We start from the raw sequence: 57,671 nt of genomic DNA, 5'->3' as shown, positions 1-57,671 counted from the left end.
TATATGGTGCAGTTAAAAGTGATCCAGCACTGTTTTTAAACTCCTCATTAAGTTCATTTCAATACCTATATGGTGCAGTTAAAAGTATTTCTTTACCAATAACAAAATCAATCTTACCCCAATTTCAATACCTATATGGTGCAGTTAAAAGATCAGGAAGAACTATAAAACTTAAAGTAGATTATAGATTTCAATACCTATATGGTGCAGTTAAAAGTGGACAGATATATATATAGACAAAGTAAGGATAGCATTTCAATACCTATATGGTGCAGTTAAAAGTCGATAGAATAAACAAGACAGCAACAAGCTATGTTATATTTCAATACCTATATGGTGCAGTTAAAAGGAGCAGAAAATATAACACATTCAGGCGTTATTATCACATTTCAATACCTATATGGTGCAGTTAAAAGTTTACTTTCTTTGGATCTGGAGTGTTAGTTTACAAATTTCAATACCTATATGGTGCAGTTAAAAGGAGATGTTGCAATTGAGTTTAGCACTCTGGGAAATGAATTTCAATACCTATATGGTGCAGTTAAAAGAGAACAAGCCAATTTAATAGAGAACTGGCAAGGAAATTTCAATACCTATATGGTGCAGTTAAAAGCTTATATCTACAACTGTGCCTGTCATCCCACCCATATTTCAATACCTATATGGTGCAGTTAAAAGGAAAAAGATTTACCAGCGCATAATGGTATATATATATTTCAATACCTATATGGTGCAGTTAAAAGATGAAGAAGGTGGTTTAGTAACTACTGATAATATATTTCAATACCTATATGGTGCAGTTAAAAGGGTAATGCTTACAATAATATAATTAAAGTAAACTTATTTCAATACCTATATGGTGCAGTTAAAAGACACTATTATTAATACCCCCTATTTGAACAATCAATATTTCAATACCTATATGGTGCAGTTAAAAGTCCAGTGCTTCCAATTATTAACAACCCTTTATCCAGATTTCAATACCTATATGGTGCAGTTAAAAGTATTATTTACTGCTGAAATTTCGCAATCATGTTTGCATTTCAATACCTATATGGTGCAGTTAAAAGGGGCATAGAACTGAAGTACTCTTTTATTTTCTTCATATATTTCAATACCTATATGGTGCAGTTAAAAGTTAAAGTAACAACTGTACTTACTAATCCTTCATCTGATTTCAATACCTATATGGTGCAGTTAAAAGTGAGTTTATAGGCAAAGTAGTTGATTCGTCAAGCACATTTCAATACCTATATGGTGCAGTTAAAAGATTTTTAGTATGCTTTAACCATCCTTTCAAATAGAATTTCAATACCTATATGGTGCAGTTAAAAGAAGACCCTATAAATACTCAAGCTGTATTTAGAGACATATTTCAATACCTATATGGTGCAGTTAAAAGGCTCTGGTTCAATATTAAAATTGTAAAGAACTGTTTTATTTCAATACCTATATGGTGCAGTTAAAAGTACGAATAGAGATACAAAGAGAGAAGGATCTTAATGTATTTCAATACCTATATGGTGCAGTTAAAAGTTTTTAGGGGGATTCTTTTATGACACAGAATTTTAAATTTCAATACCTATATGGTGCAGTTAAAAGAAGAGCTTCTTTTAAAAACGGATCTGAATTATTAGATTTCAATACCTATATGGTGCAGTTAAAAGAAATTACAGAGGTTACAGGTGGACAATGGGGGAGTATATTTCAATACCTATATGGTGCAGTTAAAAGTAAAATCTCTCTTCGAGAAACCTGTTCTTATAACTGCATTTCAATACCTATATGGTGCAGTTAAAAGAGGCCTTGACTATTACGCATAACAATAGTTACCTCTATTTCAATACCTATATGGTGCAGTTAAAAGATTTGCGACTCGTAAATACACCGAAATTGAATTACTATTTCAATACCTATATGGTGCAGTTAAAAGTCGGATTAAAGTATAATCTAAACGATTATTAAGCTAATTTCAATACCTATATGGTGCAGTTAAAAGGTTTTGACGATACTGAAGAATGCGAAAAGGAATTGAATTTCAATACCTATATGGTGCAGTTAAAAGATCAGAGTAGTTAAACTCGAAGTGAAAATAATCTTATTTCAATACCTATATGGTGCAGTTAAAAGACTTAGTTTTATTAATATCTACGATCTGAAAAGTAAATTTCAATACCTATATGGTGCAGTTAAAAGATTATACACAAACTTCAATGCTTGCAGAAATATATAATTTCAATACCTATATGGTGCAGTTAAAAGTTATACTGGAGGAACTGGATGAGCAAGAGCATCCAGATTTCAATACCTATATGGTGCAGTTAAAAGGAAAATTCCGAGTCATCTCCATTCCATCCAGCCGTATTTCAATACCTATATGGTGCAGTTAAAAGTGGGATCAATATGAATGATTCTGCAATGATTAACATATTTCAATACCTATATGGTGCAGTTAAAAGCGTTACAGAAATAAAGCAGTAACGCACTTTACAAATTTCAATACCTATATGGTGCAGTTAAAAGCCATTGTGCAACTGTATAACTGCATCAAACTTTTTATATTTCAATACCTATATGGTGCAGTTAAAAGAACAGAGAAGATTTGCAAGGTTGTTATTACTTCGCTATTTCAATACCTATATGGTGCAGTTAAAAGTGGATCTGGTGCAAAAAAATGAGTTACCATCATTATTTCAATACCTATATGGTGCAGTTAAAAGTGAATTTCCTCCAGACTAAAAAACAAACAGCCTTATTTCAATACCTATATGGTGCAGTTAAAAGTTCTCTAACTGTCTGTTTTGCTCTTTTTGCTTTTCTATTTCAATACCTATATGGTGCAGTTAAAAGTGTTGCTCCGGCTACAACTCCATACGCGCTATTTAGATTTCAATACCTATATGGTGCAGTTAAAAGTGGAACATTAAAAACTAATCAAACACCGAGTCTAACATTTCAATACCTATATGGTGCAGTTAAAAGTGTTGCTCCGGCTACAACTCCATACGCGCTATTTAGATTTCAATACCTATATGGTGCAGTTAAAAGTGGAACATTAAAAACTAATCAAACACCGAGTCTAACATTTCAATACCTATATGGTGCAGTTAAAAGTGTTGCTCCGGCTACAACTCCATACGCGCTATTTAGATTTCAATACCTATATGGTGCAGTTAAAAGTGGAACATTAAAAACTAATCAAACACCGAGTCTAACATTTCAATACCTATATGGTGCAGTTAAAAGTGTTGCTCCGGCTACAACTCCATACGCGCTATTTAGATTTCAATACCTATATGGTGCAGTTAAAAGTGGAACATTAAAAACTAATCAAACACCGAGTCTAACATTTCAATACCTATATGGTGCAGTTAAAAGTTATACTGGAGGAACTGGATGAGCAAGGTCATCCAGATTTCAATACCTATATGGTGCAGTTAAAAGTTTAACGGGTCTTTTTTATCTGTTTTGATATCTATATTTCAATACCTATATGGTGCAGTTAAAAGGAAAAGAAGTTATCAAAAAACAAATCCTTAAAGTGGAATTTCAATACCTATATGGTGCAGTTAAAAGAAGCTAAACTCGATGAAACACAAGCTTTCATGCTCATATTTCAATACCTATATGGTGCAGTTAAAAGAAAGAAGCCACTGTGGATAGAGAAGCCGACTAACAGATTTCAATACCTATATGGTGCAGTTAAAAGATAGTTCCCCTTTCTATCTAAAAAAGGGACACATTAATTTCAATACCTATATGGTGCAGTTAAAAGTCATTCCTAAAGAAGAACCTGTTGATGTGTTTTATGTATTTCAATACCTATATGGTGCAGTTAAAAGAGTTAGTGCGGGTAAAACACATATAGGAACCTATACATTTCAATACCTATATGGTGCAGTTAAAAGTAAGAATAGTCGCTTTAAGGCGAGTGAAATTAAAATATTTCAATACCTATATGGTGCAGTTAAAAGAATAATAATCTCGCCATTATCAGGGTTGTGATCAAATTTCAATACCTATATGGTGCAGTTAAAAGTTATTGAAACTGGTGTCGGGTCTTCTGCTATACTAGCATTTCAATACCTATATGGTGCAGTTAAAAGAAGAGTACATTAAGGATAATGACATAGTATTAAATGTATTTCAATACCTATATGGTGCAGTTAAAAGTAATAGAAATATTCACAGATGAAGGAGATGTAATTATATTTCAATACCTATATGGTGCAGTTAAAAGAAATGTAAGTCTAAAAAATAACCTAAACACAGATATATTTCAATACCTATATGGTGCAGTTAAAAGTTGTTTATCTGTAATAACCTCCGCACCTCTTTCTATTTCAATACCTATATGGTGCAGTTAAAAGTAACATTACCTGTTCTTTTTAACTGTATTCTATCTAAATTTCAATACCTATATGGTGCAGTTAAAAGTTGTGCTAAAGAAGTAAAGAAAGAAAATAATAACATATTTCAATACCTATATGGTGCAGTTAAAAGATGGAATAGTTAAGATAGATAGAACTAGTAAGAGTATATTTCAATACCTATATGGTGCAGTTAAAAGATTTACAGGGTTAAAAAACTGTGATTATTCTGGAAATTTCAATACCTATATGGTGCAGTTAAAAGTCTCCTGCTAGTGAGCTTGTAAAAGGAGGGTTTATATTTCAATACCTATATGGTGCAGTTAAAAGTGGATTAGGTTTTGCATTTAACGAGGCAGTGAAGTTATTTCAATACCTATATGGTGCAGTTAAAAGAGAAAATTTAAGTGCATTAGGGGCTGTAGTTTCTGCATTTCAATACCTATATGGTGCAGTTAAAAGAAAAAACCTCCCAATAATTTTCAACCCCACTTCTTCATTTCAATACCTATATGGTGCAGTTAAAAGTGCTATTTTGGTTTGACGATGTAAAGGAGCAAAACGAATTTCAATACCTATATGGTGCAGTTAAAAGAATAATTTTATTTGATTCTAAGAAGATTACTTCTCTATTTCAATACCTATATGGTGCAGTTAAAAGCTGCTAATTTCGATTCAAATACAGGTGTTCAGACGTATTTCAATACCTATATGGTGCAGTTAAAAGCCCATTCTAATTGTCTTTTGATATGATCTACTTCAATTTCAATACCTATATGGTGCAGTTAAAAGGATTATTACAAAAGTATTTTTTAAGTTTGTATTCAATATTTCAATACCTATATGGTGCAGTTAAAAGAAAATTATCTGATATGATACACGATTTTTCTACTAAATTTCAATACCTATATGGTGCAGTTAAAAGCCGTGAAATACACGACATAAAAAAGCCTATTTACAAGGCTTCACAAATATATTTATTTCTTTTTTAAACACAAAAATTAGTCGCTCTATAATAACCGATTTTATCCCTTAGAGCGACTAACATATAAATAACTAATTATCAACACCTAATCATTAATTACGATATTTCAAAGAACAAATTTTCAAGAGAGCTGAATCATCGACGACTACAAGAAGTTATCCAATTCATTCTTCTCTTTACCTACTACTTGTTTTTCAAGCCATCTTTCTTCTCTACTTTTAAAAATAATTACACTGTCCTCCTCTTTGTTCATAATTTCTTTCGCTTCAGCTAATAGTGCCTTTAATTTCACTTCACTAATCTCTCCTTCAAAGACAGAGTTCTGTATCCAATTCAAATAACGCCTACATAGTTTGAGCATCTTTCCTACTCTCCTCTCCCCTATATCATATACTAAAATCACATACATTACCAACGAGCTTTAAATGGTTTATACTCTTCTATGCCTAAAATGTGTTTGCTCAGTTTATAACATTCTAACTTAATTAAATGCTTATAACTAACATTTCGCTTAAGTACAGGATGTTTAAATGTTTCACTTATTTTTTCTTCCCAAGCTCTTACAAATATCTTTCGCCCTGATTCTTTTAAGGTACAACTATTCAATTTATGATCAAAATCATTCGCTTGTATCTCTTTCTTATTCAACAGCCTAAAAATTAAACGATCTACTAATAAAGGTTTAAATATCTCTGCTAAATCTAATGCTAAAGAATAACGTCTATAACCTGGTTCATGAAGAAAACTTATTGTGGGATTAAGCTGTGTGTGGTAAATCTGACTTAAACAGAGACTATAACACATCATATTACCAAACGAAATCAATGCGTTTATCTCATTTTGAGGAGGGCGTTTACTACGAGTATCCATTGTAAAATCAGAAGTAATAATATCATTAAAAGCAGAATAATACATTTGTCTAATATTCCCCTCTACTCCCATTAACTCATCTACCTCATTACTACCTTCTATAAGCGAACTATACCTCTCTATTGCATCTTGAATATCTTGCAGGTCTCTATCTCTGTTAATATAATAACGAAGATTTTTAACCATATTAAATGAAGCTCCTGATACAAACTTTCTGGCCAAAACCAACCTTTTCTTTTTATCTATATAATTCTTAGTCTGTTCTATTTGCATCTTACCTGCTAAAAGGTATTCTTTTGGCATAAAAGATCCTGAATAATGCTCATAGTAATCAAAAAAATGAACGGCAATACCTTGCTTGCCAAGAAAAGTATATAAAGCACTATTAGCATCTAAACTCCCAAAACAAAATAAATCTGCCACTCCCTCAATTGGAATATATTTAGGAGTACCTTCACTACCATTAGCGTCAGTAGGTACAAATTTTAGCGTATTATCTTTACGACTTAACCGCCCTGGATTGAATAAATAATAAGTCTTTTTCATTATTAGTAAGTTTTAATCCTCTTCCTCTATATAACAAAAATCACAATAACTACATGATCTACAAATTTTGGCATGAATCGTTTTTGGACATTTATCACCTTCACATATTTCTTGTATTTCTTGTTCCCACTTCTTTATTATGTCAATATCTCCTAAATCTAAAGTCACATATTCCCTCTGTCTCAACGAAGGATACTCTATGATACCAGTAGCACCTTCTACTCCTGCTTGTAACAATCTATATAGATAATACTTTACTTGTGCCTTATGAGCCTGTTCTACTTTATCTGACTTTTTTACTTCATGTACTACTTTATTACGGGCGTCGTAATAATCAATCTTTACATTTCCTAATTGTAGTTCAGTATATTTTTCAGAACGTTCAGGATAAGATAATTCACCAAGTAACTTTCCCTCTGCTACTAAATCAGAATTATATTCCATACGTATACCATGATAATGTAGCCATAACTCACGTTTACAAACATGATAAAGATTAATATGTGTCGCATTAATTAACATAAACTCCTTTTATAAAAACTGTGATTCTTCTATTCCATTTAAACTCATGGTATCCATTCCACCTGCTTCTGTATAAAAAACATTCCAACGTTCTATATACTCATATCCAAACTTTGACTTGTCAGGATTGTTATAATGAGCTAATTGATTTTCAATATTTTTAGTTGCAAAAACAGAAAACACATATTTAGACATAATACTTTGAAGTTGTTTCTCTCTAATCTTCTGTGATATAAAATCTACTCTATTGCAGATAATATCAGTGTATAAGTCAAACACCTTTACCCCACAAATCTTATTTTCTTTTGTAGGCTTTATATTATACAACACTAAAAAATCTAATTCCTTTTGTGTAAAAAATGAAGTATCTCCAATATTAATAGGTATCTCTAATGGAATAAAACATGAAATATTATTGCTATCAATAAGTTTAAAATCATTTGCCACAGATTCAAAGCGCAATTCTTTTAAATGAGTTATATAATCTTTAACATTCTCAACCATTGGTTTAGCACTCCACTGATTACGATTATTTATAACTAAATCATATAGTTGATCAAAATCTTTCTTTTCTAATATCTCTTTATATAATTTAGGTGTTATTTTTTCTTTAGTCAATTTATAACGCAAATCACTTCCATATACGGCTGATTCTTTATTGTAATCAAACAAGAACAACTTACAATTCTTTTTATTGACATTTCTATTAATCCTTCCTGCCAATTGTTCGTCAGAATCAATTAGTGAACGATCTTTAAATCCTAAGTCCATATCAATATCTACACCAGCTTCCACAACCTGAGTAGTAATCAATAAAATCTTCTTATGTCGATTGTCATTATCTTTTAAAAAATTAATGATGTATTGCCTTCTGTGCTCTAATATTGTACCTGACAAAACAAATACCTCATCAAAAAAATCACACTCTTTCAATAAATCGTAAAAATCGGTTGCAGACTGTTTATAAATAAACTCAATAATAGTATAAACGGAATCTTTAGGTTTAGCTTTACCATAGTCAAACGTAGCATATTGTTTTGATTCTTCTACCAATCTATCTGCTAATTCACTTAGACTAACTCTTTTTTCAAAATATTCGAAATTAAATGCTATTCGCTCACAAAAGTTTGGATTTCTGAAGTACTTTTCTTTTGCATCTGGTACTAAATAAACAAAGTCATTCACTTTCTCTTTTAAAAAGTCTAACTTATCTAGCTTCGGTAAAGTTGCTGACATTAGAATAAACTTAATATTAAAAGCTTTGGCAAAGTGATTAATAAAATAAATAACTTTATCCCATTGGCTTGGATTATAGCTCTGCAGTTCATCTATTACTACAACAGAATTTGCTAAACGATGAAATAAATAGTTATTTTCTTTTCTATTTGATTTAATAATATCAAAGAAACCGATATGAGATAATAAACACATTGGATAATGCACAAATAGATTGGTAATATAATTAAGCTTATCCTTACCATACGTATCATCATGCTCACTTTTTTCTGTAAATGAGGCCTTACTATGTAACTCTATTATCTCATCTTCTGTAAGTCCCAAAGTTTCTTTTAGACTTGCCTTAGTCTGTGTAATTAGGGTTGTGAAAGGAAATACGTAGAATACCTTGTTTATCTTTCCTTTATGTGCTTTTAATAACTCTATGGCCGCCAAAGCAGATAGGTTTGTTTTTCCACCACCTGTCGGAGCTTCTATATAGAATAGATTCTTATCAATATTTTTTCTAATATTGTTAATCACCTCTATACCCATTTCTTTTCTCAACACATTGAGATTATCCCCTGACAATGTTCTAGGATTAGACAAGATATAACCTTCTAAATCACTATATGTTTTAGAATTAAAATTCACCTTTTCTTTATTATTTACAAGCTTTTCCTTTGTTGTTACGTTTTGATAAATCTCATTAATTCTGTCAAAACTAAATACACCATTATCAAGAATACTTTTAACAGGAACGTTTTTGTATGAATTACAATACTCATTCGTAGCCAAATAATCTGATGCTGTCAACAGAGAAAAATTCAGTTTCAACAAGGAATACATCGCATCTGACTTATTAAAGTCTTTAAAGATATTTCTAAGTAAATTCTTATTTCCTACATAAGCAATTAATTCTTTTCTTATCTTATAACCAAAAAGCGGTAGGTATTTTGACATAAACTCTAATACCTTTTCTCTTTCATTATTAAATAAAGTATCCATATTTAAAGTATCCTCAACATTATCATTAATACTTGAACTATGATGTTTGAAAATACTATACGAAAAAACATAAGCTGTAAAAACCAAGCAATAAATCTCTTTTGGTTTTACCATTTTGAGAATTGATTCAAATTGGTCTACTAAGAATATAAAAGCTCCTAAAGATGAATGAGTAGTAGATAGAACACTATCTTTAATCTCCATTCCATAAAAGTTTGCATTATTCATTTTAGTGCTATCAGCCTGAAAATTTTCGTTTACTTTTCCATGATCATGAAAGCGAATAACACAAACAAATTGCCTCTTGATTTCTTCTCCTACCGAATTATTATCTACTCCAACCACTTTCAAATAATCTGAGATCAAAGTATCTATCACCTCATCCAAATGATGATCTCGTATTAATTGTAAAAAGTACTTCTCAACTAATTCAATATGTTCTACAAGAGTCTCTGGTGCCTTTAAACCATTTCTATCTCTATGAGCATAATAAGTATCCTCATCACGCAGATAACTACGTAACGAGGGTACTTCCATTAATATTTGCTGTATTGTTTTATATGAATTGTACATAAGCGTCTAACTCTTTTAGACAATATAGATTGTCTAATACCTTCGAATTTTTGATCAAAAAATTAGTATAAGCAAAGTCTTCTAAATTATACTGCATCAGTTCCTCATTAAAACCATCTGGTAATCGCTCAAAATACACAAATGTATTCTCAACCATCTCCATAGATCCAAATACAGGATAAGGCGTTTCTTTGTTATCCTTTACATTCATTGATTTTAAGAACAAGCTCTTAATTGCAACCTCATGTTCTAAATCTTCTATAGGTATTTCAAAAGAATACTCTTTAAAACTCTCTTTAGTCCACCAGGCTGTAAACTCATTTTTCCCAAAATAAGGGACAAACTCAGCATTAGCATTCTTCAAATACTCCAGTAATTTACTCTCTAATTCATTCGACTCATCTAACAATAAGTAAATTCTATAAGCAGGTTTTACTAACGTTAACTCCTCTGTTAGAAAATTATTACCTTTATTTGCATATCCTACCGTATTGGTATATTTAATAGCTGTTTTAGCAAAATTACCTTTATCATGCATTAAAGGTTCTATTGCTATTTTCAAATCCTTTAACTTCAAATAGTAATCAGGTAAAACATCTTTTTTCTTATAACCTCCTAATCCCAAAATAGCACCTAACAATCCTAAAACCGCAGGTTTGTGAATCATATTATAGGAAAGGTTTATCGTATTGTTCGTATCTGGTTTTCTAAAAAAACCAAAATCAGAACATAAATCTATTGATACTATTTTCATAAAATCTTATTTAAGTTAAATCAGAATATACTTCTGACAACTAAACTAAATAGCTAATACAGTAGCTCCTATAGGTTCATTAATAACTTTAGTCAATGTCTTATTATAGAACAATTCTATTTTCAATACGTCTTTAGCAATGTGTTCTTCTTTTAATAAAGCCTGTACCTTTTGTAAATCTATCTCTCTACTATCATTAATATCAATTAGATTAACAAATGATGGCAGTACTACTTTTGATCCTTCTTTCAATTCTACCCATAACAATAATTCATTCTCTGTACCAGATTTAGCAGCCGAATCATAATACGAAGCCCCTTTACACATTCCCTCTTTTAACTTAGCGATATCCTCAACTAACACGCCTGCAGATTTAACTCTCTCTGCATCCTCTTCTATATTCTTTGGGTTAACAGAGAAATGATGAACATAATGCCCTTCTTCTAAACGAGATTGAGATCCTAATGTACTATTATCCGCATCTTCTTTATTTGAATTACGGAATGGAGATAATATTTGTTCTGTGTAAATTACATTCTCCGAAAACTTATTTACTCCATGTGTAATCTGACAAGTTCCATGTAAAGAAAGATTGACACTCTTTACTGCAAATGTTCCTCCAAATAAACGAACATCAATACTTTGTAGAAGATTAGCTAATACATCTACTTTATCATTTTTTATATCCTTATATTTTACTTCATAAGTCTCTTTTAAATCTCTTGGTGCAAGATTTTCATTTAATGATTTAAAATAGAATACACTCTCTCCTAAGGCATTCTTCCAATAATTGCGAATAGAGTATTTCAAAGCTTTATCTGTAGCATATACTACTCCATTCGGTAGCTTACGTGGTTGCCCAGAAAAGTCTGCATTGTAATTTGAGTTAATTGACTTAATAACTACTGCGCCATATACGCGATTTTTAAATGATGTACTCATAACTATATTTTTTTATTTAGAACTGTATAATTGATTTTTTGCAAAAACACCTGATAAGATCTCAGGCATTAACTTCTTTAAATTAACCTCTGTTTCATAACTTAATACAAATGCAGCTGCTCTCTCAAAACTTCTTGAGAAATTCTCATGTTTATAACGAGCAAAATCATTAGCAATCGCTTTTTTAAACTCACTACACTTTGCTTGTTGCAAATAAGGTTCTAACAATAAATAGCTATTGTCTGCTGATTTACTTTTATTCAAAATATAACTAATTACCATACCTGCTGTAAAAGCAAAATGCTCATCATTTGCTTTCATTTGTAATCCTTCTTCCGAAATGAGTTCATTTACAAAACTCTGATATTCTTTTAATTTACTTCCCATATATTCTTTATTTTGTTGATTAAAATGATGTTGTACACTATACCAAATATTTAGTTTTTCCTTGACTGAATTTATATAACCGTTCTTTATACTATCTTTTATAGAATTAAAAACCATTTCATAAAACACATTATAATCTATAACTTGTCTTTGTGATTTATATACATAGTCATAAACTACTTTTCTATACTTAGAATATGAAACAAAAGTGTTTGGTAATATTTCATAACCATCTGTATTCAAATCTGAGAAACAATCTACCTTATGATATTTATTTCCTATTAAAGGTTTAAACACAACATTTTCCAAATGAAACACATCAGTGATTACCACGTTACCCTTTAATTTTTTATCATCATAAGCTTCAAACAAGTTTTCAACACATAACTTATTACTATCAATTGTACCAAATTTATATTCAAAATTAGATATGAAATCATAATCCTTAAATACAAGACCATCTTTTGTATTTTGCCAATACAACAAATAATAATTACTAAGATCACTATTCTTCTCATTCACCATTTTTTGTATGATCTCCTGATAGCCTAATTTGAATCCATTCTCACGCAAAATCCTTACCATATCACCATTCAATTCATCTTTGTACACAAACAAAGGCAATGGATTAGGCAATACTTTATTTGGCAATACCCCTTTAAATTCATGAAGTAATTTAGCTTCTTCATTAGTAATACGTCCTGTTATGTCAAAACTTGCAGACTGATGCATTAGAAAGGGCATATTACTATTAAAGCCATTCATAAAATTACTTGTTCCATAAATAATTCCACTTTCATCAGGTGGAGTATTATACTTATCTGTATTAAACAATTTATCATCTAAATACTTTTTATGTACAGATTTGTATTGATCTACTGGTAAATCTAAATAGAATATTAAATATTCTCCATCCGATAAGTCGCGTAATTTCAATAACGATTGATCTAATTTCTTTAGTTCTAATTTAATATTCTCCTTTTCAACCTTATCTATAGTTTTTTTTAAAAGTTCATTTATTTCTTCTTTCTTAGTCAATAGATTACTTCGCTCTATATCAAAGTTTCTCTCTATTCTCTCAATAATAGTAACAAATTGTTCTTGTGTAAAAAAGTTTCGATAAACTTCATACTTATGCTTTTCATTATCATTATCAAACAATGCAAAAGCCTTCTCAAAGTAATCAACAAATCTTTCATATATCTGTTTCTTTTTTCCCCCAGCATTCGCTAAATACTTAGTCCCCCCTTTTAAATGTTCTCTTTTAAATGCTACCATAAAAGGAGAACAACTATGAATTGCTTTAATTGGTAAATCAAAACATTTGTTGGTATCTATACACCAAGCATTCTGATGACGTATTTTACACTCCTCTAAAAAAGGACTTACTTCTTCATCTTTCTTAGAGTACATCTCATACTCAAAATTCACCAAATCAATACTACATATTTGATCACGATCAACCTTCTGATGTAATAAAATATGTAATCCTTCTTTTGGTTGCGATCCCATTGTTTTAAAGTCATCGGGCAATAATCGCATAAAGTTTACTATCTCCTTTATCATAATTATATTTTTTTCTCTTCAACAATCTCTAAAAAACCTAATCCTTGTGCATTATATACACCTCCTCCAGCATTGAGTAATAAGTCTATAAATCTTCTCTCTCCCTTTACTTCTATTTTAAAATTGACATATCCTTTTATTTTTGTTTGTTGAGGAGTACCTTGTTTGATCGTTACTAAACGACTTCGATAAGGTTTATCATAAAACTTCACTTCCATCGCCAAGAAAGCATTATCAGCCTCTTCCTCACCATAAGCTGCTTTAATCTTTTCTCTCCAGCTATACACAAACATCTCTTGGTATCTTGAATGCTCAGGATTTAGATATTCATAAGACCAATCTTCTCTTTTTAATCCAATTACTAAAGGAGATATAGGTCTTACACATATACTTACTATCTCATTCTCTTTATAAACACTAAGTTTATTATTAATGCGTTCTATTGTTTTTACTCTAAAATCTTGTCTTGATTTTTTATCTGATATATTAATCTTTTCAGAAGCAAATAATCCCTGTACAAAGTGTTGCATAGCTTCAGGCAAATGAAAAGCCACTTGTACTTCTAATTCGTTTTGTTGTAATAATAAACGATCTCCTTCTATAACAAATGGACACTTAATATCACTAAAACAAAAAAGCTTCAATCCTTTACCATACCCTTCTTGATGTAGAAAGGTGGCGTAGTCATTATCTCCTTTACTTATAATCTTATATATAGCAGCAGATAATGGATATTGATAATTCGCAGGTATTATCCTTTCCTTATCTATTGCTTCTAACTTAATTCTAAATCTCATATCCTATTCTTAACTTCTTGTCTATAAATATAACTTTAATATTTTGTGGTGTTTTACGGAAAACCTCCTCATACTAAAATCACCCCTCATAAAGTTACCGAACTCCCTATTTCTATCCTAGACAAAGAATGACACATTGAAAACATTAACAATTTAGTCTCTACCCCCTCCTAGAATAAATGAAGAAGTCGACAAGGAATGAGTATGTAGCTAGTATAATGATGACTTAAGAAGTATTGGTTATATCTTGTTGACACGTTTATAAAATAAAAAAAGCCTAACTACTCTCGTAATTAGGCTTGTATATTAAATTTTATGTCTTTAAAAAGAACTATGATTTACTAGGTGTCGGATGTATGTAATACATCCCTACGATTGTGTGCCGATAGAGTGCCAAAATTGCATAATATATACCAAATGCCGTAGGCAATACACTCCTAATTTCTAATTCTAAATTCTTAATTAATTACTGCATGCTCTCGACACACATGATCGCACATTTCTCACCATCGATGGCAGCAGATACAATACCCCCTGCATACCCTGCTCCTTCTCCACATGGATAAAGTCCTTTGATCTGAGGATGCTCTAAGGTATAATCCTCACGAGGGATACGCACTGGAGAGGATGTTCTACTCTCTGGAGCGTGTAAGATAGCCTCATTTGTGAAGTACCCTTTCATCGACTTGCCGAACTCTTGGAATCCCTGTCTCATTATTTGCGTCAAGAAGCCTGGGAATACCTGTCCTAACTCTATAGAAGTCGTACCAGGTAGATAAGACGTCTTAGGGATAGACTCCGATACTTTAGACTGAGAGAAGTCTACCATACGCTGTGCAGGTACACGCTGTGTCTCTCCAGCTACCCTATAAGCCTGTTGTTCTATCGATTTTTGAAACTCCATACCTGCTAAAGCTCCGAACTTTTCAAAAGGTTTAAAGTCTTCTAAACGCAATTCTACTACGATACCCGAATTGGCTGTTGCTTGATCCCGTTTAGACGGTGACCATCCATTGGTTACGACTTCTCCTGGTGCTGTAGCACAGGGTGCGATAACCCCTCCTGGACACATACAGAATGAATACATTCCACGACCATTGACCTGCTTCACGATAGAATAAGGTGCTGGAGGAAGAAACTCTCCTCTGTAATCACATGAGTACTGTATCTTGTCTATCAGCGTCTGTGGGTGCTCTGCACGTACTCCTAGGGCAAAAGGCTTTGCTTCTATCAAGACTTTCTTACGGTTTAGTAATTCATAGATATCACGAGCAGAGTGTCCTGTAGCTAAGATTATTTTCTTTGCTTCGATTAGGTCTCCATTGTGTAGTTTAACTCCTTCTATTTCATTTCCTTTGATCACAAAGTCTACTACTCTTTTCTCAAATAACACTTCACCACCAAACTCCTCAATCTTAGCACGCATATCCTGCATAATCTTCGGAAGTTTATTCGTTCCGATATGTGGATGTGCTTCTACTAATATATCTTGTGATGCTCCGAAGGCTACTAATAGCTCTAGTATACGATTGACATCACCACGCTTTTTAGAACGTGTATACAACTTACCATCTGAGTAAGTTCCCGCTCCTCCTTCTCCGAAACAGTAGTTCGAATCCGGATCAACGATATGATCGATATTTATTGCTTTCAAATCACGACGACGACCTCGCACATCTTTTCCTCTTTCGACTACAATAGGTTTTACCCCTAACTCGATTAGTTGTAATGCTGCAAAATAACCCGCAGGTCCTGCTCCTACCACGATAACACGTGGAGCATCCTTTACATTTTTATACTCTGGAAAATCAATATGTCTGTGCACGACATCCTCATCGGCAAAAAAAACAGCAACCTTTAAATTAATCTTTACGGTGCGTTGTCTCGCATCGATAGATCTCTTTAAGATCGTGATATGCTTAATGTCCTTTGGAGAACACTTCACATGGTTTGCAACGTACTGCGTCAATAAATCAGCTGTACCTGCAACTTCAGGAAGAACTTGTAACTGTAATTCTTGTGGCATTTTTTTATAAAGCAAATAAAAATTAAAGGCGCAAAAATAAACTAAAATCACTTAGCTTTTTTTACTATTTTATAGTCATTCAGTATTTTTTTGACATCCCGTACACAAAATACAGAAAACCATACTAAAAAACTAATTATTAGTTATTTACTATATTAAGCCCATACTATTTATTCTGATTATAAAGTAATTCCTTCTTATCTCAACCTACTTAAAACAAAAAAGCCTGTGATATAATATCACAGGCTTTTACATAAAAGGAACTAAGGAAAAGCGAACTTGGGGTAAGCTTATCAAATGAGTCTACTATCTGTCCTTAGTCCTTCTAATCTATATAATACAATTGCTATTTCTTCTTAAAACAAAGCCTCTATTTGCTTCTCAGCTTCCCATAGGTCACAGTATTTACCTTGTTTTATCATTAAGGCTTCATGTGTCCCCTCCTCTACTATCTGACCTTTTTCTAACACACATATCTTATCCGCGCCTCTGACTGTAGATAACCTATGTGCAATGATAATCACAATCTTCTCTTTCACTAGCTCATCGATAGCACGCTGTACGGCTAGTTCGCTTAAAGAGTCTAGAGAAGACGTTGGTTCATCTAGAATGACTATCGGGCTGTTCTTCAGCAGTGCTCTCGCAATAGAGATACGTTGGCGTTCTCCACCTGATAAGGTATTTCCCATATCTCCTATAGGTGTGTCATACCCTTTAGGCAATTGACTGATAAAGTCATGACATTGAGCACGCTTAGCAGCATCTATTATTTCTTCTTGAGTAGCAGTAGGTTTCGCCATACGGATATTGTTACCTATGGTATCATCAAATAAATAAACCTCTTGGAATACCACAGAGATCATACTCAACAAATCGTTTTGACTCAAATTAGCAATATCAACTCCTCCTATACTAATGCTCCCCTTCTGACAATCTGCATAGCGCATAATCATTCTTGCCAGCGTAGTCTTACCCGAACCTGAAGGTCCTACTAAAGCTACAATAGACTTCGGTGCAATAGATAAGTTGATATTAGACAAAGTCTTTTCTTGAGCATCTTCATAATAGAAGTCTACTTCTTTAAACTCTATACCATAAGAAGTTGGTTTCGTTTGAGGTGTCTTTACTTCTAAGACAGGAGCAGTTAACATCGCTGTGATTTGCTTATATCCTGCTTCCATCAGGCTAAATATCATAGTCATTGGTACAAAGCTAGAGATCAACTCTGAAAAACGAATCACAATAATCATTAAGGCTGTCATGACCATCATATTGCTATCTGCTTTTAGCACAAACAATATTCCCAATCCCAATGATACTAACATCCCTACTTCTAAAGCAGAAGTAATAATCAGGTTAGGAGTACTCCCTTTGCCATGTCCGAAGATTTGCACTTCTCTTACTTTATCAATGCTTTTGTTTAAACGAACTACGATACGCTCTATACCATTACTTGCCTTAAGCACAGGTAAGCCTTGGATAAACTCTATAGACTCTGCATTTAGTTCAGAGTGTACTTCATTTAGGTAATACATTCCACGGTCATAAGCAGGTTTTCTCCAGCGATATAACGGGATGATCACAGGGAATAAAATCAAGATAACGATCGCTATCTTCCAGTCAAAGAAGAAAGTCATCAGCCCTACTGATATAGGTGTAATCACTCCATACATCATCAAACTTGACACTGTAATGGTGTAAGAAATCACCTCATCTACATTATTACTAATCACGGCACTCCACTTTCCAGAGCGTTTATTAGATAAAAATTCTAAAGGCATCTCTCTTAATTTCTCCCCTTGTCTCTTGCGAAGGTCATACTGTGCCTGTGAAGAAAAACCTCCATAGTCATAGTCTTGCCCTATCCATCTACAGATAGCACTAATCACGACGAAGCCTAATGCTATCCAGATGTAAAACCATACTTGCTCAGGCTTTCCCTTCCCTATATTCATAAAAATAGGGTAAAAGCAAGTATAAGCTGCTCCTTGAAAAACAGAAGACAACAATATCAATATTAAACTCATTCGCAGTCGTCCATCCATCGGACCTGCTGCTTTAATCAGGTTAGATAATATACCGATAAAAGAACTGCTCTTATTTGTTTGTACTTTACTCATCTCTATTACTTATCTGATTTAATATGCCAATTTCTCGCTTGTGTATACGATTGCCACATCGCTTGGTATATTCCTTGATTAGCGGCTAATTGTTCATGTGTTCCTATCTCGCTAATGCTTCCCTTATCCATCACAATTATCTGATCCGCATTCTTGATTGTCTCTAATCTATGAGCGATCATAATGACTGTTTTGTCCTTCATCAGATTGCGGAAAGCACGCATCAGTAATAGTTCGTTTTCTGTATCTGAGAATGAAGTTACCTCATCCAAGATAAGAATAGGTTTATTTCTCAAGATAGCTCTAGCAATCGCTAGACGTTGCTTCTGTCCACCTGAGAAGTTATTTCCTCTTTCTTTTACTAAGGTCTCATACCCATCAGGAAGTTGCATAATAAAATCGTGTATTTGGGCAGCCTTAGCTGCTTCCATCACTTCTTCTAAGGTAGCTTCCTCTGCGCCCATTCTGATATTGTTAGCAATCGTATCAGAGAAGATAAAGTTGTCTTGAAACACAAATGATATCGTATCTAATAATACCTCAGGTTTTAATTGGCGGATATCTGTTCCGCCCAGTTTTATCTCTCCTTCGTTAACATCCCAAAAACGAGGTAACAAACGAGCTACAGTAGACTTTCCTGCTCCTGATGCTCCTGTAATAGCAGTAAAAGTACCTGGCTTCACCGTAAAACTGATATTATTTAATGCCTTGTCCTCTCTACCAGGGTAAGTAAAAGATACCTTGTCAAACTCTATGGTTGTATCATTTACAGAAATTTGTTCTCCTGTAGAAGTTAAAGGCTCTACTTCTAGTAATTCTTCTATACGCTTTGCGCTGATTGCAGCTCTAGAGATCACATTAGTCAAACTTCGGTAAGGCAAAATAGACTCTATCATTCCTGTCCCCAATAATAAAGAGGCTACAAAAGACACAAAACTCAAAGACCCCTCTTGGAACCAATACGTTCCTAGCACAAGTAATATAATAAATGTAGGTAGCGGGTTTAAAATAAACATCGACAACTTAGCATTCAATCCGTTTTCCTTAAACCACAAAGTGATAATAGATAAATAGCGTTGTAAAGCGTTCTCATAACGCACAAATGACTTCTCTCCACCATCGAATACACGTACTACTGGCATTGCCTGTACATACTCTATCACAGCTACATTAATATCTTCTTTTGCTTTATTAAATTGATGTGTTACTTCTGTCTTATTCTTCATCGCTAATGCTAAGAACCCAAGCCCTACAATAAGAATAGCTAGACAAACTAGTGCTACTCTATAATCAAACCAAAATAATGCAACCAAAGTAACTACTGGAAAGGCATACGTACGCACAAATAAAGGGGTACTATCTGCCGCAAATCCATGTAATAAACGAACATCTTCATTTAAGATTTTAGTCAATGCTCCTGAACCTGTCTCAGTCAAGAACCCCAATGGTAACTTCGCCATATGGTGACTGATATTCTTACGCAAAATAGCTTCTAAATCAAAAGCTGCGTAATGGGATACGTCAAATGACTTTAGACGTAATACATAACTAACTACTACACATAAGATCATCGCTCCGAATAGATACAACAATTGTGTTGTATTTCCGTGATACAGTGCATTAATTAGGTAACTTAATATTATTAAATTGGCTATTGTCAATAAAGTAGAACCCACAGAAAGAGCCATTGCAAAGTTTAGCTTCTTCTTGACTGGTTTTACGATACGCCATAGCACATTATCTGTTGCCATATTATTGTTTTTGTGATTTTGTGATTTTGTTGTTTTGTTGTTTTGTGAAATCGTGAAACTGTGAAATCGTTTTTTGTTCTGTTCTCGCTACAAAGTCTCCTGACTTTGAACTACCATGCCATCTGTTCCCTGTTTCCTGTTTCCCATTTCCCTTTTTCCTGTTTCCCGTTCCCAATTTCCTGTTTCCCGTTCCCAATTTCCTGTTCCTGTTTCCTGTTCCCCGTTCCCAATTTCCTGTTCCTGTTTCCTGTTCCCCGTTTCCCGTTCCCTAAAAAACTATAAAAAAGGAATAGTAGAGAAGAAAACTCCTCTACTATTGCATCCAAACTCTATGGAGAGTTCTAAATAATTAAACTTATTATTTTTCTAATTTCACTAAGCCCCATACTTGACCACCTTTACCGATGTTAAACGCAGGTTTAGCTACATTATCAGATCCTAATACATAGTATCCGTTATAATCTTTGTTATTCACTACTCTGAAGTACACTTTACCATCTATTGTAGTAATCGCTTGAGCATCTTGGAATGCATAAGTAGATTTAGGCGCTCCCTCTACAGCTTTTGGTCCTGCAGCAATATTCTCTTTATCAAAAGCATAGTATGTAAAATTAGGGTTTGGCAAAATATCTGTGTATGAGAATGCTTTATCACTCCATGCTGTATATAGCTTACCATCTTTTACCCCTACTGAACCTACTGTAGTATTCTTTACATAATCATCAATCTTAATGATCCAATCTTTATCTATTTCTGTTGTTCCTTTTTTAATTCTAACAATAGCAGAACCATTAGTCGCTCCATTTACTCCGAACCCATGAGAACACATATATAGCGCTCCATCGTCTCCCATAGTCCACATTTGATTCGCGTTACCACCATATCCTACATAGCTGATACGGTTATCTTGAATCGTTTTTTCATATTTACCAGTAGCGATGTCGATCACTGCTAGTTTGATATATCCTGGAGCAGGGTCTTTCATCTGACTACCTTGTCCATCTTTAGAACCTGTGATGATATCTACATATAATTTTCCATCTTTAGACGCGATAAAGCGAGATCCCACAGCTTGGTATTCTGCTTTTTTATCTTCTACTACAGAAAGGTCTATTTCTCCTGTACGCTGCATTGTAGAAGGATTGAATACTTGTATCTTTAACAATCCTCTTCCTATATCAGCATAGTATCCAGTCGTTTTATCATGTACATAAAAGTTAGAAGACATACCTGTGATTCTACCTGTCTCTGATAAAGAACCGTCTGCATTAATAGAATATCTCAAGATACCGTCATCAGGAGAAGACACACGTCCTAGTTGAAGACGTTGGAATACCCATTCTCCATACGCTTTCATTCCATTCCCTTTTATCTGTAATGACCCCTTATGGATATTGTCTAAATCTCCTTCAGGCATTTTATCATAGTTAGATAAGTATCCTACGAATGGCTGTACTCCTAATGTAGCTGTTAATAGCGCATAAGATGTCTTCGTTGGCTCAACTGGTTTAGTAAGCTCTGAACTTGAATTATCATCTGATGAACATGATGCAAAAGCAAATAACCCTGCCATAGCTAATGCTCCTATCGTTTTAGTACTAAAAATGCTTTTTTTCATTTTAATAGATTTTATTATGGTTTAACACGAATTACAACTTCGCTTTATTAATTTTCTGTTTTTAAAGGAATAAACTCTATATTAATTCTATATTTAGCTCAATATGTTTTTTTTTACAAAGCTTGATTCGCTACGCTTTTATTTATTTACTTTTTTATCTTAACACAAAAAAGTAACAAAAAAAGTCAAGGCTATAACTCCTAAACGGTCAATCTACGAAGCAAATTCTGAGACAAAATGAACTCCTTTCAGTCAAACAGAATTTTGTCTCTAAGAATTTACTTCTATTGACACTCGCTTATCCGTTAAGGCCGTAAGGTCGCTTCGCAAGATTATCTATCACAGAGAGATAAACATTATTAATTAGAAATAAACTATCTGCTTAAGTCTATCTATTCCTCATTTTCAATCCCCTATTTCCTGTTTACTCTCCTAAAGAGACATATTCACTTTAAAATGAAGACTAAATCCTTCATTTTGTATTTTATAATTGTCAAATATTTCACTGTTAAACAAGTTCTTAGCTTCTAAACCGAAAGACAGTTTAGGTGAATAACTCCACACCACTCCTGTAGAATGTAAATTCTGATCAGGGATTACATAGGCTTCTGCATTAACCTGTGCTTTTCCCCATAATCCTAAGAAACCACTAGGTTCAAATTCTTTAGGAATAAAGTCTAGGTAATAAGCCTTTACAAAACTGTAGTTGTAATAAAACGAGAATTTATCTCCTGCCTTGAATACATTGTCATGTGAAGTACGCAGACCAAGATTAGCAAAGAAATAAGGTGTATTTCTCAGGCGAGAACCCTCATACGTCTTGTCTTCTTTATCATATAATCTAAAGTCTTGATACGTCACGTTACCAGACAGTCTCAACCACTTTAATGGAGAATATGCTGCATCTACCTCTACTCCAACTCCTTTTATCTTTTCTATGTTCTCGTAACTACCAAAAATACCCGTGTTTAACAGCATGATCATATCATGTGTTCTTCTGTAGAACACATTGACCTCTGTCATGAAATTGGTTTGATTATTATAGTTAAATCCTAGATTATAGTTCCAACTCTTTTCTGGTTTTAAAGCAAAATTGGTACGCGTGAATGTTCCATCTCCGAAAAACTCTTCTTGCTCTGGTAGACGCACGGCTACTTCTCCTGAGAATCTAGCATACATACGATCGTTAATCTGATATTTTAACGACTCTGATACACCCCAGTTCCCTTTTGTTTTAGATCTTTTCTGCTCCATAGAAGTGTCTCCATGCGCACTCTCATACCCTTCTGTACGCAGGTAATAATACTTCGCTGATAAGTCATTCGTCAGACGATCATCTAAGGCATATAATCTCCAGTTTAACCCTGTAATCCACTTTTGGAATACTACAGAACGCTGTAACATATCTATCTTAGAGAAAGGAAATTTCTCTCCGTAAGGGTCAGAACCACGACGAGTAGAGGTATTGTAAACAGAGTTTAACTCTATAAACCCATTGTCTAATCGGTAAGATAGATTAGTACGAGATACGAAGTTATAATAACGTAACTTTTTGATACTCCCACTAGTAGTCGCTTCTCCATTCTTACTAGGTACTGGAGTGAACTTCCCTCTCCAGTCGTAAAACCCTTTAATCGTATCTGTATAACTAGAATGCAGTGTATTATAGACAAGGAATTGATCTAACTTCAAGTCTTTATCTAAAAAAGCCTTGCGATAGCGAAGTGTTGGCACTACAGAATTCATATTACTCGTCACTCCTCCGAATGGATAGTTCATCGTCATCCCGTAATTGTGCTGTTTATTAATGTAAAAGCTACTTACAGTCAAACGCAATTCATCTGCCCAAGTCTTGTTCTTCACTCCCACAAACCCTTCTACAAATCCATTAGAGAAACGGTTGTGAAACAGTTTGTGTTTTTCTCTACTTACCTGTGCCGTTTCTGGATCAGTGTAAGGCACATTGACTTTATAATTGTTATCAGAGTAATTAATAAAAGTATTTACTCCTCCGAATAAGCCTGTCTTTTTATCTTGAAAATAAGCGTTTACGGTACCTCTATGAGTGTTATAAGAACCTATCTGATAAGATACATCTACAGATTGATTACTTTCAGGCTCTTTCGTTACGATATTAACTGCTCCTCCTAATGCATCTGCCCCTAAGGCTACAGGTACCACCCCTTTATAGATCTCAATGCGATCAATCATCGTAGGCGGTACAATAGAATAACTAAAGGCATTCCCTAAATAATCCATCGGAACCCCATCCTTAAAATACTTTATCGCCTTTCCTTCAAAACCGTTTAGCATCAAATTAGTAGCATTACCTAATCCCCCTGTTTGTCTCACTCGTACACCTACTGTTCTGTTCATCAGCTCTATCACACTAGACGGCTGTTGTTTCATCGCTTTTACATCAAGTACAGTAGCACGTATAGGTTGACGACTTTCTTTTTCGGCTTTAGTCTCTCTCTGAATAATCACTTCATTTAACCCCGTATTTTGTAAAGTATCTTGCTGTGCAAAAACAGATTTAGAATTAAATGATAAAACAGCGATTAAGGATAAAGTAAGGTATGGTATTTTCATCTTGATCTCTCTTATAGAATAGCTCTGTGGAAGACTATCTCTCTTATTGATAGGGCAAAAGTAGGCATCCCTTTGCCTGAGTACTGACGCTAAAAGGAATATAAAAGACGCAAGAAGGAGTATTATTTAGATTCATTAAAAAGGAAGACAACACTTCTTGTACTTCAGAACTCAGCATTAGAAGTCGTTGACTTATCCCCCTGATACCCTGTGTATAGCTATGATGATATACTGATTGTAGTTTGATCCCATAGTGATCGCATAAAAAGCAGGCAAAAATATGCGAGCAGTATGCCATCACTATGCGATAACTATGTGACCACTGCTATTTTTGAAGAATAAAAACGAGCAGTAACTATCTTCAATTAGAGCTACACACAGGCATTTACTACCTCGTAGTACCTCTTCCTAATGTAGAACTTTCTTCTTAATGGCTATGCAGATCAAGTGAGATATACGTCCTTATCTATGGATTTTATAGTTATTGAGTAATAGTATTGTATTTGAGTGGCAATGCTAGACTATTAAAAAACTTTATTCTACTCCTAAAAACACCACTGTGAATCATTTTAATTTAATTATCTTGCTTATTCGTCTTAAAAACACCTATATGGCTTCACCATTACAAACAGAGATCCTTCAATTAGCCAAACAAGATGACCACATTAGAGCTGTTATTCTCAATGGTTCAAGGGCTAACCCTATGGTTACTCCTGATCAGTACCAAGATTATGATATCATCTATATGGTGACTGATATAGAAAGTATCAAGAAAGAGGGTATTGTCTACAAAACCTTTGGACAGCCTGCCATACAACAATTACCAGATGATATGCACTTAGGTAACGAAGAGGTTATTTCTTCTATTTCGTATGCTTATTTAATGATTTATGAAGATGGTAGTAGATTAGACCTTACCCTATTCCCAGTAGATCAATTAGAGCAGTATAAAAAAGACAGTCTCTCTATCGTATGGCTAGACAAAGATGGAATATTTAAAGATATACCTAAGTCTTCTGATAACGACTATCATGTACAACGCCCTACTCAACGGGAGTTTACAGAAGTGTGTAATGAGTTTTGGTGGTGTTCTACTAATGTCGCTAAGGGACTGGCTAGAGAAGAAAGAGTATATGCAAAAGATATGATGGAGTCTGTCGTCCGTCCTATGTTCTTACAGTTACTAGCTTGGAAAATAGGAAGTGAACACCATTTTAGCGTTTCTATAGGCAAATCAGGTAAATTCATTAAGAACTACTTAAGCGATGAAGACTATAACAAGGTATTAAGAACCTATAGCAATGCTAATATTCAAAATACATGGGAAGCCTTTCACACCATGACTACTTTCTTTCAAGAACTACAAATAGAACTAGGTAAACGACTTGTCCTAAAAGTAAATATAGAAGAAGCTAAGAATGCCTTACAGTATATCAATAGAATCTATCAAGATTAATAAATGATTCATCACAAATAGAGGTATATAAAAAAAGCGACTAACCCTTATCAGTTAGTCGCTTATAGATTATTATTAAACCTAAATACTGCAAAACCATTCTACTTCATAGCTTTTTCATTAGCTCTAAAACCATACTAGTGTATACTTTTGTCACTAATTCAGACCTATTTCGTATAATTACTTTTCGTTTATATGTCTATTGCGTATTTTGGGTTAAAAGATTAGTTCTTTGTTCTATTGGTTACCAATTGCTTTAGTGCAGCCCATTGTCTCAACGTTGTTTTTGCTTCTTGAGCAGGGTAACCTAATACTGTCTTACCTGCTTCTACATCTCCAGTCACTCCTGATCCAGCTCCTACTACAGCACCCTGCCCGATAGTAACGTGATCTTTAATAGAAGCACTACCTCCTATCACCACAAAGTCTTTTAGTGTAACTGAACCTGCTAAACCACTATTACCAGCCATGATACAGAATTTTCCTAACTCACAATTATGTCCTATCTGAACAAGATTGTCAATCTTACAACCATCTCCAATAATGGTAGCGCTAAACTTTCCTCTATCTACACATGAATTCGCTCCTATCTCAACATAATTACCGATAACTACATTACCGATCTGAGGTATCTTCACTAACCCTAACTCAGGAGACGGACAGAAACCAAATCCATCAGCTCCAATCACTGCGTTAGGATGTAAAATACAGTTATGTCCGATATGACTGCGCTCACGCACAATGACACCAGACCACAATATCGTATTATCACCAATCGTACTGTCATCTAATACAGTGACATTAGGATACATCTTTACATTTTTTCCGATTATAACATTTTCACCGATTACACAACCAGCTGCTATTTTAGCTCCTTCACCTATTATTGCTGTGCTATCTATCGTAGCATTAGGGTGAATATCTTCTTTAAAAACAGGCATCTTAGGCGCAAATAGTGTAAGTAACTTCGCTAATGCTAAATCAACATTATCTACTTTAATAAACGCCCTATCTATACCTGGTAGAATAGAAATATCTTTATTTACAATAGCAATAGGGGCTTTTGATTCCCCCCATAAGCGTTCGTACTTTTTATTACCTATAAATGAGACTTGACATTCTTTGGCTTTTTCCAACTGCTCAGCTGTACTAATCTGTCTTAATGTACTTCCTACAACAACGCCATTTAAAACATCGTTCAATTCAGTTAAAGAGTATAATTTCATAATTGTGAAATAAAGTTTTTGAGTTTTATTTAATTAAAACGAATAAAATCAAAAAATATTTCAACACAAAACTAAATTCATTTATTTTAACAAATAATTACATGTATTTCTATTTAAAAAACAAAATCACTTAAATTATTAAACTAGAAAGTCTTCTTATTTCCTCAATAATTGTTTACTCAACTCTCCTACTCTTTTTAATTTGGCTTCTACATCCTCTGACCAAGGCAAGCCTATGCACAGTCTGATACAGTTCTCGAATTGCTCTTGTACTGTAAACATTCTACCTGGGGCTATACTAATGCCCTCCGCAATAGCTAAGTCATATAAATCCATCGCCTCAATAGAAGGATCAAACTCAATCCATAGTGATAATCCACCTTGAGGACGATTAACCTTAGTACCCAATGGAAAACTAGTAATAATGGTATTCAAATATTTCTGATAATTGCTATAGATCTCTTTTCTAAGTTTTCGCAGGTGCTTATCATAATTGCCTGAGCGCATAAAGCTAGCTACAGCTTCTTGCATTAAAGGAGGCGTAGAGATTAGATGTACTAACTTTTGATGCATGATCTTATTCTTATACTTACCAGGTGACACCCACCCTACGCGATATCCAGGAGTCAAGGTCTTAGATACAGAACTACACCAGATCACATTACCTGTCTTATCAAATGCTTTACAACATTTAGGACGGTGATTACCAAAGTACATATCCCCATAGACATCATCCTCTATCAATGGGATATCGTGTTTCTCTAAGAGTTCTACTATTTCCTTCTTATTCTCATCAGGCATACAACTACCTAATGGGGTATTATAATTAGAGATCAATAGACACATATCGATATGCTCTACTGCATCTCTAAGAGACTGCACATCAATACCAGAAACTGGATCTGTGGGTAACTCAATCACCTTAAATCCTAAATCAATAGCTAGCTGAAAGATACCTGGGTAGCAAGGGCTTTCTATTGCAATGGTGTCTCCAGGTTTACCCAATGCTAATAAACACAACGAAATAGCGCTCATGCTTCCATTAGTCGTAATAATATCTTCTTCTTTAAGACTACCTCCCCAAGTGATAGAACGCTGCGCGATCATTCTCCTCAAATTAAGATTGCCCTGTACAGAATCATATTCTATCCCTCCATCTACTAATGATCTAGAGGCTGCTATAATCTCTTTCTTCATTTTGGCCAAAGGCAAAAACTCATCATATAGTGTACTGTACGAGAATAAGGTCAGCTTTCTATTTCCCATATTAGAATATACCTTGCGAATAATCTCCTTAGGCTCCTTATTATTTGCTAAAAAGATAGGGTTACTCGGCTGAGGCAAAGGAATATCCGTATAGGATAGGTTACTTACAAAATAGCCTGACTGAGGCTTAGACTCTATTAATGCTTGCGTCTCTAATTCTAAATACACTCGTTTGGCTGTATTCATACTAATTTGATGTTCTGTGCACAACATTCTTACAGAAGGAAGTCTGTCTCCTGCTCTTAGTACTCCTGCTCTAATCTGACTAGCAATAGCATCTGCTATATTCAAATACAAATAATTCTGTTCCATAACAATCTCAACTGTGTCCTTTCAAAATTACAAAATTGATACTGTACTACATACTAATACAGTATATTTTTGTTAAAAAATAAAACATCAAGAAAATGAAACAAACTAGTGTAATTGATTCAGCACAACAAACTTCAACAAGTGGTTGGATCAATGGATTCATAGGAGTACTACTATTCAGTGGTTCTATGCCTGCTACTAAAGTAGCTGTACTAGAATTAGACCCAATATTTGTAACAGCAGCTAGAGCAGGTATTGCTGGTGTATTAGCGCTGTTATGTCTACTTGTCTTTAAAGAAAAAAGACCTACTAAAAAACAATTATTGCCTTTATTTATAGTCGCTATAGGCGGAGTTATTGGATTTCCTTTATTATCCGCATTAGCGTTACAGTATATCACCTCAGCACATTCACTAGTGTTCTTAGGGACATTACCGATGTGTACTGCTGTATTTGCGGTATGGAGAGGTGGAGAAAAACCAAAGTCTATCTTCTGGTTATTCTCGATACTTGGATGTCTATTAGTAGTGGGGTTTGCCTTTCTACAAGGGGTTACAAGTTCCCCTATAGGAGATATATTAATGCTTCTCGCTATCTTATTATGTGGATTAAGTTATGCTGAAGGAGCTAAACTGTCTAAATCACTTGGTGGATGGCAAGTAATCTCTTGGGCAGTGGTATTATCACTTCCCGTATCTATACCGATTATGCTGATCACAGCTCCTGAAGTACCTTCTCTAATAAGCACAGAAGCATGGATAGGAGTATCATATCTAGGAATATTTAGTATGTTTGTGGGGTTCGTATTTTGGTATAAAGGATTAGCACAAGGAGGTATTGCCTCTGTAGGACAACTACAGTTATTACAACCTTTCTTTGGTCTAGCACTTGCGGCAAGTCTTTTAAACGAACAGGTAAGCACAGCTATGATTGCAGTAACTGTAGGCGTTATTCTATGCGTAGCTGGAAGTAAAAAATTCGGTTAGTAACCCCAATTACTAGCTACTTCAAACAGTGTAGAACAATACTAAAAGCAATCACCTTACTTTTGATATTTCCTCCTTCTGCACTGTTTATTTTTAGCAAGAAAAGAATTGCTATTGATTCTTAACCCCAGAATCCGCATTCGCCCGATACTACGAATAAATTCTATTTTACATCTCTTTCATTTCTTCTAAAAGCATACTATAGTATGCTTTTTTCATAAATTCAGAGCTGTTTTGTATAATTTACTCTCGTTAATAGGTCTATCACGTATTTTGGGTTAAAACTGAACAAAATTACCACTCTTTACATCTTTAGGCAACTCATTAAACTTGCGCTTAAAAGCAGCTGTAAAATGGGTTGGGTTCTTATAGCCTACTTGTTGAGCAATATCTGCGATAGACAAATCTTGTTCTATCAATAGCTTCTGCCCCAACTCCATACGCTCATCATAGAGATGATTAAAAATGGTCGTAGAGAACAGTTCTTTAAAACCTCTTTTTAGTTTAAACTCATTAATTCCTGCTAATCTAGAAAGCTCTCTTAAAGAATATGGATTCTGAAGATTATTACTCACTAACTCTCTGACATAATATAGCTTATCAACATCACTTCTCGTCAGTGAACCACTTACCATGTCATATTTATAATCTCCACTGTACTTAATCACTAAAAGAAGAAGCTCTACAATCTTAGTCTCCATATAAATCTTCTTCATCATACCGTCATAAGAATTATTGACTAAGTCATGAAGTAACTTCTTCATCTCTGGAACAATCATTAAGTTAGAAGAAAAAGCACTTTCTCTCTCACTGTACAAAGATTTACCAAAGTCTCCTAACAACTCTAGATCTCCATTAAACATACGCTCTAAATAAGGCAATGTTAGTTCTATGCCTATAGCACTGTAGTTTTCTTCAACAGGGTTAAAAGCAAGGGAGCCATCAATATAAGGTAGATGAAAAAAACTAAAACGTCCTGTAGAAGTATTGACGCATTGTTTTTTATTAGATTGGTAAAAGTGTTCTCCTTGAAACAAAAAGAAAAGCTCAATGTGCTTCTGATCTCTTAGTACTTCTTTTTGTTGTCTAGTCTTATGCTGTAAAGAAACGTGATCAATATGTAACTCTTCCATATCTAACAACTGTATATTCCCTTTTATGCCATGACTAGCATACCGCTCTCCTACATTTATCAATGTCTCTTTAACCATGATACCAAACTAAAGAATTATTACTATTCTACTGATTGAAAGTGACAAAGGTACTTAAAAAGACCTCCTAATTTAAATCAACTCTAAATAATATTCGTTAATTAATATTTAATTAAGACAACACCCTATTTCTTCACTCCTATTTTCTGTGAATTAAAGTACTAGGAGGAACGCCATACTTCTTTTTAAATGCAATAGCAAAATGTTGAGGATACTCATAGTGAAGTAATTCAGCAACTTTGTTGACTGAGAATTTCTGTGACGATAATAACTGATACGCATACTCAAAACGCAAATCTCTTACATATCTAATCAAAGAAGAATCATAGTATTTTTTAAAGTACTTCTTTAGTTTGTATTCATTGATATAGAATCTCTGACTCAACATAGAGAAGGTAATCTCTTGCAAAAAGTGATTATCTATCCAAGTTTTTATATGTAATAACTTATCCGCATCATTCATAGACTTGATCTCTTCTATCGGAGCTACCTTCCTCTCTAAAGACTCCTGAACACTTAACAGTAAAAGTTCTGTTACCTTAGTCTCTAAATAAACTAGTTTCAAATCTGGATGAACATCACTCTGTAAAATATTCAATAATAACTGATGTATCTCTACGGGAATTGTTTTCGCTTTTGCAAATAGTGTAGTCGTCTTTCCTTGTTTAACTAAATTTAAAAAAGAAGCCAAAGCAGGTATTTTAGTCTCAACTAGTTGTGCGAAATAGTCTTCATCAAAAAGAACCTCCACTACCTTTCTATTTGTTTTATACTTCAAATGCCCATTTACACGAGGTACATAAAGCAAATTAAAGCAATCCTGTGGAACCTCTATCGTCTCTCTTGATGTAGAATAACAGGAATACCCCTCTAACTCTAACATGAGCTTGAACGTACTCTTTTCGTTAATAACTGCGACATCTACAGGAGTAGGTACACTCCACTCTCCATAAGAGATAATAAAATAGGGATGATCAATAAACTTCTGTTTAATAGGAATTCCTTTAAAGGTAAACTGCCCATATCTCTCTTTGTACTGTTCGCCACTTCCCCACTCAATGCGGTTTGGAATATTCTTTAATACCTCTTGATATTGCTGATATAAAAGACTCATAACTCGTAGATTTATTAATACTTTTTGCGTAGATGATGAGGCAAATTTACTACTATTTTCGCATCACAACAATTTGAATTAAATCTAAATAACTTTTAAACAACATAGTTATAGCTGTTTTACTTTATAGGTAACTCCCCACTATCACTATAAGTCTACTTATCTCATGAAGAAAAAAGGTAAATCAACTTTCTCCAAAATCATTGCTTGGTTACATTTATGGCCTAGCATTGTGGCTGGTATTATATTGGTATTCGTCTCTCTTACAGGGACTATCATTGTATATGGAGATGAAATCATGCAGTGGTCTGCAGGAAAAGAAGCTCGCTATATAAAGCCTAATGGAGTTCCTCTAAAAATAGATGAGATTACAGCCTTGCACAAAGAGAAATTCCCTGGTCATAGCTTTTCCTATATTGTAGTAGATAAAGATCCTTCTAAAAGCTGGGTTATCAATTCAGTTGATTTAAAAGATCGAAAATTAAGTTTTATCTATATCAACCCATATACAGGAGAAATACTAAAACAAGATCATTCTATCAGTTTCTTCTATGTTATAGCACAACTTCACTCTAATCTGTTAATGGGTAAAACCGGAGGTTGGATAGTCGCTATCTCTACTATCATATTTGTGTTGAGTACCTTAACTGGATTAGTCCTTTGGTGGCCTAAAAAATGGACAAAGGCAACTAGAGATAGTAGCTTTAAGATTAAATGGAAAGCTAAGTTTAAACGTCTAAATTATGACCTACACAATGTATTTGGTTTCTATAGTGCTATTATTTGCTTTCTACTTGGAATGACGGGTTTACTTATCTTCTTTAGCCCTTTAATGAAAGGAACTGTAAGTCTATTCGGAGGAGAAGGTAAAATGTGGTTCTATACCTTACAAGACTATCCTAGAGACCATGAAGCGACTAAAGATTTAGCGTTCTATGATACGAATGTTCTAATCCAAAAAGCATTTGACTTACACCCAGATAAAACAATCATCAGAATCTGGACTTATAATTATGACAATGTAAGCATATACCCTTTCTTTTTAGGAACCAATGCTGGTCTAAAAAGTGAAGAAGGGAAAGAAGCTATTTACTTTGACAAATTCAGTGGAGAAATGGTCAATGATAGCAAAGAACAAAAGATCTACGATAAAGTAGACAATCTAGTCTGGCAAATACACATGGGTCAATGGTGTGGACAGCTAGGTAAGTTCTCTACGTTTATAGCTGGTATTATTGCAACTAGTCTTCCTATCACTGGATTCTTAGTATGGTGGGGACGCCGAAACAAAAAATCAAAATCTAAAAAATAGTAATCGTTATGAGAAAGCAATTAATAACTTTTGCTTTACTAGCCTTAACCATCACAGGCTGTAAAGAAAGTCAAAAAGAAACAGAAACTTCTAATTTTATAGAAGTAGAAAACAATGGAACAACGGTACAAGTACCTATACAACCCAAAACTGTAGCAGTCTTAGAAAGAGGTATTATGGAGAATATGAACGAATTGCAAATTCCGTTTCAGGGAATGGCAAAAGAGTTCACTCCTAAGTATTTATCACATCTTGAAAAGGATAAGAGTATCGTAGATTTAGGTGCTGTATTTAAACCTAATTTTGACGTAGTAGCTAATCTAAGTCCAGACCTTGTATTCATGGATAATGCCTTTCCTGCAGATTATGATGAAATGGTAAAAATAGCGCCTACCTTAATGTTAGGCATCCCTAATAAAGGAGATAACTATCTAAAGTATATACAGGACAATATTCTTCTACTTGGCAAAATATATCAAGTAGAATCAAAAGCAGAAGCGTTATCAAAGGATTTAGACACTCGTTTAAGTGATTTAAAAGCCCTTATTGCTAAAAGTGAAGCTAAAGCAATGGTAATCATCCATTCGGAAGGAAACTTCCGCTTATTTGACGAAAATACGCGTTATGGATTTATATTTAAAGACTTCGGGGTAAAAAGTGCAACCAATATTACCACAGAGATTGCTAATAATCATGGACAAATGATTAATAGTGAGTTTATCTTAGAACACAATCCTGATATCTTGTTTATTATAGATAGAGACGCCATCGTACAAAACACAGATAAACCTACTCAAATAACTAATGCATTACTAGAAAAAGTAACTGCTTATAAACAAAATAAAGTTATCTATCTAGATCCAGATGCTTGGTTCTTATCTGGTTCTGGAGCTACTTCATTTAAAATCTTCTTAGAAGATATTGCCAAAGGTTATCATTAACACCACCATAATAATTCTAGAAAGAAAGCCTCTTAAAGTTACTTAAGAGGCTTTATTCTTTTGTATTCTTCTATAAAAGAGGTATTCTCTCTCTTATATTAGTTTTATTTTTTTCTTCTTACTTCACTTGCTTGGTACTCATCACCATCAGTAGTGTAAATTTTAAATCTTACTTCATATTCTTCTGGAACGTATACTACGATAGGTAATTTACCATTGTAACGTGTTAAATGAGGTTGTCCACTTACAAATAAGTTTCTCTTAGCTGCGTCAGGGCATCCCATCATCGTAGAAGCTACATCTCCTTTCGTTGTGAATACAAAATAGCTATATCCCCAACCTTGAAGATCTTTCTCTTCTAATGTCCCCATTAAGTTAAAATGATTACACCCGTCTACCTCCATCATTTTACCAACTGTAAACTCGATCTTCTTACTATCATCTTTAGAAGAGTGAGGTACTTCAATTACTACTTGCTTATATCCTTTCTCTGGAGCAGGGAAAATAGATACATCTGTTCTTGTGATTGTCTGTGCCATAGTTACAGTCATTAAACCAAAAAATACAACGATTAAACTTAAAACTTTTTTCATTTCTTTTTCTTTTTAATTGACAACTCTTATTTCATATCAAAAACAAAAGTTATTGTCGTTATTAGTTAATAGCAAATTACAAAAAAAACACAAGCCAACGTGTTAAATAATGTATTATTTATAGTTAAATCTAGAAACTGATTCAAATAAAACAACGTTTAAAAAGATTTACCACATTATTAAAAAAAAGAAAGCACAACTGAATTAACAATTGTGCTTTTTATAACTTATAGTTGGATAGTGTTATCCTATCTTCACTAGTTTACTGTTTTCTTTTTCTGCAACTTCTTTTCTCAATAAGCTACTAGAGAAACGGTGATCTCTACTGTTAAAGTAAAGCTCTATTCCTTTTTCTTCACAGTATTTACGTCCTGTAAAATTCTTATCTTGATACTCATCACCTAAAATACGAACATCTATCTTAAATGATCTTAAGATATCTTCTAAATCCTGCTCTGTAGCATAAGGAACGATCTCGTCAACAAACTTACATCCCTTTAGTTGAATATATCTTTCAACTACAGACTGAGTTGGTTTATTTTTCTCTGGTCTATCTAAAGTAGGATCAGTTTGTAATCCTACAATTAAAAAATCACATTGACGTTTTGCATCTTCTAACATCTTCACATGCCCTGCGTGCAATAAGTCAAATGCACTAAAAGTTATTCCAATTTTCATACTTATCTTTTTTGCCTAGTTTTTAAACAGTAATAAAACAATTTATCAACCATTTATAAACTAGATTATATCTTGTACCCTTTTTTATTTTCCTAAATTAGGATACAAATTTACTAATTATATTCTATTTATGTTAAATCAAGATTAAAAAATATCAAATATTACAATTCTAAAACAATTTAAATATTGTTTTTTTTTATAGAAAATAGTTCTAACATTATAAAAATGATAGAATAACAAAATATTTAACGTAGCACATTATTCATATAGTGTACCTTTTTTCTACAGAATGCCACAATTGATTTTGATTCTTCAATCACAAAGATAAATAGTCCTACCTCTTTTTAAATAAGGAATTCCGTAAAACAGCTATATTTTTTAGGGAAGGGCTAATATAGGTAAAGTATCTGGCTAAGTAATCACAAAAAAATCACTCCTGTATTTAGAACATTTTCTCTACAATCACTAACCAATATACCTTTTCATTAAAGGGGGTAAAAAAAGACTGCAGCACAAATTCTTAGGGAAAAGAATTGATTGTGCTGCAGGTGGGGGAAAATACAATTGCTCAGAAAAAATCTTTGCAAAATACTCTACACTGAGCTAGCTAAATGTAAAGCTTTCCGAATTAAAAATTTGTTGTTTTGAATTACAAATATAGGAAAAGGTTCTAATAATCACTTCATACTAAAGTACCAAATTATCTCTAAAAAACACCATTTAACACATTAATAATAAACAATATAACATAGTTGTAGTACTAAAGTACTATATCTTTTTTTTTAGAAAAAAAGACAAATATGATAGATTTACTCAAAAAAAAACTCACTTTGCCATAAAACTTCAAGACGTGAACTTTTATTCTTGAAAAATAACTATTTTTGCCCCTTAAATCACTGACTAACAAAACATGAATGCCTTACACAGTTGTAAAAGAAAGAATATATTACAGATATTACTAATTTTACTACTATTCACACCTACGACTTATTGTTTAAGCCAAACTAACAATGAGCAATTTAATTTTATAGTAAACCACTTAAAATTCGAGGCACTAGATCATGAATCAACTACACAGTATTCTAAGGATAAAGAAGGAAACACTTGGTTAAAAATAACTATACCCTCAAGATTTATTAAACAAACCACTTATATTACAATTTCCTACCATTCACGTAAATAATTATAATATTTATGCGAAACAGAATGGCCTATGGGAAAAAACAACCATAAATACTGACTTAGAAGGTGGAAAAATAAGTCCGCAATATCAAGAGAACCATTTTATCACTGGTCATAACACAATATATCTTAAGTCAAAATCTTCTTATGTTCATTATGGGAATTTTATACTTGTTGAGCGTGCAGAGTATAGAAGTATTATGCTTAATACAATGATCAAAATAGAGGTTTTTTATAGTTTATTTTTACTTTCTATAGCGCTAACCTTTGGCTTATATTCACTATTTAAAGAGAAAGTTATCCTTATTTATTGTATATATATCGTATCTGTCTTTATTATTTATTTAGTAGAAGATGGGTTACTCTATTTTTTATTTGATAGACAATGTAATGAGTTACTGATATTAGCAATATCTATACCTATTAGCTGTCTGATTTTCTCATTATTTATATACTACTTTTTAGATATCCAGAGATTACCATCAAAACTGAAATATTTTTACTCCTTCCAAGTGCTATTGTATATTGTATTAGGCATAGTACTTTATCAAACTAATAATTCACTGTACTTCATCATCATAGTATGTAGTACGCTAGTATCAACTATAATCACTTTAGCACTTGTCTTAAAGTATTATAAAGAGGATATGTCTGTTCGTTTTATTACTTATTCATTTAGTGTAATCGCGTTAACTTCGATGACGTATTATCTTTCTATATTTCCTGGTAATTACTATCTCTCATTTGTAGATAAGGATAAGATTCGTGTAATCTATAGTATCGCATTTACTTTAGCGAGTTATTCCTTATGGATCAAAGCAAAGAAGCTTAAAGCAGATCATGAATCTCTTAAAAATGAATTAGAATCCCTTAAGGCTAATCAATCACAAAAAGCACACAAAGATTTAGAACATAAAGAAAAAACACCAAATCATTACACAGAAAAAAGTCCTTTCAAAGAACAATCGATTCAAGATGTCTTAAAAGAAAAGTATCTATGTACTGATCGAGAAATAGAGGTTATTATGGGGATATGGGATGGTCTGTCCAACCAAGAAATCGCAGAAAAACTCTCTATATCTCTTAGTACAACCAAGCATCATGTAAGCAATGCCTATACAAAGCTAGATGTAAAAACTAGGAGTCAAGCATTACTTTTAAAAGAGACCTTACTTTCGGGAAAATAAAAAAGAGCTACTTCAAGGTAGCTCTTTCTGTATTACTGTATCAATTAGTTGTCTATTCGTAAGAAATTTCCTTCTAGATCGAATACTAACTCTATTTCTTGTGCTCCGTTTACTAATTCTACTTGATAAGTATTGTGCTCTTTCTCTATACTTTCAATATGGAATTTATTATAGTTCTTAACAATATAAGTATTAATAGCACTAGGTATAATCGTAGATGGGATTGTTACATTTCTCTTCGTTTCTATCTCTTTCCAATCCCCTGTAGCCGTAAATTCTACCTTTACACCATTCGCTAAATATACTTTATACTCATCTCCTGCTCTACCTAGTTCTTTCTTCACTAAGACAAGTTCTACTCCTGTAAAGTGAGTTTTTAAAAAATCCTGTGCTTTCTGTGGTAAATCTGTACCTACGATTAACTCCTCATCTCTATCTAGATCTAAGTCAACACCTACAAACTCTTGTTTAGTATTAAAAATCAACTCTAGACCTGAGCTAAGCTTTACTTCATAACCTCTTTTCATGTCTCTATCTATCTCAGTAATAGAGATTCCTTTATAATTCTTAACTATATAGTCATAGATATGAGGCACTTCACTCTTTAAAAACTCAACTGGTATAGCAGAGTCATCTTCCATTTCTACCTCTGTCCAATTTCCTGCTTTATCAAAATCTATTTCTACTCTATTGTCTAATCGTGTAGTGTATAGAGAACCATAATAATTAGGAGTAGTTACTTTAGTAGCATGTCTAAGAGATGAGTTTGGAAACACTGTCTTTAAAAAGCTCTTAGAATTAGCAGGTAATTGCTCTTCAGTGATTTTTTCTACTTTGTGGTCATTTCCATTATCATCACTACTACATGCTGTGAATCCTAGCGCTACAGCTAACATTAAGGCTAAAGCAATTTTTCTTTTCTTCATTTTCTTTTTCTTTTAATTATTTATTGATCTATTCTTTTAAACTTCCCATCTTTTGAAAACTCTAATTCTACTCCATTACTTAATTTCACTTCATATTTTCGAGTTTCTTTCTCTATTTTAGTAATCGTCTCTCCTTTATAATGATCAGAAACGTAAGTCACGATTGGAGCAAGCATAAAGCCTGTAGGTAATGTAGTTGTGTTACCATCTACTTCATCCCATTCACCAGATTTGTCAAACTCTACCTCTACATTATCTGTAAATGTCACTTTATATGACACAGATAAGAAGTCTGTATCCTTCTCTACCTTACTCACTTCTTTATCTTTAAAGTAAGTATCTATAAAACTACTTGCTTTCTGAGGTAATTCACTCTTAGTGATGATTACATCTTTCGCTAATGTCGATTGTGAAGCTAATAAAGCTACTGACATAAATAGTCCTGCAAACAATGTTTTTAAACTTTTCATAGTAATTCTCTTTTTAGTTTTACATGACAAACTTAGGAACACATTCTGGAAAGAATTGGGAATAATTACATTTTTAAAAAGAAATAGATTGAGTGCAAAAAAACAAAGGGACAACCTAATAGATTGTCCCCTTTATAATTCACAACACTTTATTACTTCAAATCATAATCAGTGTGATATACTGTAAAATAATGCTTGTTATCAAAATGATATTTGATAGACAGATTATCTGTTACTTTTATAATAGTCTGTACTAGAGCAAGCCCGAGTCCTGTAGATTGTTCGTTCGTTGTACTTCTAAAGAACCTATTGTATATTAAGTTCTCGTCTAATGGAGTAGGAATTAAACTCGTATTACCAATTCTAAAGTAATGATTTGTGATCTCTACCTCTACCTCTCCTCCCTGTACATTATGTGTTAATGCGTTCTTTAGTAAATTCTGCACTAGCGTAATAGAAAGCCCTTTATCCATATTGACTATAAAAGGTTGCTCATCCTCTTTAACCGTTATACTAACCGCCTTATACTCAAAGAACTCTTCAAAGTCTTCTATCATCTCTCTAATGATATCATTAAAATTAACATCCTGATAATTAACGAATTGATTATTCTCTATTTTAGCCAACATCAACAAGGATTTGTTCAGCTTAATGAGTCTTCTCAGCGTCTGATGAATAGATTGTATTTGTAACATCTGTTCTTCATTCAACTCTTCTTTTTCAGCCATTAATTCTAACTTATTACTCATAATAGCTAGAGGAGTCTGAGATTCATGAGCAGCATTAGACACAAAGGCTTTTTGCTGCTCAAAAGTACTTTCTATACGTCTTATCATCTTATTAATCTCTAGCTGTAGATCTGTAAATTCTCGGATAGGAGTCTTCGTCTCTTCCGTCACCACCTCTTTACCTATAGTATAGTTCTTCAGGTTACCTAGTAATTTATAAAATGAACCCCACACTACTTTCCTTAAAATAAAATAGTTAATCAAGAATATACTGATAATCAACATCAAGTACAAGGCTCCAACGGCAATACCAAAATCTCCTAATAAATCATCTGCTTCTATAGTAGAGGTACGTATCTCTAACAAAAAATTATCTCCATTCTTATCTTCAAAAGTAGTGGTGAGCATACGCACAGGTTCCTCATTATCATCCACATCCATATAGATCATTTCTGTAGTGAATACATTCTTTCTAGAGTATTCTCCTGGCGCTAATGGAGTAATTCTGAATCCACTTGCTCCGAATGACTGTATACTAGTGATACTAGGATTATTATATGCTTTTTTGACTATCTCACTTTTAGTGTTTTTCAGTCCATCATCTATATTATCATAGACCTCTTCTGTCATGAATGCATAGAAGATAAGCACCCATACAGTAAGCACTATCACTATGCCAATGGATAAATACCTAAGTGTATAATTATGTAGCTTCATCCCCTATTCATTCACTAATTTATACCCCATTCCATACACAGACTGAATATTTACTTCCGCGTGATGATTCTTTAGTTTTTTGCGCAAGTTCTTCACCTGAGAGTACACAAAATCGTAACTATCTGCCTCATCCATATTATCTCCCCATATATGCTCTGCAATAGAAGATTTAGTCACTAATCTATTCGCGTTCACTACAAAATAATATAATAGCTCAAACTCTTTATTATTAAGCAACATTGTACTCCCTTGCACGACTACCGTTCTCTCATCTATAAAAATCTCTATATTATTCCATTTTACACTCTGGAACCCCTGTTGATTCTTTCTTCTCAACACAGACTTTATTCGAGCTAGTAGCTCCGATAGATGAAAGGGCTTAGTGAGATAATCATCTGCTCCTAACTCTAAGCCTAATACTTTATCATCTATAGAATCTTTAGCCGATATAATAATAACCGAGTCGGCTTTACCCATCGATTTGATCTCACGTAACAAGTCTATTCCATTACCATCGGGAAGCATAATATCTAACAAGATACAATCATAGTCATACCCTGCTAACTTCTCTATCCCTAACCTATAATTACTAGCCACCTCGACCAAGTAAAGCTCTTTTTCTAAGGATTCTCGGATGATATCTCTTAACTCCTGTTCGTCTTCAATAACTAAAATTTTCATATCCCTCCAATTAGTACTTACGAATATACAAGTTATCTAATAAATGTTTTTCCTTTCTATCAGATTAAATAATGAAATACGAATAATAAAGCTTTTAAACGCAAATTATCTCTGTCTATATTAAAGATATAATCTTATTTTAGTTATGCCTTACACTTAACTGATTTAGCTTATGTATAGTACCGATAGACTACAGATATCTCCACTCTCTCATGCTGACAATTCCTTTATCATAGAATTAGTCAATACTCCTGGATGGCTTAAATATATAGGAAATAGAAATGTCTATACGGCAATGGATGCACAGATGTATATACAGAGTATATTAGATAATCCACAGTATCAATACTGGGTGGTCAATAGAAAAGAGGATGGGAAACCAATAGGATTAATCTCCCTGATTAAGCGAGACTACCTAGAGCATCACGATATAGGTTTTGCCTTCATACCCACTTACATTGGGCTAAGATATGCCTACGAAGCTACAAGCTTTATCATCAAGATAATAAGAGAAGATGCTAAATACAGTACTTTATATGCGACAACCCTTCCGATAACAAGAGTTCTATTAAACTGCTAACAAGATTAGGATTTACTTTTATAGAAACAATAAAACCTCATGAGGAGGTACTCAACTTATTTAAAATATAGTGTTTAAAATTATTGATAGTAGGTACATTAAAATATACTTAAATATATAATTAAAAAAAATCCCTTTCCGTAATGTATTAACGCAAAAGAACATTTCGTTTATAGACTTTTATTCATACAATACTTAGCCAAAAGCAAACGCGTTTATTAGGAAAGGGAATAAAATCGCATGAAGTACTAAGTCCCCACAATTCCTTCATACGGTGACAAAATTATATATTTTTGTAAGAGTATTCACTATGATAACAAATAATTATTAACCACTTCATCGACAATTCACTTTTCACCACAGAATCACATAAATTAACATATTATAATGCTAATTTATTCTAACATTAAGTACAATTATTCAATTTAAAAGTCGCTAAATGCGTAAATCAAAACCAGTAACCACGCTAATTCTATGCCTTTTTATAAAAGTTTAAATATTAACTAGATAAATATTGCCTTTTTTTGTCTTTCAATTATAAAAAACAAATTAAAAAAATCTTCATTCCCCTATAGCCATAAAAAAACCGACCTAAAGATATACCTTAGATCAGTCCTATAAATTCAATATTCGAACTCAGTTTTTACTTTTTGGTAAATGTCAATACTACTATATCGCCAGAACGCATAATTAACTGATCCTCTACAATTTCATAATGAGTTACAGAATTTAGTGCATTCATAAACTCTCTATCTGCTACTCCCTCACAGAACATCATCGTAGAAGCCATCTTATCTCCTAGCTTGATAACGTTTCCTTCTTTAGCTTCAAAACTTCCATGGATATTATTACATCCATCATTTCCATAAACTTTTTTATCCTTAACTTCAAAAGTTAAACTTGGTTTCTTCATTGAGAAAAGAGTACTCATATCTTTACCAGAAGTTGCTGGAGTTGTAATAGAGCTCAATACCCATTCTCCTTCTAATTTTTTACTCATATCTACTTTTTTCTCTACTGTTACAGTAGTAATTTCTCCTGCTGTCTTACAGCTTACAGCCGTTAATGCTAAAACAGCACTTAGTAATACTAATGTCTTTTTCATCTTACTTTTATTTTATTATGTTTTCCCCTTTTCAAGGTTATTAGCAAATTTACCATTTCATATGGCAGTCTATAATAATTAATTCTTAAAATTTACATATAATGTCTTATTATAAGGAATAACTCTTCTCAAAACATAAATTATTATACAAAAAAAGGGCTATCTGTAATACAAATAGCCCTATTCTATATTTTAAATATATTAAGAATACATTTTTGCTCTTAATTCTTTTACTTTTGGATCATCTAAGTAATCGTCGAACGTCATATATCTATCGATAGCCCCATTAGGAGTTAACTCTAGAATACGTGTACCTACAGTCTGTGCAAACTCGTGGTCATGCGTCGTTAATAAGATCGTTCCCTTAAAGTTTTTCAATGTATTATTGAATGCAGTAATAGACTCTAGATCTAAGTGGTTCGTAGGTTCGTCTAACATTAATACGTTAGCTCTCATCATCATCATACGAGATAACATACAGCGCACCTTCTCTCCTCCTGATAATACACGACCTGTCTTAAGAGCCTCTTCTCCAGAGAAGATCATCTTACCTAAGAATCCACGTACATATACTTCATCTCTTTCTTCTTCAGTCTTCGCCCATTGACGTAACCAGTCTACTAATGTCAAGTCATTGTCAAAAAACTCGTGGTTCTCTACTGGCAAATAAGATTGTGTTGTAGTAATTCCCCACTCAAACTTACCTGCATCAGCCTCTTTCTTACCGTTTAAGATTTCGTAGAACGCTGTAGTAGCACGTGAGTCTTTAGAGATTACTACTAGTTTATCTCCTTTAGCCATATTTAGATTGATATCTTTAAATAATACCTCTCCATCTATAGAAGCAGATAATCCTTCGATATTTAAAATCTGATCTCCTGCCTCTCTATCTGTATCAAATATAATAGCTGGGTATCTTCTAGAAGATGGCTTAATATCATCTAATTTTAATTTGTCGATCATCTTCTTACGAGAAGTTGCTTGTTTTGACTTCGCAACGTTCGCACTAAAACGACGGATAAACTCTTCTAATTCAGCCTTTTTCTCTTCAGCTTTCTTATTTTGTTGAGCTCTTTGCTTAGCTGCTAATTGACTTGATTCGTACCAGAATGTATAGTTACCTGAGTAATGGTTAATCTTACCGAAGTCAATATCAGATACGTGCGTACACACAGCATCTAAGAAGTGACGGTCGTGAGATACTACTAATACTGTGTTCTCATAATGAGCTAAGAAATTCTCTAACCAAGCGATTGTCTCAAAGTCCAAGTCGTTGGTAGGCTCATCCATAATCAATACATCTGGGTTACCAAATAAAGCCTGTGCTAATAATACACGTACCTTTAACTTAGCATCCATCTCTGCCATAGGTGTATAATGAAAATCTTCAGATATACCTAAGTTAGATAACATCGTAGCGGCAGCTGACTCGGCATTCCAACCATCCATTTCATCAAAACGGATCTGTAACTCTCCGATACGATCAGCATTTTCGTCTGTATAGTTTAAGTAAAGCTCATCCATCTCTTTCTTAACATTATACAAATCTTTATTACCCATCATTACAGTTTCAAGAACTGTATATTCGTCAAACATATTGTGGTTCTGATTAAGAACTGACATACGTTTTCCTGGTTCTAGAGAAACATGACCTGATGTAGGGTCGATATCTCCCGATAATATTTTTAAGAATGTAGATTTACCAGCACCGTTAGCACCGATAATACCGTAGCAGTTACCTTGAGTAAAAGTTACATTAACTTCGTCAAATAAAATTCGTTTACCAAACTGAACTGACAGATTCGAAACTGTTAACATTATTATCTTTTAATTTAAATTGCCTACAAAATTACTAATTTTATATTTAGAAACATCTATAAATAAAACTTATCGCCCTACCCACCCACTTTAACCAATCATTAACAAGATAAAACACCCGTAAAACTTAAATTTGCTTATATTATCTCTCGAACAAATAGTCATTTAGCTAATGCAGAAAAAACTACCTAATACAAATTTATTACTCCTTTTTATCCCACTTATAAGCCTTCTTGCATCTTGTCAAAAAAAATTTGATCCTAAAGATTATAGTGCTTATATACAGGGAGAGATTATAAATCCTACTTCTAATTACCTTTTATTCTGCAAAGACAATGAAGTCCTAGACACTTTGTTCCTAGACGAAAACAATAAGTTTTATAAAAAATTCGACTCATTAACACCAGGAATGTATATCTATAAGCACAATCCTGAGTTTCAATACATCTACTTCGATAAAAATGACAGTCTGACACTACGCCTTAACTCAAGAGATTTTGACCATTCTATTATATTCTCTGGACGAGGTGCCGAAAAGAATAATTTCTTAATGAATCTAACTGTCAGAAATATCATGGATGAGAGTGAAGGATATAGTGCATTCGATGTATCTCCAGAGAAATTTAGTCGAAGAATAGACTCTGTACATGCAGCTAGAACTACTTACTATCTAAGAAATAAAGCCATTATCAACTGGTCTGACAACTTTGACCTGTATGCAAAAGCGAAGCTTGACTTACACTTCTTTGCATTAAAAGAGCTCTATCCTACTGCACACTATGTTAGAACAGATGAAGATGTAAGAGATAAACTCCCTGCGGACTATTATAGTTTTAGAAAAAAAATAAACTTCAATGATGAACGTTTATTAAAGTACTCTTCATTCACTAAATACCTAGCCATTATGCTAAACTCTATTGTGAATGAGCCTGAACAAAACATTATACCAGACAACAAGTTTGATAAATATATCGATAAGCTTAATATAGTAGACACCTTAATCAGAAACGATAAAGTTAAAAATGCTATCTTAGACAATATTGCATTTATCTACTTATTAGAGGATCAGAACTTAAATAATAATGATAAGTTCTTAGAGCGATACTTTGAACTATCTACAGATAAGAATCAACACAATGAAATCATCCAGATCCAACAAGCAATTCAAAATCTTAAATATGAGAAGAAGTTACCTGAAGTTCCTATAGTGAATACTAAAAATCAAAAGGTATCTATTAATTCTATTATCAATAAGAGAACTCTAATGTTCTTCTGGACAAAAAATGGAATAGCGCATGCTGACGCAGCTCACCAGATAGCTGCAGAATTAAAAGCTGAAATGCCAAATATAGAAATCATATCGATCTGTATCGATGGTGAACATGGAGAGTGGTTAAGTATATTAAAGCGCTACCCTTCTAATGGTATTATAGAGCTTAGATCTGATGACTTTAACCAAATGAAAGATCAGTGGATCATCACAAAAATCCAACGTTGCATGCTACTAGACAAAGATGGTTCTATCATAGATCCATTTGTCAATATCTTTGACAAGAACTTTGAAACAATTTTAAAGCAATAATAAAATAAAGTGAGAGCCCAACCGAATGGTTGGGCTCTCACTTTTATTATACTTCTATCTTCTTTTGAATAAAACTATACTACCTGTATCATGACTCAATACTGACTCCGTTTTAATACCTATTTTAACGGACTCACTACGGACTCAAATCGAACGAAACCTGTCTCGTCCTACTATAACTGTACAGCATTAGTCCTAGTTTTATATTCTATTTTTATTTTTTGACAAAAAATTTCTTCAATACCTGATACAACAACTGCTTTACATGGCACATGCTTCATTCTATTCTAACCAAGAAAACACCTAACTCTAAAGGATAATTAGAGAAAACCGATGAATCTTAAAACAAAAAAATCCCTCAAACCCCTTGTAAAATCAAGAAAAATCAAAGAAAACGACATTTTTTTTCAATTATAAATCACTTGATATCAAACCATTGATTTTTTTACAAAAAAAAGTACTATTTTACCTTGGAACTTTTAAATAAAAAGCAATATATTTGCCACGTCAAAAAAATCAAGGTATGCGCCTTCTAAAATTGACAATTTTTAATCTCTTTTATAAAGATTAAATGGTCCAATAGCTCAGCTGGATAGAGCAACTGCCTTCTAAGCAGTAGGTCTCAGGTTCGAATCCTGATTGGATCACTAAAACACTTCTAAGTTAAGGAGTTTTTATCCTAAACTATCAATTTAGATAGATAATTTTAATCTATTTTATAAGATTAAATGGTCCAATAGCTCAGCTGGATAGAGCAACTGCCTTCTAAGCAGTAGGTCTCAGGTTCGAATCCTGATTGGATCACTAAAAAAGCCCTTGTTATTTCTAACAAGGGCTTTTTATTTATATACTCATTTTTAGCATAACCATATCGCGGAGCTGAATACCGTTTTCTATAATAGGCTCATCATAATTCTCTATGAAGAAGTCTTTCTTTACACCATACTTCACAAAGCCATTGCGTTCATAAAATCGTATTTGATCTACTCCACAGTCTGCTGTACCCACTATGATTTGACGATAACCTCCTACTCTTGCAAGTCTAATAATCTCCTTAATCAATAGACTCCCTATTCCCTTGCCCTGAAGCTCAGCAGACACAGCTATATTCTTAAGTTCTACAACCTCATGATCTATGTGGAAAAGACAGAAAACTGCTAAATCATGACTTCCCTCTCTTAGGACATAGACATCACTATCGAATACATACTTATTTATCGCCTGAACGGTCTCATCCGCTAATAATAGTAAAGAATAAGGCAATACTTGTTTATCCTCAATTAACTCAATCTTATATTGCGGATATAATTCTTCTAAAAACATATTCTGATTTTTTTGCTCTTGATACTAAACCAAGATCCCCCTCAACCAAACACTTTGTGTATAGTTGACTCTAAATATTACAACTGTAGTTTTCTGTTTAAGAGGAACCTTAGACTAGAGACAAATATACTATTAATTACGAAGTATAATCAGATGTCTCCTGTAGTAAATAAGTAAAGAATATAGCCTTAGCGGCTATCATAATTAAAAAGATACAAAGTATACTTTTCATCGATGAAGAAAAATAAAGTCACTCCCTATATTAGGTAGTAGACTTAGATGGTTATATTAAAATAGTATACCATACAATCTATTTCAATATTTGTCCCCACAATTACCATCTTCGTCTTTTAGTGACTTTATAGTATACAAGATAGTTAGTTACTTATTCTTATCTGCCCTTGTATCTGGAAACAACAATGGGTCAAACAGTCAATAAAATAAACTACTAAACATTGTATCATTCTTCATGTTATATAGTAATTCTCATAACGCTTTTCTAACTTTGTGTATTTGCTTAGCATTTACAAGTACAAATATAGTGGTGTTCTCGCTTATACCTTCTATCGTCAGCCATACTTTAAGAAAGTATAAGTTTAAAACTTTAAAAATGTTAATAAAACACTAATTACAGGAGCCTTTTACACTCAACAACAACGAATTAAGAACTAGAATCCAACATCTTAACTCAATTCCTTTACTCCATTTTCACTATACAGTTTCAGTAGATAAACAAGTTTTAGTCAATCCCCATCTAATACCTTCTATCCTCTACTTCATAGTTGTGATGTACATATTTTTATTCTACTTTTACTACAACTAGAGTTGCCTTCATCATACTAGTCAAACCTAAATCTTTTTAAAATTCTAACCATGTATTCTGCCTCTTTCCTATTAGCATTACTTGACACTCTTACCCAATACTGTAAGCGAATATCTGTAAGACACTATGCAAAATACATCTTGTGTAGCCTGCTAATTATAAGCATGTTTGGTTGTCAAAAAACAGCAGTGAAAACAAATCACCTTAGCAATCAAAAAGTATTAGATAATATCGAATCCAATGATAAATCACTAATAGAAAATCAGCACACATTAGACTCTTTATTTACAATCACTAAAAGCATAAATCCAAAAAGCTCACAACTGATCGATATTGCTTCTAAGGCTTATAACCTAGAGCTATATGATCAATACTTTAGATACTCTAAGGAAATCAATCAAATAGCGACTAAAAACAATGACTCTTTACTAGTCGCTAAATCATTGTGGTACATCGGAGATTACTACGATTATAAAATGCAATTAGATAGTGCATACATATACTTCGACCAAGCAGAACAGATATACCTAAACACTAAATCTTATGTAGACGTTGCTAAAATGCAACAATATAAATCTATAGTCTTATTTAGAGAAGGTTTATATAATGAAGCTGAAAACAAAGCATTAGAAGCTCTTGAAATTCTTGAAAGATTACCAAAAGATAGATTGCTCTACGAAATAAACTTAAACCTAGGTAATATCTTAGATCTAAATCAACAGCCTAATGAAGCACTCCTTTATTACTCTGAGGCCATCTATATTTTAGAAGACCTTTATAAAAACAAATTAATATCAACAGAAGAATTTTTAGAGTCAAAAGCACATTGTTATAATAACATAGGAACTTTATATCACACCCAAAAATCTTATTTAAACTCTGAAACATATTTAAGCTATGGTTATAATAATTTAATAGATCTAAACCAACAGAATGAATTATATACAATCATATTAACAAACCTAGGAACATTAAACATTAGCTTAAATAAACTAAACATTGCAGAAAAATTATTAAATGAATCATTAACAATAAGTCTTGAAAAAAATTATAAACAAAGCTTAACAGCAAACAACTTTAGACTTGGTGAACTCGCCCTAAAGAAAAAAGACACAATAGAAGCTATAAATTACTACAAAACAACATATCAACTTTCAACTAAAGCTAAGGCTAATAATACTATCTTAAAAAGTTTAAAAGCACTTAGCTTAACAGACAAACAAGAAGCTACCAAATACATTAGTCTATATTATGCTTTTAATGATAGCATCAATAAACTACAGATCAGTAAGAGAAATAAATTTGCAAGAATTAAATACGAAAGCGAAAAATTAGAAAAGAACATCGTCAACCTAAAAAAGGAGAATTCCCAACTACTAATTACTTCTATCATCATTGTCTTAATCGCTATTATTCTCCTATTCATTATTCTATATAGAAATAAAATAAAAAAGTACACCTTCTTAAAACAAGATCAAGAAAATAAAGAACTAATATTCAAGCTCCTACTAGAGCAGGAACAATTATCTCATGATGTCTTAACGAAAGAGCGAGAAAGAATTAGTCAGGAGTTACATGACGGAATCATTAACTCTCTATTCATCGTTCGTCTAAGTTTGGGGAATTCTAAAGACAACCTTCCTATACTTCACGAAATAGAAAAAGTACAGAATCAAATCAGGCTAATCTCTCATGACCTCAAAAATCATGAGTTTATTCAACAAGGGTTCTCTGAAATCATCTCCAAACTAGTGGTCCAAAACAGTACCAACCAACAGAAGTTTCAGCTTATCATATCCAAAAACTATAAATGGGACAAGGTTAGCTATGATGATAAAATAAATATCTATAGAATATTACAAGAAGCAATACAGAATGTCATCAAACACTCTCATGCTAAAAACTGTATTATCTCTATCTTTAAAACAGAGACTAGTGATAGAATAACCATCACAGATGACGGAATAGGATTTAACTATTCTAAAGTTAGAAATAGCAATGGACTCAAAAATATTAATAATAGAGCCAAACAACTCCACGCTTCCCTAGAGGTCAATTCGACAACTCAAGGAACTGTAATTATCATCAATATACCTCATTAAAAAAGAGGTTATCTATGCGATAACCTCTTAAAAAAAAATCGAAATAAATTCGATGACATCGTATATACAGATGGAATAAATCTATGACATCTTTAATCTTTTAGACTAACTAATTCAGATGTATATACTATTTCTTTCCTTTGTCAACAGACTTCTCAATATTATCCGCACTTTCCATTTCTTGTCCAAATGATCTTGTCTGGATAGAATCTCTTACTGTACTGAACTCCCCTCCTTTAAATGAGTCTGAAGCATTTAGAGGTTTGCTTTCTTTCTCTAGAGGATCTACACTACATGAGTAAACTGTTAAACTCAAGATAGCAGCACAAGCATAAATAATTTTTTTGTTCATATTATTTTCTTTTGTTATTCTTCTTCTATACTTTTACTTTATATGACAAGCAGTGTACCATACTACACTCCTTTTTTACATCCTTTCAAAAATACAAATGAGTTTTTCAATCTAATGACTTGAAAAACTTCAAAAATGTTAATTTTTATAAATGAAGCTATCTTACAAATTCCTTATCATAGATGATCACCCGATGATTATCAATGGCTATAAAGCTATTATCCAAAGCAAATATGAGGCTCCTGTCTTCTATGAAGCTACTAATATAGAAGATGCCATAACGCTGGTAGATAGCATAGAAAAAGTAGACTTTTTATTACTAGATTACAATATAGGTAAGCCCTATAATGATATAGAGAATGGAATAGACTTAGCTAAGTTCTTAGCTGAGAAATATGATGGGATAAAAATACTAGTGATTACTGCACACGAGGAGATTACGATTGTTTATAATATCCATAAAAAAGTAAGACCTCACGCCTTATTAATAAAATCAGATGTAAATACAGATGAACTCATTCTAGCTATAGAAAATACCATAAAAGGAGATATCTACAGATCTAATAAGGCACAACAAGCTCTAATATCTATGAATCAGCGCGCAGTCTTACTACAAGAAGACAATATCCAAATCTTAATGTTATTAGATAAGGGGTACAAGGTTCAAGAAATACCAGCATTAATACATAAAAGCCTAAGCTCTGTACAACGCAATATCGGGTTATTAAAAGAGGTCTTTAATGTAACAGAAAATAGTGGTCTACTGAGAGAAGCCAAAAAACAAGGTTTTATATAACCTTCTAATTATCAACACCAATATTTTGAATAAAAAAGGAATCACCATAAAGTGGTTCCTTTTTGTTAGGTTAACATATAAGCTTCTGTAAAACTCAGACAGCTCCCCTTTTAATTAACTCTAAAGAAAACTGTCAAATAAAAAAATTTGGTTATCCTTTCTGGTTTTTATAAATTGAAACCTCAATCATACATAGAAAGCATTCTGTTTTCTATAAAACAATAAAACTCATTTATAAAGAACTTTTACTAAAAGAGAAATCTTTATAACCTATTTTTTTAAACAAAAAACATAAAGTATGAATACCATAAAAGTATTAAACTCAGAAGACATAAAACAATTGGTTTCTATAGAAGAAGCAATAGAAACGGTTGTGGATGCTTATGTTGAACTATCTAATAATACAGCTGAAATGCCTGAGCGAGTAATAACAGGTCTGGGCAATGACTATCTAGATATCTTTTTTAAACCATCGTTAATTTCCAATATCAATACAGCAGGTGTTAAACTTTTAAGCATACGCAAACAAGGTGGTGTGAATGGTCACCCTGCTATACAAGAGCTAGTTATATTAATTGATTCAGAAAACAACCTTACTCAAGCAATAGTGGATGGTTCTCATCTTACTGCCTTAAGAACAGGAGGCGCCTCTGGTGTAGCAACTCGTTACTTAGCTAGAAAAGACTCTTCTGTAATGGCACTTTTTGGAGCTGGAGCACAAGCGTATACACAATTCGAAGCTGTATGTGCAGAAAGGCCTATTAAAAAAGCATATCTATTTGGTAGTTCTAAGAACAGTAAGTCCGTTCAAACATTCATCGAATACTACAAAGACAAATCTGATGTAGAGATTATAGCTGCAGATAATTTAGAGGTACTTGCTAATGTAGATATTATTTGTACAGTTACCCCTTCTGCAACGCCTTTATTTAAAACTTCTCATCTCAAAAAAGGAGTACATATCAACGCAGCTGGGTCCTATAGCCCAACTATGCATGAGTTACCTGAAGATATCTTTATGGATAGTTCTTTGTTTGTAGATCACGAAGATTCTTGTTTTTCTTCAACTGCTGATATCCTTGTACCACTAGAAAAAGCATTATTACCAGAGGAGAATTACAAAGGAGAAATTGGAGATTTAATCCTAGGTAAAATTCAAGGAAGAACAAGTGACTCTGAGATAACAGTCTTTAAAAATGTTGGTATCGCAATCCAAGATTTAATTACCGCTAAATATGCCTATGACAAGGCTTGTAGAGAAAACTTAGGTACTTCTATAGAAATGTAAGAAAGATTTCTTTCTAGAATTTAAATTCTCTAATTACAAGCATATAACTAAGTGTTTTTTTCAATACTTAGTTCATCTTAAACAAGTGTATAAAAGACGTCTTATCAATATCGATAAGGCGTTTTTTCAATTGCATTTTGGCTTCATCTGGCGACATTCCACCCATAACTTAGAAAAATCTCTTTTGCGAATGCCATCTACCATAATTCTATTGTAAACAAACCTTAGGTCATCTCAAAGAAGCTTTAAAAGTTACTTAAATAACTATTAGGTTCTTTTAAGAAAGATTTTCTTCATACCTTATATTTACTAGATTTGCGAGTAAATATAAGGTATTCTTATTTACACAAAAAACGACTAATCAACAATGAAAAAAATACTATTATTCTCTTTACTCCTAATTGGGATTAATACATATGGACAGTATTTGTACCCTGTAAAAGTAGAAAATTGTAAAATAGATAGGTTCTGCCTTGACTGTGGTGATACATTAGCGGGGTATGATCAAAAAGCTTTTACGAAACTTGAACAAGAGCTAAACAAAGAGTTAGATCTTAATAAGCTTACTGGAAGAATAGGATTTCAGGTTTTAGTAGCTCCTAATAAAACTGGTTGTGTTATAAGTCACACAGATGAATCAAATAGTACAGTGACAAAAAAAATAATTAAAAAAACTAAACAAGTTTAAAAAGTGGACTCCTTCTATAACAGATGGTAAAATAGAACTAAAGACTTCTATAAACGTTGTCTTTGAAATTCAAAACAATACTATATCTGGTAAGATTGTTAGAGTAGATTTTACTGAATTTGAAAAATCTTTTGATTACCCTACTGATCCAGAAATCTTAAACAAAACCTACCAATACAAAAATGAAAATCTATCTAATTACACCATATCAGTTTGGGATACTAAAAACTCTAATCTGTTAGATAATGACATCATGGGAGTTGCTGTAGACAATTCTGGATTGGTTTGGTTAATATCCTATTTTGAGCTATTAACTTTTAATGGACAAGAATTTAAAGAAATTCAATATAGTGATCCTTTTAATGATAATGAGTCTGGGTACTCACAAATTTTAATTGATGCGGATAATATAGTTTGGTTATATGGCAATGAACAAATATATTCTATACAAGAGCATAAATGGCAAAAGCACAATACTGGTCTATCCAAAGAAACATACGTTATAACAATGAGTAATAATCCTGTTTCTAAAGAAATTTTTGTCAGCTCACCTGAAGGGGTTGCTATTTATAAGAATCAAAAATGGAATTTTATAAATCAAAAAAAAGTAAAAGAACTTCCTTCAACTAATATATACTTTACACAAAGAGATTCAAATAACAGGCTTTGGATTGGTTCCTCTAGTGGAACTATTATAATGGATAAGCACAATAAACCAATTCCTTCTGATTCTTTTCCTGCTATCATAAAAAAGAAAACCATTACTGATATGACTGAAGATAACCAAGGAAATCTCTTTCTATCTTTATATGATTTTGAAGCCAAAAAGGAAGAAGAAATATATATGGATTTCATCATATATCATACAAACGGAAGCTATACTGAGTTTACTTTAGAAAACTCTGGACTTACTACTAATAAAGATTTGACAAATACCCTCTATGATAAAGAAGATGATATCTTATGGATTGCCACTTTTAATGCAGGGCTTATTAGGTATGATTGGAGAATCCAGTGAAATTGACCACCTAATTCCGTTAAAAGTGATCACTTAATTCCGGTGGAAAGTGACCACCTAATTCCGGTGAAATTGACCACCTAAAAAACCAAGTTAAAACATGTCTAAATATCTTAGCTAAAATGCAAGAGATATGGCTAATAAAAAGATCGACATGTTACAATTAAAACAACTACTACGTCTATATACTCAAGGAGTAAGTAAACTTCAAATAAGTTCCCAATTAGGTCTTTCACGTAATACTGTTAAGAAATATATTACTCTCTTTACGACTTCAAAATTCACTTATGAAGAGATAAAAGAATTAAATGATACAGATATAGAAGATTTATTTGACACTAAAGAATTGGATTCTGATGAAAAAGAAGCAATCTTGTATAAATATTTCCCTTACTTTACTAAAGAACTACTTAAAACGGGAGTAACAAGACATATCTTGTGGCAAGAGTACCTTTTGAAACATCCTGAAGGTTATCGTTATTCTCAATTTTGCTATCATTTGCGAACTTGGCAGAAAAAAACATCTCCTTCTTTACACATGCAACACAAAGCTGGAGATAAGATGTTTGTTGATTACACAGGGAAAAAGTTGTCTATTATTGATAAATCTACAGGAGAAATAACTTCTGTAGAAGTATTTATTTCTATTCTTGGTTCAAGTAGAATGACTTATGTAGAAGCCAGTCTAACTCAAAATACAGAAGATTTTATATCAAGTCTCACCAATTCCTTACATTTTTATCAAGGAGTCCCACTTGCCATTGTACCTGACAACTTAAAAGCAGCTGTAACTAAAAGTGATAAATACGAACCTAAAATAGCTCATAATCTTCAAGACTTTGCTCTACATTATAACACAACTATTTTACCCGCAAGAAGTTATAAGCCAAAGGATAAAGCCTTAGTAGAGAATGCAGTAAAAACAATCTATACTCGTGTATTTGCTCCTCTTAGAAATAGAGAGTTCTTTAGTTTGCAAGAACTAAATCAAGCAATAGCAGAATTGTTAGAACAGCATAATGAAAAACTACTTTCACGAGAAAGAGTTTCAAGAAAAACGTTGTTTAAAGAAATTGAACAACCTGTTTTACAATCACTACCAGCACACAGGTATGAATTAAAATATGCTATAAAAGCAACTGTTCAAAAAATTAGTCACATCTACCTAAATAAAGATAAACACTACTATAGTGTTCCTTTCCATTATATTGGTAAAAAGGTAAATATTCTTTATAGCAAAGATATTGTTGATATATATCACAATCAAAGACTTATCGCTTCACACAATAGAGAATTAGGAAAGTATCGGTATACTACTGTAAAGGAACATATGCCTTCATCTCACCAATATATCACAGATTGGAATCCTACACAGTTTTTGAAATGGGGACAAGAAATAGGAGAATCTACACAAAAATATTTAGCAATGATATTAGATAAGCGACAGCACCCAGAACAATCATATAAGTCTTGTGCTGGAATTTTAAGCTTAGGTAAACGCTTTTCTAATATTCGATTAGAAAAAGCCTGTACACGGGGTTTAGAATACGAAAGATATAGTTATAAAATGATCAAAAGCATTTTAGAAAAGGGATTAGATGCTATTGAAGAACAACCATTAAACAAAGAAAGAGAAGTTCCTACTCATCAGAATATCAGAGGAGCAGCTTATTATCAATAGAACAATAATATTAAATTATAGAAACATGAATCAAACAACTTTAGAAAAATTAAAGTATTTAAAACTTTATGGAATGCATAGAGCATTCGCATCAACACTACAACTTCCTACTTCGGATTATACAAATGATCAACTTATTGCTTATTTAACTGATAGTGAATATGATGATAGGGAGAACAGAAAGATAGAAAGACTAATAAATACAGCTAAATTTAGATACAAAGCTTATATACAGGATATTAATATAGATTCATCCAGAAATATTGATAGGAATATGATTGATCGATTAGCTGCTTGTCAATTTATAAAACAGCAACAAAACGTATTAATTACTGGTAGTACAGGAGTAGGAAAAAGTTATATTGCTTCTGCAATTGGTTATCAAGCTTGTATGTTAGGATATAAAGTCATGTACTTTAGTATCAATAAACTATTCTCTAAATTAAAGATGGCTAAAGGAGATGGTTCTTTTTCTAAGGAAATAGATCGAATTGAAAAACAAGACCTAATTATATTAGATGATTTTGGATTACAACCCTTAGACAATCTTAAAAGACAAGATTTTATGGAAATTATTGAAGATCGCCATGGTAAGAGATCTACAATTATAGCTTCACAACTTCCCATTGAAACATGGCATGATATAATTGGAGAACAAACTATAGCTGACGCTATTTTAGATAGAATGGTACATAATTCTATTAGAATTGAACTTCATGGGGAGTCTTTAAGAAGTAAAAATACATTAGCAAAAATTCAACAAAACTCTATTAAATAACTATACTTATTTTTTGTATTTTTAACTGAAATATAAAACATGTTTTTGACTTGATTTTAGGTGGTCACTTTCCACCGGAATAACATGGTCACTTTCTCCGGAATCTACA

The 57,671-nt window shown here is 32.8% G+C and carries 41 protein-coding genes, 2 tRNA genes and 1 CRISPR repeat array (1 of these 44 running past the window's edge); of the genes, 16 read left to right on the top strand and 27 right to left on the bottom strand.

Translation table 11 applies throughout. From position 1 onward, the window contains the following. A CRISPR array of direct repeats spans positions 1-5,295; the repeat unit is 30 nt; unit sequence ATTTCAATACCTATATGGTGCAGTTAAAAG (it extends 275 nt beyond the left edge of the window). Positions 5,296-5,500: 205 nt separating this feature from the next. From cas2 to MODO_RS12905, 13 genes are all read right to left on the bottom strand, one after another. Continuing rightward, positions 5,501-5,764, bottom strand: coding sequence for a CRISPR-associated endonuclease Cas2 (gene cas2, locus MODO_RS12970; protein ID WP_006258363.1), 264 nt, complete (start codon positions 5,762-5,764; stop codon positions 5,501-5,503). Beyond that, the gene (gene cas1b, locus MODO_RS12965) at positions 5,764-6,771 is read right to left on the bottom strand and encodes a type I-B CRISPR-associated endonuclease Cas1b (protein WP_006258364.1); all 1,008 of its coding nucleotides are present in this window, start codon (positions 6,769-6,771) and stop codon (positions 5,764-5,766) included. Before cas1b ends, cas2 begins: the two co-directional genes overlap by 1 nt. A 12-nt stretch (positions 6,772-6,783) precedes the next feature. After that, positions 6,784-7,293: a CRISPR-associated protein Cas4 gene (locus tag MODO_RS12960; protein ID WP_006258365.1), complete on the bottom strand. Its 510-nt coding sequence runs from the start codon at positions 7,291-7,293 to the stop codon at positions 6,784-6,786. A gap of 9 nt (positions 7,294-7,302) precedes the next feature. After that, positions 7,303-10,089 carry a CRISPR-associated helicase/endonuclease Cas3 gene (locus MODO_RS12955; RefSeq protein WP_006258366.1) on the bottom strand — a complete coding sequence of 929 codons (2,787 nt, stop codon included), beginning with the start codon at positions 10,087-10,089 and terminating at the stop codon, positions 7,303-7,305. Beyond that, positions 10,073-10,843 carry a type I-B CRISPR-associated protein Cas5b gene (gene cas5b, locus MODO_RS12950; RefSeq protein ID WP_006258367.1) on the bottom strand — a complete coding sequence of 257 codons (771 nt, stop codon included), beginning with the start codon at positions 10,841-10,843 and terminating at the stop codon, positions 10,073-10,075. Before cas5b ends, MODO_RS12955 begins: the two co-directional genes overlap by 17 nt. A gap of 45 nt (positions 10,844-10,888) precedes the next feature. Beyond that, entirely contained in the window at positions 10,889-11,785 is an 897-nt protein-coding gene (locus MODO_RS12945) for a type I CRISPR-associated protein Cas7 (protein ID WP_006258368.1), read from the bottom strand. 12 nt (positions 11,786-11,797) lie between these two features. Then, positions 11,798-13,738 (bottom strand): hypothetical protein, encoded by a 1,941-nt coding sequence (locus MODO_RS12940; RefSeq protein WP_006258369.1) that lies wholly within the window; start codon positions 13,736-13,738, stop codon positions 11,798-11,800. A gap of 2 nt (positions 13,739-13,740) precedes the next feature. After that, positions 13,741-14,535 (bottom strand): CRISPR-associated endoribonuclease Cas6, encoded by a 795-nt coding sequence (gene cas6, locus MODO_RS12935; protein WP_006258370.1) that lies wholly within the window; start codon positions 14,533-14,535, stop codon positions 13,741-13,743. Between the two features lie 466 nt (positions 14,536-15,001). Then, entirely contained in the window at positions 15,002-16,561 is a 1,560-nt protein-coding gene (locus MODO_RS12930) for an NAD(P)/FAD-dependent oxidoreductase (protein ID WP_006258371.1), read from the bottom strand. 356 nt (positions 16,562-16,917) lie between these two features. Continuing rightward, complete coding sequence (locus MODO_RS12925) at positions 16,918-18,681, bottom strand: ABC transporter ATP-binding protein (RefSeq protein ID WP_006258372.1); 1,764 nt, start codon at positions 18,679-18,681, stop codon at positions 16,918-16,920. Positions 18,682-18,686: 5 nt separating this feature from the next. After that, positions 18,687-20,432, bottom strand: a complete 1,746-nt coding sequence (locus tag MODO_RS12920; RefSeq protein WP_006258373.1) for an ABC transporter ATP-binding protein — start codon at positions 20,430-20,432, stop codon at positions 18,687-18,689. A gap of 358 nt (positions 20,433-20,790) precedes the next feature. Beyond that, on the bottom strand, positions 20,791-22,050 hold the full coding sequence (locus MODO_RS12910; protein WP_006258374.1) for a DUF4374 domain-containing protein: 1,260 nt from the start codon (positions 22,048-22,050) through the stop codon (positions 20,791-20,793). Positions 22,051-22,482: 432 nt separating this feature from the next. After that, positions 22,483-24,642 (bottom strand): TonB-dependent receptor, encoded by a 2,160-nt coding sequence (locus MODO_RS12905; protein WP_006258375.1) that lies wholly within the window; start codon positions 24,640-24,642, stop codon positions 22,483-22,485. 610 nt (positions 24,643-25,252) lie between these two features. On the opposite strand from MODO_RS12905, the gene MODO_RS12900 reads away from it, so the two are divergent. After that, positions 25,253-26,098: an aminoglycoside 6-adenylyltransferase gene (locus MODO_RS12900; protein ID WP_006258376.1), complete on the top strand. Its 846-nt coding sequence runs from the start codon at positions 25,253-25,255 to the stop codon at positions 26,096-26,098. Positions 26,099-26,322: 224 nt separating this feature from the next. Here the strand turns inward: MODO_RS12900 and lpxD are convergent, their stop codons facing one another. Together lpxD and MODO_RS12890 are read right to left on the bottom strand one after the other, a co-directional pair. After that, positions 26,323-27,324, bottom strand: a complete 1,002-nt coding sequence (gene lpxD / locus MODO_RS12895) for a UDP-3-O-(3-hydroxymyristoyl)glucosamine N-acyltransferase (protein ID WP_006258377.1) — start codon at positions 27,322-27,324, stop codon at positions 26,323-26,325. Positions 27,325-27,480: 156 nt separating this feature from the next. Next, on the bottom strand, positions 27,481-28,902 hold the full coding sequence (locus MODO_RS12890) for an aminotransferase-like domain-containing protein (protein ID WP_006258378.1): 1,422 nt from the start codon (positions 28,900-28,902) through the stop codon (positions 27,481-27,483). A 95-nt stretch (positions 28,903-28,997) separates the two neighbouring features. Here MODO_RS12890 and MODO_RS12885 point away from each other — a divergent pair, with 95 nt between their 5' ends. Continuing rightward, positions 28,998-29,888 carry a DMT family transporter gene (locus MODO_RS12885; RefSeq protein ID WP_006258379.1) on the top strand — a complete coding sequence of 297 codons (891 nt, stop codon included), beginning with the start codon at positions 28,998-29,000 and terminating at the stop codon, positions 29,886-29,888. A 278-nt stretch (positions 29,889-30,166) separates the two neighbouring features. On the opposite strand, the gene MODO_RS12880 is transcribed toward MODO_RS12885, so the two are convergent. Together MODO_RS12880 and MODO_RS12875 are read right to left on the bottom strand one after the other, a co-directional pair. Then, complete coding sequence (locus MODO_RS12880) at positions 30,167-31,099, bottom strand: helix-turn-helix domain-containing protein (RefSeq protein WP_006258380.1); 933 nt, start codon at positions 31,097-31,099, stop codon at positions 30,167-30,169. Positions 31,100-31,238: 139 nt separating this feature from the next. Then, positions 31,239-32,213, bottom strand: a complete 975-nt coding sequence (locus MODO_RS12875; RefSeq protein ID WP_006258381.1) for a helix-turn-helix domain-containing protein — start codon at positions 32,211-32,213, stop codon at positions 31,239-31,241. Between the two features lie 166 nt (positions 32,214-32,379). Between MODO_RS12875 and MODO_RS12870 the strand changes: the two genes are divergently transcribed. After that, a complete protein-coding gene (locus MODO_RS12870) occupies positions 32,380-33,525 on the top strand; it encodes a PepSY-associated TM helix domain-containing protein (protein ID WP_006258382.1) in 1,146 nt (381 codons plus the stop codon). Positions 33,526-33,533: 8 nt separating this feature from the next. Then, positions 33,534-34,466: a siderophore ABC transporter substrate-binding protein gene (locus MODO_RS12865; RefSeq protein WP_006258383.1), complete on the top strand. Its 933-nt coding sequence runs from the start codon at positions 33,534-33,536 to the stop codon at positions 34,464-34,466. A 104-nt stretch (positions 34,467-34,570) separates the two neighbouring features. Here MODO_RS12865 and MODO_RS12860 read toward each other — a convergent pair whose 3' ends face one another. Together MODO_RS12860 and MODO_RS12855 are read right to left on the bottom strand one after the other, a co-directional pair. Continuing rightward, the gene (locus MODO_RS12860) at positions 34,571-35,059 is read right to left on the bottom strand and encodes an ecotin (RefSeq protein ID WP_006258384.1); all 489 of its coding nucleotides are present in this window, start codon (positions 35,057-35,059) and stop codon (positions 34,571-34,573) included. 243 nt (positions 35,060-35,302) lie between these two features. After that, the gene (locus MODO_RS12855; protein WP_006258385.1) at positions 35,303-35,737 is read right to left on the bottom strand and encodes an adenylyltransferase/cytidyltransferase family protein; all 435 of its coding nucleotides are present in this window, start codon (positions 35,735-35,737) and stop codon (positions 35,303-35,305) included. Between the two features lie 1,382 nt (positions 35,738-37,119). Here MODO_RS12855 and MODO_RS12850 point away from each other — a divergent pair. Then, on the top strand, positions 37,120-38,106 hold the full coding sequence (locus tag MODO_RS12850) for a LuxR C-terminal-related transcriptional regulator (RefSeq protein WP_326367037.1): 987 nt from the start codon (positions 37,120-37,122) through the stop codon (positions 38,104-38,106). A gap of 44 nt (positions 38,107-38,150) precedes the next feature. On the opposite strand, the gene MODO_RS12845 is transcribed toward MODO_RS12850, so the two are convergent. The 4 genes from MODO_RS12845 to MODO_RS12830 all read right to left on the bottom strand — a co-directional run bounded on the left by MODO_RS12845 (position 38,151) and on the right by MODO_RS12830 (position 41,628). Next, positions 38,151-39,032, bottom strand: coding sequence for a PepSY-like domain-containing protein (locus tag MODO_RS12845; RefSeq protein WP_006258388.1), 882 nt, complete (start codon positions 39,030-39,032; stop codon positions 38,151-38,153). Between the two features lie 20 nt (positions 39,033-39,052). Continuing rightward, on the bottom strand, positions 39,053-39,502 hold the full coding sequence (locus MODO_RS12840) for a PepSY-like domain-containing protein (RefSeq protein WP_006258389.1): 450 nt from the start codon (positions 39,500-39,502) through the stop codon (positions 39,053-39,055). Positions 39,503-39,654: 152 nt separating this feature from the next. Beyond that, entirely contained in the window at positions 39,655-40,947 is a 1,293-nt protein-coding gene (locus MODO_RS12835; RefSeq protein ID WP_006258390.1) for a sensor histidine kinase, read from the bottom strand. Positions 40,948-40,950: 3 nt separating this feature from the next. Further along, positions 40,951-41,628, bottom strand: coding sequence for a response regulator transcription factor (locus MODO_RS12830; protein ID WP_006258391.1), 678 nt, complete (start codon positions 41,626-41,628; stop codon positions 40,951-40,953). Positions 41,629-41,800: 172 nt separating this feature from the next. Between MODO_RS12830 and MODO_RS12825 the strand changes: the two genes are divergently transcribed. Continuing rightward, positions 41,801-42,208, top strand: coding sequence for a GNAT family N-acetyltransferase (locus MODO_RS12825; RefSeq protein WP_059051169.1), 408 nt, complete (start codon positions 41,801-41,803; stop codon positions 42,206-42,208). 643 nt (positions 42,209-42,851) lie between these two features. On the opposite strand, the gene MODO_RS12820 is transcribed toward MODO_RS12825, so the two are convergent. Both MODO_RS12820 and MODO_RS12815 read right to left on the bottom strand, forming a co-directional pair. Beyond that, the gene (locus MODO_RS12820; RefSeq protein WP_006258393.1) at positions 42,852-43,313 is read right to left on the bottom strand and encodes an META domain-containing protein; all 462 of its coding nucleotides are present in this window, start codon (positions 43,311-43,313) and stop codon (positions 42,852-42,854) included. A gap of 201 nt (positions 43,314-43,514) precedes the next feature. Then, positions 43,515-45,131, bottom strand: coding sequence for an ABC-F family ATP-binding cassette domain-containing protein (locus MODO_RS12815; protein ID WP_006258395.1), 1,617 nt, complete (start codon positions 45,129-45,131; stop codon positions 43,515-43,517). Positions 45,132-45,303: 172 nt separating this feature from the next. On the opposite strand from MODO_RS12815, the gene MODO_RS12810 reads away from it, so the two are divergent. The 3 genes from MODO_RS12810 to MODO_RS12800 all read left to right on the top strand — a co-directional run bounded on the left by MODO_RS12810 (position 45,304) and on the right by MODO_RS12800 (position 47,517). Next, the gene (locus MODO_RS12810; protein WP_006258396.1) at positions 45,304-46,713 is read left to right on the top strand and encodes a thioredoxin-like domain-containing protein; all 1,410 of its coding nucleotides are present in this window, start codon (positions 45,304-45,306) and stop codon (positions 46,711-46,713) included. A gap of 573 nt (positions 46,714-47,286) precedes the next feature. Next, positions 47,287-47,360: transfer RNA gene (locus tag MODO_RS12805), tRNA-Arg, on the top strand. A gap of 83 nt (positions 47,361-47,443) precedes the next feature. Then, positions 47,444-47,517 (top strand) — tRNA-Arg (locus tag MODO_RS12800). 39 nt (positions 47,518-47,556) lie between these two features. On the opposite strand, the gene MODO_RS12795 is transcribed toward MODO_RS12800, so the two are convergent. Continuing rightward, entirely contained in the window at positions 47,557-48,036 is a 480-nt protein-coding gene (locus MODO_RS12795) for a GNAT family N-acetyltransferase (RefSeq protein WP_006258397.1), read from the bottom strand. Between the two features lie 873 nt (positions 48,037-48,909). Here MODO_RS12795 and MODO_RS12790 point away from each other — a divergent pair. Further along, complete coding sequence (locus MODO_RS12790) at positions 48,910-50,961, top strand: tetratricopeptide repeat-containing sensor histidine kinase (RefSeq protein ID WP_006258399.1); 2,052 nt, start codon at positions 48,910-48,912, stop codon at positions 50,959-50,961. A gap of 127 nt (positions 50,962-51,088) precedes the next feature. Here MODO_RS12790 and MODO_RS12785 read toward each other — a convergent pair whose 3' ends face one another. Then, positions 51,089-51,313, bottom strand: coding sequence for a hypothetical protein (locus MODO_RS12785; RefSeq protein ID WP_006258400.1), 225 nt, complete (start codon positions 51,311-51,313; stop codon positions 51,089-51,091). A 151-nt stretch (positions 51,314-51,464) separates the two neighbouring features. Between MODO_RS12785 and MODO_RS12780 the strand changes: the two genes are divergently transcribed. The 6 genes from MODO_RS12780 to istB all read left to right on the top strand — a co-directional run bounded on the left by MODO_RS12780 (position 51,465) and on the right by istB (position 57,562). Next, the gene (locus MODO_RS12780; RefSeq protein ID WP_006258401.1) at positions 51,465-52,109 is read left to right on the top strand and encodes a response regulator; all 645 of its coding nucleotides are present in this window, start codon (positions 51,465-51,467) and stop codon (positions 52,107-52,109) included. A gap of 298 nt (positions 52,110-52,407) precedes the next feature. Continuing rightward, entirely contained in the window at positions 52,408-53,397 is a 990-nt protein-coding gene (locus MODO_RS12775) for an ornithine cyclodeaminase family protein (RefSeq protein ID WP_006258404.1), read from the top strand. Between the two features lie 367 nt (positions 53,398-53,764). Continuing rightward, the gene (locus MODO_RS19620) at positions 53,765-54,085 is read left to right on the top strand and encodes a hypothetical protein (protein ID WP_006258405.1); all 321 of its coding nucleotides are present in this window, start codon (positions 53,765-53,767) and stop codon (positions 54,083-54,085) included. Between the two features lie 253 nt (positions 54,086-54,338). Next, on the top strand, positions 54,339-55,103 hold the full coding sequence (locus MODO_RS19615; protein ID WP_059051168.1) for a two-component regulator propeller domain-containing protein: 765 nt from the start codon (positions 54,339-54,341) through the stop codon (positions 55,101-55,103). A 133-nt stretch (positions 55,104-55,236) separates the two neighbouring features. Continuing rightward, a complete protein-coding gene (gene istA / locus MODO_RS12760; protein ID WP_006260108.1) occupies positions 55,237-56,784 on the top strand; it encodes an IS21 family transposase in 1,548 nt (515 codons plus the stop codon). Positions 56,785-56,809: 25 nt separating this feature from the next. Then, on the top strand, positions 56,810-57,562 hold the full coding sequence (istB, locus tag MODO_RS12755; RefSeq protein WP_006260107.1) for an IS21-like element helper ATPase IstB: 753 nt from the start codon (positions 56,810-56,812) through the stop codon (positions 57,560-57,562). Positions 57,563-57,671 lie beyond the last annotated feature (109 nt).

It is taken from the genome of Myroides odoratimimus (assembly GCF_001485415.1).
GTDB classification, from domain to species: domain Bacteria; phylum Bacteroidota; class Bacteroidia; order Flavobacteriales; family Flavobacteriaceae; genus Flavobacterium; species Flavobacterium odoratimimum.
This window is presented reverse-complemented; position numbering and strand designations above follow the sequence as displayed.

Bases quoted from the DNA above. Each gene is read 5' to 3' on its own strand.
- cas2 (WP_006258363.1), bottom strand. From the start codon at position 5,764: ATGTATGTGATTTTAGTATATGATATAGGGGAGAGGAGAGTAGGAAAG.
- cas1b (WP_006258364.1), bottom strand. From the start codon at position 6,771: ATGAAAAAGACTTATTATTTATTCAATCCAGGGCGGTTAAGTCGTAAA.
- MODO_RS12960 (WP_006258365.1), bottom strand. From the start codon at position 7,293: ATGTTAATTAATGCGACACATATTAATCTTTATCATGTTTGTAAACGT.
- MODO_RS12955 (WP_006258366.1), bottom strand. From the start codon at position 10,089: ATGTACAATTCATATAAAACAATACAGCAAATATTAATGGAAGTACCC.
- cas5b (WP_006258367.1), bottom strand. From the start codon at position 10,843: ATGAAAATAGTATCAATAGATTTATGTTCTGATTTTGGTTTTTTTAGA.
- MODO_RS12945 (WP_006258368.1), bottom strand. From the start codon at position 11,785: ATGAGTACATCATTTAAAAATCGCGTATATGGCGCAGTAGTTATTAAG.
- MODO_RS12940 (WP_006258369.1), bottom strand. From the start codon at position 13,738: ATGATAAAGGAGATAGTAAACTTTATGCGATTATTGCCCGATGACTTT.
- cas6 (WP_006258370.1), bottom strand. From the start codon at position 14,535: ATGAGATTTAGAATTAAGTTAGAAGCAATAGATAAGGAAAGGATAATA.
- MODO_RS12930 (WP_006258371.1), bottom strand. From the start codon at position 16,561: ATGCCACAAGAATTACAGTTACAAGTTCTTCCTGAAGTTGCAGGTACA.
- MODO_RS12925 (WP_006258372.1), bottom strand. From the start codon at position 18,681: ATGAGTAAAGTACAAACAAATAAGAGCAGTTCTTTTATCGGTATATTA.
- MODO_RS12920 (WP_006258373.1), bottom strand. From the start codon at position 20,432: ATGGCAACAGATAATGTGCTATGGCGTATCGTAAAACCAGTCAAGAAG.
- MODO_RS12910 (WP_006258374.1), bottom strand. From the start codon at position 22,050: ATGAAAAAAAGCATTTTTAGTACTAAAACGATAGGAGCATTAGCTATG.
- MODO_RS12905 (WP_006258375.1), bottom strand. From the start codon at position 24,642: ATGAAAATACCATACCTTACTTTATCCTTAATCGCTGTTTTATCATTT.
- MODO_RS12900 (WP_006258376.1), top strand. From the start codon at position 25,253: ATGGCTTCACCATTACAAACAGAGATCCTTCAATTAGCCAAACAAGAT.
- lpxD (WP_006258377.1), bottom strand. From the start codon at position 27,324: ATGAAATTATACTCTTTAACTGAATTGAACGATGTTTTAAATGGCGTT.
- MODO_RS12890 (WP_006258378.1), bottom strand. From the start codon at position 28,902: ATGGAACAGAATTATTTGTATTTGAATATAGCAGATGCTATTGCTAGT.
- MODO_RS12885 (WP_006258379.1), top strand. From the start codon at position 28,998: ATGAAACAAACTAGTGTAATTGATTCAGCACAACAAACTTCAACAAGT.
- MODO_RS12880 (WP_006258380.1), bottom strand. From the start codon at position 31,099: ATGGTTAAAGAGACATTGATAAATGTAGGAGAGCGGTATGCTAGTCAT.
- MODO_RS12875 (WP_006258381.1), bottom strand. From the start codon at position 32,213: ATGAGTCTTTTATATCAGCAATATCAAGAGGTATTAAAGAATATTCCA.
- MODO_RS12870 (WP_006258382.1), top strand. From the start codon at position 32,380: ATGAAGAAAAAAGGTAAATCAACTTTCTCCAAAATCATTGCTTGGTTA.
- MODO_RS12865 (WP_006258383.1), top strand. From the start codon at position 33,534: ATGAGAAAGCAATTAATAACTTTTGCTTTACTAGCCTTAACCATCACA.
- MODO_RS12860 (WP_006258384.1), bottom strand. From the start codon at position 35,059: ATGAAAAAAGTTTTAAGTTTAATCGTTGTATTTTTTGGTTTAATGACT.
- MODO_RS12855 (WP_006258385.1), bottom strand. From the start codon at position 35,737: ATGAAAATTGGAATAACTTTTAGTGCATTTGACTTATTGCACGCAGGG.
- MODO_RS12850 (WP_326367037.1), top strand. From the start codon at position 37,120: ATGCTTAATACAATGATCAAAATAGAGGTTTTTTATAGTTTATTTTTA.
- MODO_RS12845 (WP_006258388.1), bottom strand. From the start codon at position 39,032: ATGAAGAAAAGAAAAATTGCTTTAGCCTTAATGTTAGCTGTAGCGCTA.
- MODO_RS12840 (WP_006258389.1), bottom strand. From the start codon at position 39,502: ATGAAAAGTTTAAAAACATTGTTTGCAGGACTATTTATGTCAGTAGCT.
- MODO_RS12835 (WP_006258390.1), bottom strand. From the start codon at position 40,947: ATGAAGCTACATAATTATACACTTAGGTATTTATCCATTGGCATAGTG.
- MODO_RS12830 (WP_006258391.1), bottom strand. From the start codon at position 41,628: ATGAAAATTTTAGTTATTGAAGACGAACAGGAGTTAAGAGATATCATC.
- MODO_RS12825 (WP_059051169.1), top strand. From the start codon at position 41,801: ATGTATAGTACCGATAGACTACAGATATCTCCACTCTCTCATGCTGAC.
- MODO_RS12820 (WP_006258393.1), bottom strand. From the start codon at position 43,313: ATGAAAAAGACATTAGTATTACTAAGTGCTGTTTTAGCATTAACGGCT.
- MODO_RS12815 (WP_006258395.1), bottom strand. From the start codon at position 45,131: ATGTTAACAGTTTCGAATCTGTCAGTTCAGTTTGGTAAACGAATTTTA.
- MODO_RS12810 (WP_006258396.1), top strand. From the start codon at position 45,304: ATGCAGAAAAAACTACCTAATACAAATTTATTACTCCTTTTTATCCCA.
- MODO_RS12795 (WP_006258397.1), bottom strand. From the start codon at position 48,036: ATGTTTTTAGAAGAATTATATCCGCAATATAAGATTGAGTTAATTGAG.
- MODO_RS12790 (WP_006258399.1), top strand. From the start codon at position 48,910: ATGTATTCTGCCTCTTTCCTATTAGCATTACTTGACACTCTTACCCAA.
- MODO_RS12785 (WP_006258400.1), bottom strand. From the start codon at position 51,313: ATGAACAAAAAAATTATTTATGCTTGTGCTGCTATCTTGAGTTTAACA.
- MODO_RS12780 (WP_006258401.1), top strand. From the start codon at position 51,465: ATGAAGCTATCTTACAAATTCCTTATCATAGATGATCACCCGATGATT.
- MODO_RS12775 (WP_006258404.1), top strand. From the start codon at position 52,408: ATGAATACCATAAAAGTATTAAACTCAGAAGACATAAAACAATTGGTT.
- MODO_RS19620 (WP_006258405.1), top strand. From the start codon at position 53,765: ATGAAAAAAATACTATTATTCTCTTTACTCCTAATTGGGATTAATACA.
- MODO_RS19615 (WP_059051168.1), top strand. From the start codon at position 54,339: ATGGGAGTTGCTGTAGACAATTCTGGATTGGTTTGGTTAATATCCTAT.
- istA (WP_006260108.1), top strand. From the start codon at position 55,237: ATGGCTAATAAAAAGATCGACATGTTACAATTAAAACAACTACTACGT.
- istB (WP_006260107.1), top strand. From the start codon at position 56,810: ATGAATCAAACAACTTTAGAAAAATTAAAGTATTTAAAACTTTATGGA.